Source organism: Serratia sp. NCCP-200, from assembly GCF_059697885.1.
In genome coordinates, this window is record NZ_BAAKUJ010000008.1 from 1 (window position 1) to 57671 (window position 57671).

The window sequence follows — 57671 nt, forward strand, 5'->3', positions numbered from 1 at the left end:
CACCTGACCCCATGCCGAACTCAGAAGTGAAACGCCGTAGCGCCGATGGTAGTGTGGGGTCTCCCCATGCGAGAGTAGGACACTGCCAGGCATCAATTAAACGTTATCAGTATGAAATCTGATAATGCGCGAAATCACCCAGGTGGTTTTGCCAGCATCGAAAGATGCGACGTAAAAGAATCGGTGGAGCGGTAGTTCAGTTGGTTAGAATACCTGCCTGTCACGCAGGGGGTCGCGGGTTCGAGCCCCGTCCGTTCCGCCACTTAATTGATAAGCCCTGAGTCTCTGACTCAGGGCTTTTTCATTTGCTTAAATTGAGCACCCCAATGGTTTATTCCTGCCTCAATTAGCGTCAATTTCTGATTATTGTTGCCAATTAATCAAAAGTCTTATGCACAATAGGGCGTTTTTGATCAACAAAACTGCTGCCATAATCCTCTCAAGCTGTTTTGATAAACAAACCGAGAGAACATAATTATGAGCATCCCTGCATTCGGCTTAGGTACCTTCCGTCTACAAGATCAAGTGGTGATCGATTCCGTGAGCACCGCTCTGGAACTGGGCTACCGTGCCATCGACACCGCACAAATCTATGAGAACGAAGCGGCCGTTGGCCAAGCTATCGTAGCCAGCGGCGTGAAACGTGAAGAGCTATTTATCACCACCAAAATCTGGATCGCCAACCTGGGCAAAGACCAACTGATCCCAAGTCTGCAAGAAAGCCTGAAAAAGCTGCAAACCTCCTATGTGGATCTGACTCTGATCCATTGGCCGTCACCGAACGATGAAATCTCGGTTGCCGAGTCGATGGCGGAGTTGGTGAAGGCTAAGGAACTCGGACTGACGCGCCAGATTGGTATTTCCAACTTCACCGTTGAACTGATGCAGCGTGCTATTGATGCGGTGGGTGCTGATGCGATCGCCACCAATCAAATCGAACTCTCGCCGTATCTGCAAAACCGTCAGGTGGTTGAATTTGCACAACAGCATGGCATTGCCATCACCTCCTATATGACGTTGGCTTATGGCAAGGCGTTGCAGGATGAAGTCATCAACAATATCGCCAAGCGTCGTGATGTGACCGCGGCTCAGGTGATCCTGGCTTGGGCTATGCAACTGGGTTATGCGGTGATCCCGTCCTCGACCAAGCGTGAAAACCTGGCGAGCAATCTGTTGGCCCAGCAACTGACGCTGTCTGATGATGAAATGGCTGAGATTGCTGCATTAGAATGCAATGGCCGTCTGGTTAGCCCGGAAGGCCTGGCACCAAACTGGGATTGATAGGTTGGCCGTCTGTGGCTTTGAGGCCACAAACGGCTTAGCTTGTTTTAACGAGCGATCTTTTGGTGTAGGGCGATAATCTCACGGCCCATTTCCATCAGCATAATCGCGTTCATCAGATGGTCCTGTGCATGGACCATCACCAGATGAACCGGGATTTTACCGCTGCCTTCGTCCATTTCGATCAGTTTGGTCTGCACGTGATGAGCGCCAGAGAGTGCCTCCTGCGCTTGTTGCATATACTGATCGGCCTGCACGAAGTCTTCTTCTTCGCGCGCACAGCGCATGGCTTGAAACACCAGACTGCGGGCGTAACCCGCATTGGCAATCAGCTCCATCACTTCGTTTTCCAAATCCATTTCAGGCTTCCTCAATCAGTGCCAGAGCTTGATCCAATACCTTGTCACCCTTCATGGTGCCGTAGGCCATCATATCGATGCAGGCGACTTTTTTATGGTGCTCGTGGGCTATCTTCTCGCATTCTGTCAGCTTATAGCGGATCTGCGGCCCCAGCAGCGCGACGTCAAATTCGGTTACCGCCGTTTTGTATTCACGGATCGACTTGGCACAGATCTCGGCGTCAATACCGCGAGCAATGGCTGCTTCCTGCATCTTTTTCACCAGCAGACTGGTGGACATACCCAAGTCACACACTAACAGGATCTTTTTCATGTTCTTTCTCCAGGCGTTCCAGCAGGTGCTGGATTAAAAGTGGGATCGGTCGGCCAGAGGCCACGCTACGGCCATTTTCGCGCCACAGCGCGGTGCCGCTGATATCAAGGTGTGCCCAGGGAATATCCTCCCGGCTGAAGCGACTTAGGAAGTAGGCGGCAGAGGTACTGATCGCCGCATTGTTGGTCGGCGTGTTGCACAGATCGGCAATATGGCTCTCGACCTGTTTGCTGAAGCGCTCATCCAACGGCAACGACCACAGAGGATCTCCACTACGCAAGCCTGCCTGAGTGAGATCGTGACGCAGTTTCTCATCCTCGGTCATCAGGCCGCTAAGATCGTAACCCAAGGCTTTGACCACCGCGCCGGTGAGCGTAGCCAGATCGATCACGTATTCAGGCGGCTGCTGATTATTGGTCAACCTGCTAGCGTAGGCGATGCCATCGGCCAGCACCAGTCGCCCCTCGGCATCGGTGTTATTGATTTCCACGGTTAAGCCGCTGTAGCTGGTTGCGACATCGCCTGGGCGCATCGCTGCCGGGCCAATCATATTTTCGGCCAGCGCCAGTACGCCTACCAGACGGACCGGCAGCTTGAGTTCTGCCACGGCCAGCATCAGGCCAAAGACGTTAGCTGCGCCACACATGTCATATTTCATGGTGTACATGCCATCGCCACCTTTTAGCCACAGGCCGCCGGTATCGAAGGTAATACCTTTGCCCACGTAGGCGCTGAAGGGGCCAGTGTCGCTCCCTTGGTAACGTATCACCACCAGACGCGGAGGATTATCGGCACCTTTACCTACCGCCTCTAGCAAGCCAAGACCCTGTTCAGCGATCTGCTGTTCATCCAACACTTCGCAGCTCAGGCTGGGATAGGGTGCAATCTGGCGGGCGATCTCGCTGGCGAAAAATGCCGGGGTGCAACGATCGCTTGGCATGTCGGCAATGCGTCGTGCTGCCTTCATCCCCATGGCGGTGGCAGCCGCTTGAGACAGCCGCTGCTCGAGAGTGGCTCGTTGCTCCGGCTGGCAATAGAACACCAACTCCTGGATACGCGGTGTGGGTGACGCGTCTGCCTTTTTCAGACCGAGATCGCTCAGTTGGTAATCCAGGTTGAACAGGAAGTGCAGCAGAGGGTTCAGTGCCGGCAGGCTGCGGCGATCAAACGCCGTGCAGTCGACGATCAACTGCGTACTAGTACCGCTGCGTAGTAGAGGACGCAGTGCGGCGACCAGCTTGCTGGTTTGCCCATCGAGCCAGAACGTTTTTGGCAACAGCGTGACGCGGCCTGCCGGAGCACAGCCATAGGCGCAGTCGGCGGTTTGCTGCTGGGCGGTGGCCTGCAGTTCCTGTAACAGGGCAGCATTGCAGGGTAATTGCAGTGAGCTGCCGGGATAGCTAATCACATGGCTGTTAACTTCCCACGCGGGGATTTCACTCAGCAATCGATAATTAATCAAAATGGATCTCCTCAATCGGCGCGCGAATGCGCTCGGCATAGTCGGTTAGCCATTGCTCGCTGGCTGGAGTGTAGTGGGTATGCTCAGCCCGGCGTTCTGCCAGGTACACCGTCGGTGGCTGGATGGCGCTGGCGACCACAAACGAGAAGGTTTTGATATTGGTTGAGATGCCGAACTCCCCCTGCCGATTCATGCAGACTACGGAGAGATCGCCCACCCGGCCAAAGCGGGCTATCAGTCTGTCTTCCAGCTCGAAGACGACCGAATCGGCCGCCTGTTGTGGCGTCATACCTTGCTGCATACGGCGTACGATCTCATAGCTGGTGCAGCCTTTCATCAGGTCTTCACCCACGCCTGTGGCGGTTGCGGCACCGATCTGGCTGTCACAGTAGAAACCGGAGCCAATCACCGGTGAATCACCCAGGCGGCCACGGCGTTTCATAAACAAGCCGCTGGTAGACGTGGCCACGCTCATTGAGCCATGCAGATCGAGGCCGATAATGCCGACGGTATCGTGGCCATCGTAGGGGCTAAGACCTTTATCGATGGTTTCGCGGCAACGTTTACGATAGTGCTGGGTTGCTCGCTCAGTGAGCATGGTCTTGTCGGCAAAACCCTGGCTAAGGGCCCACTCACGTGCGCCAGCCCCCACCAGGACGCTGTTGAAGCGTTCGCGGCTCAGCGCCTGGGCAACCTTCACCGGGTTGGCGATATCCACCAGGTTACCAACGGCACCAAAGGCCAGCGTATCGCCATCCATAAAGGCCGCATCCAGTTCTACCTCACCATTTTCGGTCGGCAGGCCGCCGAAACCGACAGATTTATAAAACGGAAAGTCCTCCACTTCCGCCACCGCGCTAACCACGCTTTGTGCGGCGCTTGCTCCGGCTTTCAGTGTTTCACTGGCCTGGGTGACGCCTTCCAGTGCCATACGCCAGGTTGCAATCATTCCCCACATATCAAACTCCTGATGTTTCGGCTGCGCGATATTGTTTGTCCAAAATGCGCAGGAAAGGCAGATAAAGCATGGCGCCGATCAGCAGGTTAACGATCTGCATCAGGCTGCCACTCAAATGGCCGGTCACGATAAAGCCACTGATCACCGGCGGCAGCGTCCAGGGGATAAATACCCCGGTGGTGACGGCGACGGCCCCCACCTTCATCGCCACGTATTGCACGGTAACCAACACCACCGGGACCAGGTTGAAGGGGATCAGCATGATAGGGTTCATGATCACCGGCAGGCCAAACAGGATCGGTTCATTAATGTTGAAGATTGAAGCCGCAGCCCCCATGCGACCTACTTCGCGGATGCTGTTGCTACGGGCAAAGAACAGAATGGCGATCACCAGCGACAGGGTGGCACCAGCGCCGCCCATCCAGATCATATCGAAGAACTGTTCGGTAACGATGTGCGGTGGCGTGACCCCGGCCTGGATAGCGGCGATGTTGTCGGTCTGGTTTTCCATCCACAGCGGGCGGATGATACCGTTGACCATCGAACCGGAGTTGATCCCCACCGACCAGAGGATGGTGATACTCAATACCGTCAGCAGCGCACCGATATAGGAAGTGCCAAAGTGACGTACCGGCGTGGCGACCACGTTATAAATAAACTGATGAATGGTTTGGTAGCTGGTGTGTTCGAACAGAATACGGATCGCCAGCACCAGGATAATCACGAACAGCGCAGGCAGCAGAGCGGCGAAGGATTCCTGTACCGCCGGTGGCACGCCTTCGGGCATTTTGATAATCAGCTTGCGGCGCTTGAGGTAGCAGAACAGTTCGGTCCACAGCAGTGAGCCGATCATCGCCACAAACAGCCCCTTGCTGCCGATCCACTCGGTTGGGATCACATTGATATTGCCCAAGGCTTCTACCTTGATAAACGGCGTGAGGATCAGGAAGCACACCAGCGACAGAATACCGCTGGAGACGCGATCCTCGTCATAATGTTCCGCCAGGCGGTAAGCGGTAAGGAAACTGACAAACAGCGACATGGTGGAGAACACCGCGTTGAACGGGATCTCGATGATATTGCTCCAGCTGGCGCCAAACAGGCCTGCCATAAACTGCTGGTAACCCTGATTGGGGAATGACGAGATCACCAGCAGGATCGAGCCGACGATAATGAACGGCATAAAGGAAACATAGGCACCGCGGATGGCACACAAATGCCGCTGCTGTGCGGCCTTGGCCGCCAGAGGCATCAGCTTGGCTTCAAGAAATCCCAGAGCGTTGTTCATGGTAAACCCCGTAGGTATGCTTATTGGAGAAAACAGGTAAGGGTGGCGACTTATTAGCTGGGATTATCAGGGAATGGATTTTAAAGAAAGGTGAATCAGTTCACAGTGTGAGGTGAATTTATAAAATATCTCACAAGATTGGTTATGATAGAGCATCTATTCTAGTGTGGAGTCCACGATGGAAATCAAGCTGCATGCGAATGCGACCACCACCCCACGAGTGCGGCGTTATATCCAGCAATCGGATAAAAGTGACCGCGTATTGGCGCAGGAGCTGGGCATTTCCGTGGCGACGGTACGCCGTTGGCGGCAGCGCCAGGATGTCGCCGATCGCCATACGGTGCCCAAGACCCTTCGCAAGGCGCTGACGGATGAGCAAAGTTTGCTTATCAACTGGCTGAGACAAAAATTACAGCTGCCGCTGGATGAGCTGCTGGTGGTGGTGGTTCAGGGCATGCAACAGCCGATCTCCCGTGCAGGATTGGATCGCTATCTGCGCGGTGTGGGCCAACGTGGTGAGGCAGAAAATAGGGCGCTACGAGGTAAAAAGGCGGTGAAGGCTGGTGAACGGCCGGGGAATCTCGCTCTTTTTTATCAACGAATTAGCCTATCGGCCGAAGATGGCGGCGAGCAGCACCTCTTGTGGGCCGAAGAGAAGGTCAGCGGCTGGCTGAGTGCACGAGCCTTTGCGGGAGCCTCGCCGATGCTGGTGGTCAACTGGCTGAAGGAACTGTTACCGCACTGCCCAGGTGATATACAATCTCTTGAGACTGAAAATAAAAAGCTGTTCGGCAATAGCGAGTCTCAAACCCATCCCTTACAGCTATGGTGCCGGGAGCAGGGGATAACGTTGCAACAACCCGCGTTACCGCAAATGGAGATTGTGCTGCGGCTCGAAAGCCAACTGGCGCAGTTGCTACCGGCGGCGGAGAGCTCATCGCTGGATAACGTGTTGCAGGCGCTCTGTGCCAGCTATAATCAGCACTGGCCGCAGAAGAAGCTGGGTGGCCTGACGCCCACCGCATTCTGGTTGCAGCATCGGCCAGGTTAGTGGGGTGTCAGGCTTTCGCTAAGAAAGTCAATAAAGCTGCGCAGGCGGTTGCTTACGGCGCTGTCGCTGTAATAAACCGCGTTCACAGGTATGGCAACCGGCAGCGTCTCCTCGACCAGGATCTGCACTAAGTCTCCACGCTGAATATCCTCATCGATCATAAAGTTCGACAGGCAGGCGATGCCGTTGCCATGCAGGCAAAGGTGGCGCTGTGTTTCTCCGCTGTTGGTTGTCAGCCCCGGTGTAATCTCCAACTGCCGGCCATCGGCGCAGGCTAATGGCCAGCGGTTCAGGTTGGGCAGATCGTTGAAGCCGATGCAGCAATGTTGCGCCAGCTCCTCTACGCTTTGCGGGGTACCGAACTGCTGCAGATAGGCCGGTGACGTCACAATTTTTCGATAGCTGGTCATCAGTTTACGCGCCTTCAAACTTGAGTCTGTCAGTTCCCCCACGCGGATGGCAATGTCGACCTTGCGCTCAATCAGGTTGATAAAGGTTTCTGAAGAAACCAGCGAGAGGGACATTTCCGGGTAGCGGGCACGAAACTCGCCAACCAACGGGGTCAGCACGTGCAACACGACCGGCGTTGCGGCATCCACGCGCAACAGGCCCTGGGGCCGCTGGCGGCTCTCCATCAGCGCATTTTCCGCCGCTGCCATATCGCTCAGGACTTTCTGCACCTGGCGGAAATAGTTTTCTCCCTCCTGAGTCAGGCTTATCTGGCGGGTGGTGCGATTGAGCAGCGTGACCCCTAGCTTACTCTCCAGCTTTTTAACCGTACGGCTGACCACCGAGTTTGCCTGTTCCAAGTGCTCCGCCGCTCGGCTGAAGCTACCGCATTCCACCACGGTGACAAAGGTGATCAGTTCATCCGAATTTGCCTTCATTGTTGCCCCATCAGCAAAATTTATTTGAAATTTTGAGCATTTTTATCATTTAAGCACAGGCAGATAATCACCGCTATCAACCCGAACGCTATTTTGGAGTTAGCAATGCCTCTCGCTTTACTTGCCTTGACCATCAGTGCCTATGCCATCGGCACCACGGAGTTTGTGATTGTCGGCTTGATCCCGACCATCGCCGAGCAGTTGAATGTCACTGTGCCCTCCGCAGGGCTGCTGGTGACCCTGTATGCCATTGGGGTGGCGATCGGTGCGCCGGTACTGACCGCTTTAACCGGCCGCGTGCCGCGCAAGATGCTGTTGGTGGGCCTGATGGTGCTGTTCACCCTTGGCAACCTGCTGGCCTGGCAGTCACCGAGCTATGAGTCACTGGTAGTTGCTCGTTTACTGACTGGCCTGGCGCACGGGGTGTTTTTCTCGGTGGGTTCGACGATTGCCACTAGCCTGGTAGCCAAAGAGAAGGCGGCAATGGCGATCGCCATCATGTTTGGTGGCTTGACCGTTGCGCTGGTGACAGGCGTGCCGTTAGGCACCTTTATCGGCCAGCACTTCGGCTGGCGTGAGACCTTCCTGGCGGTGTCGTTGATTGGCATGGTGGCGATTATTGCCAGCCTGATCCTGATCCCGAACAACATCAAGAACCAGGCCAGTGCCAGCATCCGCGATCAGCTGCAAGTGCTGACACACCCGCGCCTGCTGCTGATTTACGCCGTTACCGCGCTGGGCTACGGCGGGGTGTTCACGACCTTCACCTTCCTGGCACCGATGATGCAGGAGCTGGCTGGCTTTTCGGCTCCGGCCGTCAGTTGGATTTTGCTGGCCTATGGCATAGCGGTAGCCATCGGTAACATTTGGGGCGGCAAGCTGGCCGACCGTCATGGCGCGGTGCGGGCACTGAGCTTTATCTTTGCCGCGTTAGCCGCTTTGCTGTTGGTGTTTCAATTTACCGCCAGCCACAGCACCGCCGCGCTGCTGACTGTAGTGGTGATGGGGGTATTTGCCTTTGGCAATGTCCCAGGCTTGCAGGTTTATGTGGTGCAGAAGGCCGAGCAGTACACGCCGAACGCGGTGGACGTTGCTTCAGGCCTGAATATCGCGGCTTTTAACGTGGGGATAGCATTGGGCTCCGTGATTGGCGGGCAGACCGTGGCTTCGCTAGGGTTGGCACAAACGCCTTGGATCGGTGCGCTGATTGTCGTGGGGGCGTTTTTACTGATTGGCCTCAGTGGCCGCTTGGATAAACAACACCCACGGCAGTTCGCCTGATCCCATCTTGTACCTTTCTTCTTGGCCCGCATTGGCGGGTCTTTGCGCATTCAGCGCGAACCTTTACAGACACATACACGGCATTGATTGAAATCGGCCCGCCTTGCCCCTATAACTGGATCTCTAAAAGCCATGTTGGCAGAGCCGCTCAGGCGTATACTGAATTGAGTCTTGGTAGCCAGGTTGCTATCAACGTGATTTTCATCCGAACGGGAAATAGGCGAATAACGTGCCGAAACGAACTTATGCAATGAGGTATGTTGCGGGCCAGCCAGTTGAACGGATTTTCCCTGGTGCCATCAATCAGCCGCTACCGCCCGGGGCCGCGTTGCCTACGTCTGGTGCGCTGCGGGTGATGGTATGGAATATTTTCAAACAGCAGCGTGCCGATTGGCTTTCGGTATTGAAAGACTTCGGTAAAGATGCGCAGCTGGTGCTATTGCAGGAGGCGCAGACCACGCCGGAATTGGTCAGCTTTGCCACCTCTAACTATCTGGCGGCCGATCAGGTGCCCGCCTTTGTGTTGCCGCAACACCCTTCCGGCGTGATGACGCTGGCGGCTGCACATCCGGTGTATTGCTGCCCGCTACGCGAACGGGAGCCGCTGCTGCGTTTGGCCAAGTCGGCGTTGATCACCGTCTACCCTTTATTAGATGGTCAGCTGTTGATGGTCGTGAATATCCACGCGGTGAACTTTAGCCTGGGAGTGGACGTTTACAGCAAGCAGCTTGGCCCGATTGGTGAGCAGATCGCCCTTCATCGGGGGCCGGTGATTATGGCGGGAGATTTTAACGCCTGGAGCCGCAAGCGCATCAACGCGCTGTATCAATTTGCCAGCGATATGGCGTTGCACGAGGTCAACTTCGCCGACGATCACCGCCGCAAAGCCTTTGGCCGCCCGTTGGATTTTATCTTTTACCGCAACCTGGGCGTTACAGAGGCCTCGGTGCTGGTGACTCAGGCCTCAGACCACAATCCGCTGCTGGTGGAGTTCCATTCGCAAACCGATCAACCGGTCTGGTAGCGAAATTTGACCAATAAAAAAGCATCCCGAGGGATGCTTTTTTTGTAGCGAAAACTTAGGTTTCTGGCGACGATTTGTTGCTGACAAACAGCGTCAGCTTCACACCAGGTTGCAAACTGCTGGCTTTGCCGAGCGTTGAGTTCCAACGCATCACGTCGTTAATTTCGACGCCGTGACGACGTGCAATGCTGGATAGCGAATCACCTTTACGCACTTGGTAGGTGATGCTGCTGTTATCTCTGGCATTGCTGGCCACTTGCAGGGTTTGCCCAACTTTCAGTGTGCTCTTGCCACGCAAATTGTTCCAACTCTGCAAATCGCTGGTCTTAACGTTCAACCGTTTGGCGATGGTGGATAACGTATCGCCGGAGCGAACCTTATACGCACTTCCGCCTGACAGGCCGCTGTTCTTTGCCAACTGGGTGGTTGGTAATGTTGCAGCTATCTGTCCGTCGGCCAACGAGTCTTTCAACTGTGCGGCATTCTTTTTGGGAACCATGATGTAATGGGGCCCATTAGGTGCCGTAACGCCTTTCTTGTAGCCAGGGTTATAAGCCTTCATCTTGGTGAGAGAAAGCCCAGACATCTCTGCCGCCTGAGTCAGCTGGATCTGCTGCCCGACATCAATACGCGCCAGTGCACGGGTTTCGTCAGTTTTTGGCAACTTGACGCCGTACTTTTTGCTGTGCTTGATGATATCGCTCAGTGCCAGCATTTTCGGGACATAGATTGACGTTTCACGCGGAAGCGACAATGCCCAGAACTCAGTGGACTTACCCTGACGTTTATTCGCCTTAACCGCTTGCATGACTCGGCCTTCACCACTGTTATAGGCGGCGATGGTCAATAACCAGTCACCGTCAAACATGCGGTTCAAACGCTCCATCATGTTAAGCGCAGCGGTCGTCGAGGCCACAACATCACGGCGCCCGTCATACCACTGATTGTTTTTCAAACCATAATTGCGACCCGTTTGCGGCACGATCTGCCATAGCCCTGCGGCATTGGCACTTGACGTGGCGTGGGGGTCAAAAGCGCTCTCCACTATGGGTAGCAGTACCAGTTCCATCGGCATATTGCGTTTCTTAATCTGCCCGACTATCCAGTACATGTACGGCTCTGCCCGTAGTGTTACATCGTGGAGATAGCTCTTACTTTTTAAATATTTTCTTTTTTGTTCACGGATCCGGTCGTTTTCCGGAACCTCCATCTTCAGCTCGTCGCTAATGAAGTTCCACAGGTTCTGCTGAGCGGCGCTACTGTTACTGTCTAGCCACCGTGCCGAACTCGCTGTGTACTCTCCTGCTTCACTTTCTTGACCTGCCGAAGACAGACTCTGTGCATGCTGCTTTGGGGCTGGTGCATCCTTCCAGGATGACTGGCAACCTACCAGCAAGACCGAGGCGAGAAGTATCGCTTTAGCCTTCATGTGTGTGTCAATATAGTTGCTTAAAAGACGAGCAAGGATACTTTGCTTCGCCAAAAAACACAACTAAAAGCTTAGAAGGCATCCTTGAGCAGGCGTAATTCGGAAAAAACCCAATGAAGCTGGCTAGGTGGTGAGTTAAAGCCTATTTCCTTTTGTAAATCAGTGTTATGGCAGCGTAAAAATAGATTAATTTTACGCTCTAATTGCAACGTTGTGGGCAGGCTGGGTACTCCTTTTGCCCTTGATTGCTCAATTTGTTGCTGATATGTTTCAATTTGGCGGTCTTGCGGCAAAATTGACCTGGCAAACTTAAGGTTTGAGAGCGTGTACTCGTGTGCGCAACAAATTAGGGTTTCGTCGGGAAGTTGCGCGAGCCGTTGAAATGAGTGGTACATTTGCTCTGCAGTCCCTTCAAAAAGCCGTCCGCAGCCCGCAGAAAAAAGCGTATCCCCACAGAAAAGATAAGGTGCACTGTAGAATGCCACGTGACCTAGGGTATGCCCGGGAACCGCGATAGTGGCGTAGCGACGCCCGCCAATGTCCAGGATATCGCCATCCTGAACCAACCGATTTGCTCCCTTATTAGCGGTTTCCTGGGGGCCATACACCGGCAGATCCGGATATTGCGCAACGATTTCCGCTACGCCGCCGACATGGTCGTGGTGGTGGTGGGTTAATAATATGGCCTCGGGGGTTAGTTGCCGTTGGGACAACGCCGCCAATACCGGGCCAGCTTCGCCGGGATCGACGATCACGCAGCGCCCTTGCTGGTTAGCCAATAGCCAAATGTAATTGTCCTGAAAAGCGGGAATGCTGATAAGATTCATGGAACACCTCTCGTTGGCAATGGCTTGAAAGAGATACTAAACCATGAAACCAGCCCAGACTCTAGAAAAGCTCACTAGCCCCTACTCCTGGGCCGGGTTGCCGTGGGGGGAATACTATCGTGAGGCGTTAGAGAAGCAGTTGCAGCCCTGGTGGCCCAAGATGTTTGGTTTCCATCTGTTGAAGATCGGCAATCTCAGCGCCGAGTTGGATAGCGAAAAGTGCGCCATCTCGCATCAGGTTAACGTGGGATTGGCCGGGGATAACCTGCATGTGCAGGCCGATCCTTATCAGTTGCCCTTTGCGGCCAAGTCCGTCGATGCCTGCCTATTGGCCCATACGCTCTCTTATGCCGATGACCCACACCGTATGTTGCGTGAGGTCGATCGCGTCATGATCGACGATGGCTGGCTGGTGATCAGCAGTTTCAACCCTTTTAGCCTGCTAGGCCTGGGGAAGATGATCCCCCGGTTGCGCAAACGCCAGCCTTACGTCAGCCGGATGTTTACCCAGATGCGCCTGTTGGACTGGCTCAGCCTACTCAATTATGAGGTGTTGGATCAGACGCGCTTCCACGTGTTGCCTTGGCAACGTAAAGGAGGGACTTTCTTGAGTACGCATTTACCGGCACTTGGCTGTATGAGCGTGATTGTAGCCCGCAAGCGAACCTTGCCGCTGACGCCAACGCCGATGAAAGTGGGGGCAAGAAAACACTCTCTCAGCCGCGCAGTGGGCGCGACCAAGAGTTATCGCAAACTGCCTTAAGCTTCGGGTTTGTAGCCAACGTCGTCCTGCGTCGGGCTGCCAGCTGCATCGCGTGCCAGCACGTCGCAACGTTCGTTTTCCGGGTGCCCTGCATGGCCTTTGACCCATTCCCAACGGATGGTGTGGCGGGCAATTGCCAGATCCAGGCGCTGCCAGAGATCGACGTTCTTCACCGGTTTTTTGTCGGCGGTTTTCCAGCCGCGCTTTTTCCAGTTGTGGATCCAACTGGTGATCCCCTGACGTACGTATTGGCTATCGGTGCTCAACACTACTTCGCAGGGGGTGGTCAAGGCTTCGAGCGCCACAATGGCGGCCATCAGCTCCATGCGGTTATTGGTCGTCAGGTAATAACCCGCGCTGAACAGTTTCTCGTGCTGTTTATAACGCAAAATTGCGCCGTAACCGCCGGGGCCTGGATTACCAAGGCAAGAGCCGTCGGTGAAAATTTCTACCTGTTTAAGCATCTCTGGTAGACTCTTCCTATCAGTTTTATAAAAACCAAGTCTGACATAAACCAGCGCCATGAGCACAGCATTATGATCTCTACACCAACCAGACAGATCGTTCTCGATACCGAAACCACCGGTATGAACAAGCTAGGGGTTCACTACGAAGGTCACCGTATCATTGAGATCGGGGCCGTTGAGGTGATCAACCGCCGCCTGACCGGGCGCCACTTCCACGTTTACGTCAAGCCGGATCGGCTGGTGGATCCGGAAGCCTACGGCGTACACGGTATCAGCGATGAGTTCCTGGCGGATAAGCCTACTTTCGATCAGATCGCCGCTGAATTTATCGACTTTATCCGTGGTGGCGAATTAGTTATTCATAACGCAGCGTTTGATATCGGCTTTATGGATCACGAGTTCCGCATGTTGCAGCGAGATATTCCTAAGACGGATACCTTCTGCACCATCACCGACAGCCTGTTGATGGCGCGCCGCCTGTTCCCAGGCAAGCGTAACAACCTCGATGCGCTGTGCAACCGCTATGAGATAGACAACACCAAGCGAACGCTGCATGGCGCTTTGCTCGATGCCGAGATCCTGGCGGAAGTCTATCTGGCGATGACCGGTGGCCAGACCTCGATGGCTTTCCAGATGGAAGGGGACACCCAGCAGACGGATTCTGCCCAGGATATCCAGCGCATCCAACGCCCGGCAACGGCGATGAAAGTGATCTATGCCAGTGACGCAGAATTGCAGGCTCACGAATCACGTCTGGATCTGGTGCAAAAAAAGGGCGGTAGCTGTTTGTGGCGTGGTGGCGCAGCAGCCGAATAACGGCTTCGCAGGATAGAAATGACGCTTAAGCGGCATAATCATCGTGTGTTCGTTGAAAAACTGTGCAAACGACTCTTTTTATAAGAAAAGACGTTGACGGAATGGCGAGGCAACCGTAATATTCGGCTCGTTCCCCCGCAAGAGGGAACGTTGCGGAGCGGTAGTTCAGTTGGTTAGAATACCTGCCTGTCACGCAGGGGGTCGCGGGTTCGAGCCCCGTCCGTTCCGCCAACATTCAGAAGCCCTGAGTTAGCAATAACTCAGGGCTTCGTCTTTTCTATTGTGCCATCTTCAATCCTTCCTCCCCTCGTTGGCTTTTGCTGAAAATACAGCAAAGATATTTCATTTTTTATTGATAATGATTACTATTTCCATTAATGGATGGGCTACTCATCCTGTCAGATCGAGCAAATTCTTCTTTTTATTTTCAGTGCTGAGCATGTCGTGAGCCACACATTGTTCTCTGGGATGAAGCAGGGCGTTCACCGGGTGGTGAATACAACGTCGCTGTTTCACAACACTGAAAAACTGAAAAGGGATGGAACATGTTGGAAACCGTTCAGTCAGTCCGTTGGTTGCCGCTGACACCGGCACAGTTTGATTTTTGGGAGGAGTTTAGCTTTCATCCGCATCAGCCCGTCTCTACCGTCGCCCACCGCATCACGCTACGCGGCGAGCTTGATGAACCTGCGTTGTTGGCGGCGTTGGAGCAGGCCGTTGCTGAAACCGATGTTTTTACCATCCAGTTTCAACTGCCTGACAATGACGATCTACCGTTGCAGCGCTGCAATCCCCAACGGCGTCCTCGGGTACGTCTGATTGAGTTACAACAGACCGACGTTGCCGAATCGATGATGCAGGCCGACATCGAGCGCCAGCTCAATTTACTGAGCCAGCCTTTGGCGGTCGTCTGGTTGATCCGCTTTTCACCTTCGCATTACACCGTTTATATTCGGGCGCATCACATCATTATTGATGGTTTCGGTATGGCGCTGATCGAACATCGTCTCGCTGAGCTTTATCGCGCCCGCCTGCAAAAAACCACCGCTAGCCAACCTTTCCACGCATTTTATGATTTTCTGGCTGAAGAGCAGCACTACGCCAGTAGCGAAAAATCGCGGCAGGATGCCGAGTATTGGCGCCGGTATGTTAGCGATGGGCCTTCGCTCCCGGTTCTGCAAAAGGGAGGGGAGGACTACGGTGCGGAGTGTCTGCACAGCGAAGCGGTACTACCTGAACATTTAAGCCAGCAGTTGAGCGCCTTTTCCGAGCGCTGCGGTACAGGTTGGCCGGATTTGCTATTGGCACTTTCCGCTGCCTGGCTGACGTTTCGGCTTTATGGGGAGAATAAGGCTGAGATACAGCCAATCTGGGTGCCCGTCATGAACCGCCGTGGCATGGTGGCCGCCAGCGTCCCGGCGTTGGCGGTGAATATTCTGCCGTTGTTTGTTCATGTCGAACCACAGGAGAAGGTTGTGGACTACGTCAAACGCACCGCGAAAACGTTGCGCGACCTGCGTGCTCACGGGCGTTATCGCATTGAGACCCTGGCCGCCGATCAAGGGTTGGGAAAAGGAACTCGTTACTTTTTCTCTCCGTTGATCAACGTACTTCCCTTCGATCCTCCGCTGTTTGCAGGCTGTGAAGCAGAGCGCGAAGTCATGGCGAGCGGCCCAGGGGATGGCTTTAACATTACCTGGCGTGGCCGAACGGATGCTAGCGAACTGCATATCGATATTGACGCCGATCCTGCGATGTATGCTTCCCTGAACGTCGAGGAGATGTTCACCCACCTGCACAGCTTCCTGAGTAGGGCTATGATGCCCGAAGCGTGGCAGCAGCCGGTTTACCCACTGCTAAACCAGTAAGATCTTCCGCCAACGGGCTGGCCCGCTGGCGGAGATTGGCTTTTTATTGCAGCAGAGAGCAAACCTCTTCGGCGTTTTTGCACTTAATCAAGGCCGCTGCTGGCAGTGAAACGCCGAGTTCCACGCTTATCCTCTCCCTCAGCGTTGGCATATGGCTGAGTTTCAGACCCATGGCAAGAAACGGGGTCTGCGGATGCCATTCAGGCCGCAGCGGCTGACCCATTACGGCGCAGTAGATTGCCAGCACCGTTTGTTGAGGTGTCACCGGGGTGGCGAGCGTTGCCGAATGAGATTGCTCCAGCTCGGTACGCAGCGCATGGCGATCGATTTTGCCATTTGCCGAGAGGGGGAAGCGGGTTTGCACTATGAAGCGGCCAGGAATGTGAGTACAGGGCAAATAGCGCTGCGCGAAGATACGCAGCTCCGACGTGCTCGGCGGGACTTGATTAGCGGACAGATAGACCGCACCCAGCGACTTTTCTGACGTATCGTCCACCGCGTAGTCGAGCACCACAATATCCTCGATGGCTGGATGCTGGCGCAACGCCTCCTCGATTTCCGGCAGTGAAACCCGTACGCCGCGAATTTTAACGTAGCCATTAATGCGGTTGGCAAACATGATGACGCCGTCAGGCCGGTAATAGCCAATGTCTCCGGTACGGAACGCTCGCTCGCTAATGCCATCTGGAGTCATCATGTCAACAAAGTCGTGCTGCACCAACGCCCCATGTTCCAGATAGCCACAGGCCAGATTGGCGCCGGCAGTGTGGATGCGCCCAGCAACGCCGCAAGGGCAATGTTCACCGCTGTCATGACAGATAAAATACTGAGTGCCAGCCAGCGGCTTACCATAGGGAATTTGCGCCGTGTCGCTAGCGGTGATCTCGTGCCAGATGCTCCAGATAGTCGTTTCCGTCGGGCCGCCGAGTGATATCAACCGCAACTGAGGATGCCTTGAACGCAACAACCTGATGGTGGCGGGCTTAATGTAATCGCCGCCCTGGGCCACTAGCCGCAGGGAGGAGAGCTGCTCTGGCGTTGCGCAGTCCAGCAGCATTTCCAGGATCGCTGGCACAGAGCACCACAGCGTGATCCGGTGTTGTGCCACCAGGCGGCCCCAACTGATGGCGTCTTTTTCCTCATGCCTGGCTGGCAGCACCAGCGTTGCGCCCACGCTGAGTGAGGCAAACACGTCAAACACCGACATATCGTGGTGCAGCGGCGTCACCGAGATAAAGACATCTTGTTCGGTGATCTGCCAGTGGGCGAGGGTTTGCCCAAGCACGTTGGCCGTTGCCCGGTTATTCAGCACGACGCATTTCGGTTTGCCCGTGGTGCCGGAAGTATATAGGTAATAGGCGGGGTGGGTGCTGTCGCTTCGAGCGTCAAACCGAGGTGGGCTGACGTTGATGGATTTGAGCGCGTCAGGCGTGACCGAGCCTGGGATTACGGCGTCTTCATCGCATATCACCAGCTTGGGTTGGCAATTTTCCAGTAAATACGCCGTCCGTGCCGTGGGAGAATTAATATCTATCGGCACCCGGATAATCCCTAACAGGGAGCAGGCAAGTGAGATCGCGATATGCTCCATGCCGCGTGGAAGATAAATGGCCACCACGCTCCCCGGCTCCAACTGGCGCTCGAGCAGTCCGTTGGCCATGCTGGCGACGAGCTCACCCAGCGCCTGCCAGCGCAATTGTTGTTCGCCGCAGATAACGGCCACCCCATCACGAGAGCCGGAAAACAGATTTTTTGCGATGTGGCCTAGAAAATCGTTGCTCACGGCGTCGCTGGCGGGAGTGTTTGCCCGGTAATGCGGGTAATTCATCGTTTCGCGGACGGGGATATCCAGCGACCCCTGAGAGACTATATGCAGCATGCGCTGGTGGATTGCGTTCAATATAGCGCTGACCTGTTCGGGCGCGAGAGCCTGCTCAACATAGTCGGCAATCATCAGTAAATTGCGCTGCTCATCGTACATTAGGCGAATATCCAACGCGACCTGCGGCGTTTGGGTCAGACCGCTTTCGGCACGGATTGGCGTGTTGGCCGGTAGCGTTTCCCAGCCCAGGCAGTTGGTCAGGATCACCGGCAGCGCAGGGGCACGCACGGTTCGCGGTGACAGCTGGCGAGCCAGATCCACACCTGACCAGGCAAGGTTTTGCAATCCGCCAAGAATGTCTTCCTGCAGACATTTGGCGCTGTTGACTAACGGCTGATGATGACGGACGTACTGGATGGCAATAAACGTCGAACGATTGGTGGGTTGCCCTTCTTTGGCCGGGAAGGCAACGGGGATGCCTACCGTGAGTGCTTCATCTTCCGACCAGAGCGCCAACGTGTCGAGCACGATAGCCGACAGAGTAGTGTTGGCAAACAGTCCCCGAGATGTGCCAAGGCGGGTGAGTTGCTTCAAGTGGCTGGCATCCAGAATTTGTTGTTCACGCCGCCAGCGGGGATGCACGATCTCGCCCAAAGGTTGCTGCCAGGGAAGCCGGGAAGGGGTAACGACCTGCGCCAGCTTGCCTTGCCACCAGGCTTTTGCCCGTTCCCGTTCTTTTTCATCTGCTTCGTTCGGTGTTGCGTCATGTTCATGTGCGGCAAGCGGCTGTTCATCAAACAGCCGGGCGATGATATGCGAGATCCCTTGGCCGTCGAGGATCAGCGCATCAAAGCTGGTGAAAATCTGGTACTCGGTTGTGCCAGGCAAGGTAATCAGAATGATCCTCCAAGGAGGTGACGACGGATCGTGGCGGATCTGTTGGTAATGCTGTCGCAGCTGTTGCACTTTTTTAGCCGCGTCTGCTTCACTGGCATCGCGCAGGTCGATCTCTTCCAGGTGAGGTTCCAGCTCAGGCAGAATGTGCTGCTGCTGTGTTTCCTCGTCGATCCAGGTGCGTAACGCGGCGAAGTGATTAACCAACTCTGCCAGCCGACGGCGGAAGTGCGCAGGATCGATGACCCCCCTAAAGGTCCTGAAATCGTGCATGGCAACGCCACCGAGCGGCCATTGCTCGCTGCTTCCCAGCAGATAAGCCTGCTGGAGCGACGTTAATGGTTTCCCCATTCGTTTCTCCTTTTGCCGTACTGCTGCTGGCGGTGCCAACCAGCCGGAAACGCTGTCATCAATGTGTTGCGGTGCCGCAGCCAGGCGTTCGGCGAGCGTGTGAAAACGCGTAAAGAGCTGATGCAGTTGGCCGGGGGGAAACGCATCTTCACGCATATCCCAGTTGATCAGAATTCCATCGCCAATCCAGGCTACCTGCGCGTCCAACGCGACCTGCGGCCCCTGAGAGATGACCCACGCCAGTTCACCCAATTGCGCGCCGACCCGCTCAGAGAACAGCACGCCACCGGAGATACCGAACCCGGCGGTAAAGACGATGGGGGAGTATTGCAGCTGGCCACGCAGGCGCGAAAGATCGCGCATCACGCTCACCCCGGAATAGCCGCCGTGGCCAAGGATTTCGTGCAACTGCGTCATGGTGCGTTGGCAATAATGCAGCAGCGTTTCATCGGGGCGCAGCTCGGCGCTAAACAACAGCAGATCGGAAAAATCACCGACGATGTCGTCACCGCCCGCAATCTTGGGAGCGCGGAAAAAGGTCGGTACGTTGATGCGCAACGCGTGCTGCCTGAAACCTTCCATCATCGTCAGGCTGAACAAAGCAAGGAAAAGCGAGCTTAACGTCAGATGGTGGTGACGTGCGCAGCGCTGCAAGGCATGGCTGATTTGGGGATTAAGCTGGATTGCCATTCTGCGGGTTTGACACTGCCTGTCCGTATAGGGAATGGCGGGAGCAGGGGGGATGTCCGGTAAACGTTGCCGCCACCAGGCGCGATCTTGCTCTCTGGCGCTAAGCAGCAGCGGATCGTGGGTACGCTGTGCCAGATAGCGAAACCAGGCGACCTCCATCACTGGGGCGCTCTGTGGCGGTGGTTGTTGGTAGAAGCGGGCGAGATCTTCCACCACGATACGAAAGGAGAGGGCATCCGCGGCGATCATATCCAGATCGATATGCAACCGGCTGGCCTGCCCTGGCAATATCGTCAGGCTGATTTCGCACGGGTAGCCTTGATCGCGCAGCAACTGCTGGTTTTCCATGCGCCGCCGCTTGTCAGCCAACAATCGTGCTACTTCGGCTGGTGGGGAATGACAAAAATCATCGATACCCAGAGGTGGGTGACTGGCAGCCACATGCTGTAGCCCCTCTGCGGTAACGTGAAGACGCAGCATTGGGTGCGCGCGATATAGCGCGTCTACAGCGTGCCGAAAGCGGGGGATATCGGTGATGGTGCCATCGAATTCTGCGTACAAATGCGCGGCAACGCCGCCTAATGCCTGCGCAGAGTGCCTGCCTACCCATGAAGCTGCCTGCATTGGAGTCAATGATTTCATCGCATATCGTTCCTGATTGGCCAACGGAAGCCGCCTAACTATATAACAGAGCTTAATGCGAATGAAAATTATTCTTTTTTATGTTGTTGGCGATACATTGAGCAGGGTAAGGTTATGCGAGGCACATAAGTTCACTCCGTGGCCACTGAGATGGCACCTCGGGGTTATGCATAGGGAGTAAGCAGAAGATGAGGTTGTTACCGGGTAAACGTCGTCATTCCGTGTTGGGGTTTTTATTATTACTTGCCTTGCTGATGGGCAGCGGCCATGGTTTGGCCCAAGGTTGGCCCAGGGCGTTTCACAACGCGGATGGCTCCGTCACTCAGATCCCGGCCCCTCCTGGCCGTATTCTCTCTACCTCCGTCAGCGTCACCGGAACGCTACTGGCGATCGATGCTCCGGTTGTCGCCAGCGCGACGGCGGTGAACGGCCAGTTCTTTGGGCAATGGGACAAGGTGGCCGAGCAGCGCCACATCGCTAAAGTCTGGCCCGCGGGCAGTATCGATCTTGAACTGGCCTATGCCATGGCCCCCGATTTGATCGTCGTCTCAATCAATGGCGCAGACTCATCGCGCGCCTATTTGGCTGAGCTACGGGCCATTGCGCCGGTCATTATCGTGAATTATGGCAATCAGACCTGGCAAGCTCTTGCCCGTGAGCTGGGAGCCGCACTGGGGCTTGAGGCTCAGGTTGAACAGCGGATCGGCGGTTTTGACGCGCTGCTGACCAACGCCCGTCAGCAAATCCACCTGCCTGACGGACAAGCCAATATTATCAATTTTAACGGCCCGGGAACGGTCAATCCCGTGGCGACACCGGCCAGCGTGCATGCCCGTTTACTCGAGTCATTAGGGTTTTCTATCGAAGCGCCAAACCCGGCCTGGCAAAGCAATCTCACCCGCTCCGGCGATTTTATCTGGGCTGAATATGAGAATCTGACGCAGTTAACGGCGGGCACTACGTTTCTGTTGAGCGCAGGCGACGTCAGGATTAACGAGTTTCTGCATGACCCGCTGCTTCAGCGCTTGCCTTCGGTACAACAACACCGGGTTTACAGCCTTGGCGCGCATGCGTTCCGGGTGGATTACTACAGTGCCAGTGAGATGGTGGCAGACATTGTCCGCCATTTTGCCGGTAGCCCAACGCAGGAGCGGTGAAATGCGTGTCTGGCGACTGGCTGGCCTGATCCCTGGCCTGTTTTTACTGCTGGCTCTCGGTGGCTTCAGCCTTTATTTCGGCGCTCGCCCCATTCCTCCTGCAGTGATTTGGCAGGCGCTCACGCAGTTTGATCCGCACAATAGCGAGCATTTACTGGTCTGTTATCTACGGCTGCCGCGCACCTTATTGGCCGTGGTGGTTGGAGCGGCTCTTGGCGCGGCTGGCGTCATCATGCAGACGCTCACCCGTAATCCTCTGGCGGATCCCGGTCTGCTCGGTGTGAATGCCGGTGCCACGTTGGCGATCGTCCTGTCGATCGCGGTGTTTAATGTGGCGGATGTCTTTAGCACTATGTGGTTTGGCGTGGCCGGTGCGGTGATAGTCAGCGTTGCGGTGTTGCTGGTTGGCGGCATTGATGGCAATAACCCGGTAAGGATTGTGCTGGCCGGGGCTGCGTTGACCATTGTGCTGCTCAGCCTGACTCAACTCGTCATCATCAACAGTGAACCAGAGGCGTTCGATCGCTTCCGGCACTGGGTGATTGGATCGCTACAGGGAAGAGGGTTCGACGTACTGCTCCCGGTTGCCATGTTGGTGGGCGTGGGGCTGTTGCTGGCGCTGGCCAGCAGCAAAATGCTGGATATTGCGGCACTCGGCTCGGATGCTGGCCTGGCGCTCGGCGTTAATCCGCGCTGGCTGGTGGTGATGTCCGCTCTGATTATCGTGATACTGGCCGGTGCAGCCACGGCGGCGGCTGGGCCAATCGTTTTTGTTGGCCTGACCGCACCGCATTTTGCCCGTGCCGTTGCCGGATTGCAGCATCGCGCGCTATTGCCCTGGGCCATGCTGTTTTCCGCCATGCTGGTGTTGTTGGCCGATATTCTGGGGCGCATCGTTGGCTATCCCGGTGAAGTCAGCGTTGGCGTCATGGTGGCGCTGATCGGTGGCCCCTGTTTTGTGTTGCTGGTGAAACGTTGGCAGGGGGGGCGGGTATGAGCGTTAACAGGACGGTGCTGGTATGCCTGGTTTTGGGCTCTTTGCTGCTGGTTGCTGCCGCTTTCGCTCTGACGGTGGGGCGTTTTACGTTGCCGGTATCGAGCGTGCTGCAAGCCATCGCGGGGGAAGGTAATCCCATGGCGCAGCAAATTGTCAGGGCGATCCGCCTGCCGCGCGTGTTGACGGCGGTTTTAGTCGGGGGCGCCTTGGGTATCTCCGGGGCGATTTTTCAGTCCGTATCGCGCAATGCGCTTGGATCGCCAGACGTCATTGGCTTCACCACCGGTGCGGCAACCGGTGCGATTGTGCAGATTGTCCTGCTCAGCGGTAACACCGTAGCGATCGTGATTTCGGCCATGGCCGGGGGGCTGGCGACGTCGCTGCTGGTCTATTGGTTGGCCCATCATCACGGCGTGGTGAAGGGATACCGCCTGATATTGATGGGCATTGGTGTCGGTGCGGTACTCAGTGCCCTCAATGGTTTGCTGCTGGTTAAAGGTGATATTGATAACGCCGTGATGGCCACTTTATGGCTGGCGGGAACCACACAGGGGCGAAACTGGCTGCATGTTATCCCAGTGGCCGTCAGCATCGCGTTGTTATTGCCGGTGGTGCTGATGTGCGCCAGGGAGCAGAACATCATGACAATGGGGGATGAGGTAGCCCAGCAACTGGGTGTCCGTGTCGAACTCACCCGCAAGATTATGACGTTCTGCGGCGTGATTTTGGCTGCGGTGGCAACCAGCGCGGCGGGGCCGATTGCCTTTATCGCGCTTATGGCACCACAGTTGGCAATACGCCTGACACGCAGTCCAAACCTGCCGGTGGTCAGTGCGGGTCTGGTGGGCGGCTGCCTGTTGTTAGGGGCCGATATTGTCGCCCAGATACAGCCATCAGGGCTGATGATGCCGGTAGGATTAATGACAGGAGTGATAGGTGGCGGGTACTTGCTGGCTCTGTTACTGCGTGGCGGCTGTCGCTAAGGCTAAGGGATGGCTGTCGCAAATGTGATCAAATTGATTTGCATTCAACATTGTAAATGATTATCGTTTGTGGCTTTTGGCTTGCTTGCTGTAATGACTCCCCTATTTCAAGCTTTGGGAGTCGCGGTATTAAACGCAGTTATTAAGTGGAAAACTAATAATAAGGTCGTAAAGACCAGTTATTAAGCAGTGTGTTCTTTGTCGCTCAGTTGAAAAAAACTAAAAATTCAGTGCGCATTTGGCAAAGGAGATATCAATGAGCGAACTAAAGGGTGATAAAAAATGCCCGATTTCATTACGTAATGGGCCCCAACGTCTTTCTGAAAAATATCATATGCCCTCCGTTATTCTGGGGTTATGTGTTTTCGCCGCAGCGGATGCTATTGCTGCCGATGATGCCCCAATACGCAATGAGAATAATGAGCCTGAAACCATTATTGTTACCGGGGAAAAGGTAAGACGCACTATTTACGATACCGGATCCAGTATTGAGGTGTTTGACGATGCACGGATCGATTCACTGCCCGGTGCAACGCAGGTATCCGATTTACTAAAAATGACGGCCAACGTCCTGGATACGGGCATTGGTAACGATATTCCCACCATTCGCGGTATTGATGGTTCAGGGCCAGCCAATGGCGCCAATGCCTTCCTTAGCGGTACACGGCCACGCATGAACCTCTCGCTCGATGGGCGTTCCTTAACCTATAACGAACTGGCCGTCGGGCCGCAATCCCTGTGGGATATGCAACGGGTCGAAGTATACCGGGGGCCGCAAAACTACATTCAGGGGCGTAATGCGATTGCCGGTGCGGTGGTGATGAGCAGCAAGGATCCGACGTTTGACTGGACTTCGGCGGTCAGGGCCGGGGGCGGAAATCAGGATTCTACCCAGGCCTCTGCCATGTTATCGGGGCCGATTGTTGAGGACCAATTGGCGTTTCGCCTGAGTGCCGATCGCCAGCGGCGGGAGAGTTTTGTCGATCTGATTTCCTACGAGCCGGTGGGTAACCCGCGCGAAATCGAAGTGACCAACATCCGTGGGAAGCTGTTGTTTAACCCTGCCGGGCTACGCGATCTCACCACTAAACTGTCGATAAATCACTATGAAAGTCAGGCTCCGCAAAATGAAGCGCTAAGCCCGGCCAACCACGCCAGTTCCCGTTTTGACCGGCGTCGCCCAGTCGTTGAGACCCAATCCACCAGTGGCATTTGGGATATTGCCTGGGAGCCGTCGGAGCAGTTAAGCGTCCAGAACAAGTTTATTTATACCGATTTCAGTAACCATCGCCGTACCGCAGAAGCGCTGCCGTGGGCCGACATTGAAGGTAAAGAGTTCCAAATGGAGCCGCTGGTGCTTTTCGGCACACCAAACGATCGTTGGCGTGGCCTGGTTGGTGCGCGTTACTTTCATGCGACGCAGGATGAGTTTGTGAATCTTTTCCCTGGCGGTAGCCCGTTCAAGGATAAAACGGATACCTACGCCGCCTTTGGCGAAGTGACCTGGGCCGTGTTGCCACATATCGATATTACCGCTGCCAGTCGGGTGGAAAGAGAGCACCGTCAACGTAAGGGGGGCAAGGCGCGTAAGGTCGATTTTGATGAAACCTGGGATGTGTTCCTGCCCAAGCTGGATGTTGCGTGGAAGCCTTCATCGCGGCAAACCTTTGGTGCCAAGGTGGCTCGCGGCTATAACGGCGGTGGCGCTGGGATGACGTTTTCCGCCCCCTTGATCAACTATACCTACGATCCTGAATATGTCTGGAACTATGAGCTGTATAGCCGCCATGGCATTGAAGATCTTAATCTCGAGGTGATCACCAACCTGTTTTATAACGACTATAAAGACATGCAGCTGCCGTATTATCTGGATTCCACTATGAACTCAATGATGATCCGCAATGCAGATAAGGTCGAAACCTATGGCGCTGAACTTGGGGCTATCTGGAAACCGACGGGGAATTTTGAGCTGAATAGCTCAGTAGGGTTATTAAAAACCAAAATCAAGAAATTCTCCGACAGCAGAATCGATGGTCATGAATTACCGCGTGCTCCGGCAGTCACCGCCAATTTGGGGGCGAAATATAATCTTATGCCGGGGTTGGAGTTAAGCGGTAATGTGACGCTTTCCGATACCTATTATTCCCAGTACGACAACGATCCACGCGGGAAAATCCCTTCCAGAGTGATTGCCAATATGCAGTTGGCTTACACCTTCAAGCAGGGGCGCGTCAGCGTGTTTGCACAAAACCTGTTTGATTCTGATAAACGCGTCATGGTGATGAATAACGACGTTTCTACCGCGGTTATTCAGCGGCCACGCCTGGTTGGCGCCGTCGTCCAACTGGATTTCTAAGGCCATCTATCGCCAATCAAAGGTGCAGCAGTTTTTTGTCTGGGAGGAAAATGTGAACACTAGTTTTAGCGAGTTCAGCGCTGAAGAAGAAGCCGCCAGCGAGTTTGAGCAGCAGGCCTGGTTCGAACACCAGCAACAGCTACATGGGGAAGGCCAACAGGTGTGGGCTTGGCAGTTAACCGGTGCCGTGGATTATGGCCGCTTGGTCAACGCACTGGAACAAGCCCAGCAGCAGTTGCCAGGTATCAACGTCCGTTACGTTTATGGTGAGAACGGGCTGATGCGCAGCAACAATCCATGTTCACCGCAAGCGGTGACCATCCAGACGATCCGCCATCCCCAGGAAGCTATTGACGCCCTGTTAAGCGCCAAAGCGATACCTTTTGACCTGGAGCAGGCTCCGCCGCTGCGCTTTATGCTGTTTTCCGGCGACAGGGGCGGCATGCTGGGGATGGTGGTGCATCACATTCTGTCAGCATCACTGGATTGGCAGGATATAGCACAAAAGGTCAGTGCACTGTATCAGCAACAGGTTCCCCCGCACTCCTCTGAGCCATTCATTATGGAGCTCTTGCCGCTGCCAGATTGTTCCGCTCGGCAGACCTCGGTGGAGGTCTTGGCGGGGAAAGTGGATTCCCCTGTCACGCCGGGATCTGATGCGGCAATACGGCAACATATCCTGCAAGCCTTCCGCGAGGCGCTCGCCGTGCCCACGATGGGGGAACATGATGATTTCTTCGATTTCGGCGGGCACTCGCTGATTGCCACGCGAATTATTGGCCGCTTGAAGAGCCAGCAGCATCTTGAGATCAATATCAACGATCTCTTCAGCTATCCCAGCGCGGCTCAACTGGCGCGCTATGCCTACATCGCTAATAACGTGTCCGCTCCGCCGGGTAAGCAAGCGGAGAATTTGGCATCGCTAAGCCCACAGGCTCCTTTATCGCTGGCGCAACGGTCATTATGGAAAATCTATCAGGCACTAGGCTGCGGCGAGGCTTTCAATATTCCCTTTGCGCTACGCTTTCTCGACCCGATTGATGAAGGGCTTTTCTTCCAGGCCTTCCAGGATATTTTGCTGCGTCATCCGGCTCTGCGCACCCTGTTTGTCGACATTTCCGGCGAGGTTTATCAGCAGATCGTTCCGCCGGAGATGCTGTCTCAGTACGAATGGTTCTGGCATTCGCAGCCTCAGGATGTGCCGCTGGATCAGGCGCTACAGCGCGCAGCCAGCCACCACTTTGAGCTCGACGATGAGTTACCGGTACGCATCACCTTCCTACGGGATGAGGAAAATGGTCAGCAGGTGGTTTCGCTCTTGTTCCACCATATTGTGTTGGACGAGTGGTCGGTGAATATCCTGATGGATGAATTGGCTCTGGCGATGGCAAGCCGTTCCGCTGGATCGGCACCGGAGTGGCCGCAGACACCCGCGCCGTTCCACGCGTTCGCAATCCAACAGCAACAGGCCGGGGTCAACGATCGACATCTGCAGTTCTGGCTGGAACGTTTGCACCATGCGCCGTCTGGGGCGTCGATTTTCGCCAGCGAAGTGCAACAGGCCGATGCGGCTTCTCACTCCGGCAACTGGGTTGAGTTCAAGCTGGAACACGCTATCTCCATCGGGCTTTACCGCCTGGCGAAACAGCAGGGCGCTTCACTATTTAACGTGGTATACAGCGGAATTGCTGCGGCGCTCCATCTGCTGGGTGGTGCGAAAGATCTGGTCATTGGCACCTCGGCCTCTGGGCGTAACGACGCGCAATTTTTCGATACCATCGGTTACTTCACCACCGTCGTCGCCCATCGGATCGGTTTTGCCGACGGCATCACGCTGAACGCACTGATCGATGACGTGAAGCGGCAGATAAATGATTCACTGCCTTTCAGCGACATCCCGATCGATCTGGTCGAAGAAGGGCTGTTTGGCGATCGGGCGCCGCACGGCAGCCATATGTTTGAGGTCTTCATCCAGCTTCATGCCAAAAATAAGCTTAACGGAGCGTTTAGCTTGGCCGCGGGCCAGCAGATCCGCTTTCGCCAGATCGATCCTGAGAAATCAGAATCGGTGCTGGGGTTGCAGTTTGAGGTGATGGAAGAGCAAATCGACGGCGAGCCTTCGGTGCGCGTAATGCTGAGCTATCGCACCGATCGCTATTCATGCGAGCAGGTACAGCAGATCGTCCAAACAACACGTCAGGTGTTTGCCGCTATGGCCGATTCCGTCGGTCAACCGGCGCTACGGCTTGATGCGCTACGCCATAACAGGGGGGGATTATGAAGCAGGAACCGTTGGACGATATTCAGCGCATCTATCCGGCCAAAACCCTGGTAGAGCTGGTTTATAGCGCCTCACAGCAGGCTTTGTTTGTCAGCTCTCCCGATTGGGAGGATGAGCGGCAATCCCGTGTACTGCGGATAAATCCGCAAACCCTGGCCGTTGAGAAGGAGATCCCGTTACAGGTCAAAGGGTTTGGCGTGGCGCTGGACGATCGCCGCGGGCATCTTTACCTCTCACAGGGGTTTAACGGCACCGTCGCCGTAGTGGATATTGCCACCAATCGGTCGATCGCCACCATTGCGTTGATGCAGGAGATTGCTTTCCATCAGCTGTATCAACGGGAGGGGATTGTCGGCGAGCGTCAGGCTTTTTTATTACGGGAATTGGAGCGCTTTGGCGTGAGTGAAGGCTTTCCATGGAAGCTGCGGGAGCTGGTTTTCGATCCATGTAGTGAGCGCTTGTTCCTGCCAGGGCTGGGGCTGGGTATCGATAGCGTGCTGTTTGTGGTGGATACCCGCAAGGGTCAACTGGAGAAGATTATTCACGGTTTCGGCTATAACGTGGTGGGCATCACGCTGGATGAAACGGGGCGGCGCGTCTTCGTTTCTAACATGCAAGGTCAGCTGTTTGTGGTGGATCCAGACAGCTTGGCGGTTGTTTCCCAATGGGAGATCGAAGTCGATCAGCTGCTTAATATGGTCTATGACCCACAGCAAAACCGGATCTTCGGTGTCGATCAGGGCATTGACCGCAGTGATTGGCGTAACAATCATCTGGAGCGTGAATATGTTGCCCGTAGCGCGGGTCATCAGGTCTTCGCTCTGAACGCCGACAATGGCGACGTTATCGCACGTATGGCAACGGATGAAGTACCGATCGGCCTGGCATGGGATGGCGAGCGGCAAAGGCTGTACGTCGCCAATCGCAAAGGAATTCGCGTGGATATTGGCGAAGGCACGCTAACGGTATTTGATACAGCCCGCTATTGCCTGCTGCAGACCATACCTATGGCTCCGCATCCCAACAGCCTGGCGTTTGGTGAGGATAAGCAGTGCCTGTTTATCACCGTCAAAAATGATGAAACCATGATTAAGGCCGGGCTGCCGGAATGTGTTGCCCGTATGCAATTGCGGTAGTGGCCGCAGGTGAAGGGATAAGGGAGGTGAAGTCAATTGCCAAGGCTCAAGCTGCATGGATTCAATAATCTGACCAAGAGTCTGAGTTTTTGTATCTACGATATTTGTTACGCCGAGACGGTAGCCGAGCGCGACGGCTATATCGCCTATATAGACGAGCAATATAATGCCAGCCGTCTGACCGAGATCCTGGTGGAAACCTGTTCGCTGATTGGGGCCAACGTGCTGAGCGTTGCCCGCCAGGACTATGAGCCGCAAGGTGCCAGCGTGACTATTCTCGCCAGTGAGGAGCCGGTCAAGCCAAATGGCGTCAAGCCTCCCCAGCCAGAGTCCGTCGTGGCGCATTTGGACAAAAGCCATATCTGTGTTCATACCTACCCGGAAAGTCACCCTGGGTGTGGGGTTTGCACCTTTCGTGCCGATATCGACGTCTCGACCTGTGGGGTGATTTCGCCGCTGAAAGCCCTCAACTACCTGATCCAGCAGTTGGAGTCAGATATTGTGACGATCGATTACCGGGTCAGAGGTTTTACCCGCGATGTATATGGGGTGAAGCATTACATCGATCATGAGATCACTTCGATCCAAAACTTCATTGCGCCAGAGATAAAGTCGCTATATCAGCTGGTGGATGTGAACGTTTATCAGGAAAATATCTTCCATACCAAGATGTTGCTAAAAGCGTTCGATTTGCATGATTACCTGTTCAGTACCAGGTTGCACACCCTCAGCGAGGCCCGACAACTGGAGATCAGCAAGCTGTTGTGTAAAGAGATGCAGGAGATTTACTCTGGACGAAATACGCCGTAGACGGGGGGATGCCTGCTAACGGACAAGCGCAGGCATCAATTTGCTTGGTGCACTGAAGAAATCAGTCATAGCTGATATTAAACAGTACCGCACTCTTCACTTTTCCGGGGGTTGCGCGCCCGGTTGCATAATACTCGTAGCCGATATCACATTGGCTGCGGTTATCGGTAATAACGGCACAGCCAACGCGTGGGGCAGTGCGTAAATCCAGCGGCTTGTCATTCATCAGCAGCCTGATTTCGACGTTTTCGGCCTCGCCGTTCAGCGTATTGACCAGATTGCCGGTATCCGAACTGACCGTCGGCCCATTTCCCAGCGTAATATAGGGCGTGTAGCCATTGGTACAATGTACCCCGCCGATATGGATACTGCCTAGCGAACGGCCATGAGTCATACCTGCTGCGCGTAGGTTCCCCACAGAGACCTGCGGCATCATCCAGTCGTAGTCCTTGTGTTCTTGCCCCTCGACGCTGTCAAAATAACAGGTCGCGAGCTTGATGGAGCCAGTAACGTTCAGTATGCCAGTAGAGGCGGCTTCAACGCTGTTGCCGCAGCAAATCAGCACCAGCAGAGACAGTATTCTCTGCGTATTCGTTATCTTCATTCTCCACTCCCGGTTATTGGTAAGTGATCATAAACTCTATTTGGGCATCAGCCCTGCCCGCCCGGATGGGGGTTGAGGTTTGAACATAAGTCGCCTTGACGCCCAGGCTGTAATCGCTGCCGCGGTCCTCAAGGAAGGTAATGTAATTTGCCAGATTGATGCTCTGGTTGAATTTGGCCCATTGGTAGTTGCCATTTTCCTGCCTCAAGCTCAGTTGGACACCTACCCCTGAGGCTGCGTCACCGGCGGTGGTGTTCAGTTTCGAGATCCCGCGTTCGGCATCAATAAATCCGTTGCGCGGCGTCAGCTTGAGGCTGATAACATTGGGCTTGAACACGCCGTAAGAGGTTGAACCATAGAAAGCGGGGCAACCCGATAGCACAATCTGAGTCTCGGCGCTGCCTGCCGTGCTGCCGATACCGTTGAACTCATCAGGATAGTGCTCCCCGAGCGGCAGGTAATAATTGTTGCCAACGTTGCAGGTTGCCGGGATCGCGGTCAGGTTGCCCACAATCCTCGCTTGTTGATAGACAAAGCTCTCACCATTGCCGTCGAATGAGGTTTTGAACCTGGGGAGATCGCTACTGCTAATAGTCCCGCTGCCGATGTTGGCGGCGATTTTAATCATTGCAATATTAAAACTGACTGCGGCATCGTCCTGACCGGTAAAGTTGAAAACGCTGTCGCTGCTGGGTGAAAAGAAGGCAGAAAGCCTTCCAGGGAGCTGGAGATGGGAGCCGCCGTTACCATCGGGGGTACCTTGCCACAGGGCTACCCCGATGCCAGAAATATTGGTATTGAACACGGTGGGAAACGTCGCGTCACGGTAACTGGATTGGCCATGGGGGGCACTGATGACTGTGTTAACCAGGTCATAAACCCCCGCGCGGCACAGCAGACTGGCACCGCTGCCATTGGTCTGGATACGTTGGGAATAGATGACACTGCCGATGGGAAGATCCTCCCCCACGGTAACATAGCCACCGATGGTCAATCGGGTATCAAGCGGAGCTTTGATAGCGGAGGAACTATCCCAATCACAACCCGCACTTGCTGCGAGCGCATTCTGCGCATACAGGCCGCCGCAGAGCATCAGTGATATCGCTATTGCTGAGGCGAATATTCTTTTCATGTTGTTTCTCAATTCGTGTGGGCCGTTTGTCATTGGCAGACTCCTTGGATCAACTGTCTGCTGTCTTCAGCGGTGCTTGGCTGCAGCGAATAGTGGATGCTGCAATGCTCTGCCTGACTATCCCCCCATCTCACTTGCAACACGCCTTTCAGGTCGAGATCGCGAGCCACCACCAGGCTGGCCTGGCCGACAACCCCCACGGCGTTGTTCTGCGCATCATAGACGTTGGCAGCGAAGGGCAGTGGGCTACCGTCCGGTCGCTTGGCTCTGATGTAGGTCACCTTGCCGCGTTTGGTTTCATAATCAAGCAGGACCAATGCACCAGCGCGGGGGGCCGTGGTATTGCGGGTAGACAGCAACTCTACGTCCTGTGAACTGCCCTTGGGATCGATATCGACCTGATTGAGATAGTAGGGGCGAAGGTAAGGGACGATGGCATAGCCAAAACGGTCGATCTGAACGCCGGGAGCGCTGGTAACGAGAGCGCCTTCAGCACCGGGGGCCCGTACCAGACCGCCTGTTTCGCCAAGTGATTGCCCTAAAGTGATACCGCCACGGTGGGCCACCAGGGCACCATCCATGCTTGCTGAAACCTGCCGGTTTCCCTGCCCATAGCTATAGTTTGCGCCCATATGGGCAAGGGATGAGCGGTAGCCAATGCTACCGTTGAAAAAGTTGCTATTGCCTTCGGTATTACGGCTGGTGCTGACGACATAGTTAAACTGATTCTGTTCACCCATATTGCCCGACAGGCCAATCAGGCCAGTGCTCCCCTTATCGTCGGTAGTGCCGGTAGCATTGAGCGTTGGCGCATGGAGGTTCGAGCCTAGCGGTAACGAGAGCGTCAACGCGTATTGGGTTTCCCGCCGATCCGGCGTTCTCTCTTCTGTATTTCCTGTGAGTTGTCCGCTTAGCGTTCGGTTGACCGAGAGGGTATAGCTGAGATTGTGCCAGAAGTTGCTATAACCTAGCTGCAGGCTCTGTTGCGAACGGCTCTGGTTCCAGTAAGAGGTATGATTGCCGGTGGCATATAGGCTTCCCCAGCCTTCTCCCAGTTGCTGGTTGACCGAAAGCGTAAACAGGCTGCGTTGACGGCCATAGGCATCGATATTTCCATTACGCAGGGCCAGATCGCGCAGCTGCACAGCGTCATTCAAGCTCAGGAAACCGTCGGTTGAGTAACGATAAGCGGCCACTGAGAAGCTGGTTTGCGTTTCTGGATACATCTGGCTGAAGCCGATACGATAGCTTTGCCCTGAACGCGGGGGCTGGCCAGGCAACCGGGTTTTCGCTTGGGTGATATCCAAGGAGAGTGCGCCGATAAACGTGTTCATAGCGCCACCCAATAAGGCCGAGAGGTAGCCTTTGCTGGCGGTGGCGCCGGTGTAGCCGGTAATGAAATTACTTAGACCCAACTGATAGGTCAGGCTGCCAAATTCAGGCTTGTTTGCCAACCCATCACTATTCACTTTACCCACTGCCACTTCGTAGCGGCTTATCCCTGGGCGCAACATTTGAGTCACTGAAGCATAGGGAACCGTGAAGGATCGGACTTGGCCATTGGCTTCTTCTACTTGTACGGTCAATTCCCCTCCATAGCTGGTGGGGTAGAGATCGTCGATCTCGAAAGGCCCAGGAGATACCGTAGTGGTATAGAGCGTGTAACCATTCTGAGTAATGATCACTCTGGCGTTGGTATTGGCTATGCCACGTACTACGGGGGCGTAGCCACGTAGAGCGTCAGGTAGCATGCGGTCATCAGAATAAAGCCTGGCCCCTCGGAAACGTACACCGTCAAACAGTTCGCCACTGGTAAAGGCGTCACCCAGGATCAATTGAGATTGCAGCGCGGTAACATCGCGGCTGATATAGGAAGATGTGCTTTTGTAATCTCCGCCACTCTCTCCCGAGGACCAATTGATGCTGCCGTTATTTCGTACGCGCCAAGGGCCGAAGTTCAGACCGTTACGCAGCCCGAGATAGCCGTAGGTGTTGCTGTTTTCCCGCTGTCTTGACTGATAAACGTTGGCGTTGTAGTTCACTATCAAGGCGGTTAAGCCATCCTCCCATAGCTCGGGATTCACATAGCCACGCGGTGTCCTGTTGAGTAGTAATTGCGGTATCGTCAGCGTCAGCTTTTGCTCGCCGATATCAAAGCTGACGGTGGCCCCGGGCAGGAGTTCACTGAGTGAACCGCAATAGCCCTCTTGCACTAATGGCGCTAATTGTACGGCAGGGATCTGGGCCAACAGTTTCTCTGTGCTCAAATTGAGCAACGAAAAGAAACTGCCCGGATAGCAGGGAAGGGTTTGCAGGTTATTGCCCGGCAGGGCCTTAAACTGGATTTTTTCATTGCCGATCCGCTGGCCGTTAAGCTCGATCGCCACGGTGTAGATACCAGGAACAACGACGTTACTGCGGCTGAATTGGGCCGGATCGAATGTTCCGACCTTACCGCCAGGGAAAAAACTGGGGTCGAATGTCACTTCTTCCGGCGTGTCTGCCGCATAGCTGGAAGTGGCCGAAACCATGGCGCATGAAAGAAACCACTTCAGCGTGGTCTTTATTGTCGGTTTACACCTAGTCATAGCATCCTTGATGACTCAGATAAGCCAATACTCTGAAAAAGGGTTATGTCAGTGGCCTAACGGGTATGTTTTTTCAATAAAAGCCCCGTAGTCATTAATCGCCTTGGTGATTACGCTATTTGGCGGCACCGCAATGACCTTGTTATCGCGTTTTAGTTGAAAGGTTTGCTCTGAGAAGGGGGCGATCATACCGCCATCAGTGCCGGCTACCGAGGCGATGCCATAGCCAGATAACTGCACGGAGGCATAGCTGATATGGTATGGCGTGGGGTTTTTAGCGAGCAGTTTTTCCCCTTGCCGTTGCCAACTCACCTTATCCAGGGTTTCCAATGACAGCCCTGGCAACGTTGAGGGGCGGTAAAATACCTTCAGGCGGTTGCGATAGGCGATGGAGAGGTAATTCTGATCCCCTTTCGACTGGGGAGGGACTTCAAGCACGTTGATCCAATATAGCGTCTCGCGGTCGGTGGCGTGGCTTACCAGCTGCGTAGAGGTAATACGTAATGTTTGTGTCTTGGTGGGTTCAACTCGTGAAACCGGAGGCATGATCATAAAGGGGACATCACTGTTCTCAGGGGCTGAATTCGCATCGCCTGCATCTATCCAGGATTGAACCAATAGCGGAAAACGGCTTTTATTTTCCAGCTTCAGCGTGACTTCTTTGGCATCACTTGGGTAGATCACGCGCGTACCAGATATGACAATACCGGCATACAAAGAGGAGGAAAAAAATCCGCTTAACAGCAGCGATAGCAGTAGCCAATATTTTTTAATCAAGCGCATAACAATCTCGTCAGTATAGACGTGGCAAATATGGCCCTGTGGTAACAGGGCCATAACCTATTCAGTCAGGTTTTATTGATAAACGATGCTGTATTTAACCGTAGAGGCAACTTGGCCTGGGCCTGCCGCGCCACCCACAGCAACATACTGGCCAAAGTAGGTATATTCGGCAGTTTGATTGACGATAGTTTTCGGCGCATAGTTGTTATTGCCGGATACCAGGTTGATCGGGCTGTTGGTTTCGCCGTTCAGAATTTGTACCTGAACATTGGCCGCAGGATCGGTTGCTGAAGTATTTTTCAACCAACCAGTCGCGTTATCGATAGCTGGGCTGGTTGGCTCAAAATACACTGAAGCAATCTTGCCGTCGGTGCAGTTTAAATCAGAAGGGCCACCCAGTCTGATGGTAAACGGCGCAGGCTTGGCTGTGGCACCAGCAAAGCTTAATTCACTGGCACTGACCGTTTCCAAAGGCACGTTCAGATCGACAGCACCATTTGGCGTCTGGTCGTTGATCAGGCAGGTTGCGTCAGTGACTTCGCCGGTGAAATTGATATTACCACCCGCTACGGTGATGGCGGCAGAAGCCGGAACTGCGGCAAAGCCGCCGATAGCCAGTGAGAGAGCCATTACTAATGTGGTTTTTTTCATTGCATATGATCCTTGTTAATTATCCTTAAAATACTCTGAACGTTACATGGAGTAACATCAGAGCCGTCATTTCACTATGGCAGTGAAAATACTGTTCCCTTTTTTGACGGTGATAAACAATCAAATCATATTTTTTTTATATATAGCGGAGTTACAGAGGCTCCTCGTAAGGTATATCCTTTTCCTCGCGAGCTTTTAATAAAGTCATCGGCGATACCAATTTTACTTAACCTCGCTTTAAGCTCGGAAATAACTTGGGTCAATCTGGTGGTTGAGGAGGAGAGGTTATGATTCTCCCAAACCTGTACCAGTAACTCCTGGTTGGAAACATAGCCACAGCTGGCGTGTGCCAATAGATATGTCAGCAAGCGCAGCATTGTTTCACGCAGTTTTAGATAGTTGGTAAATCGGTCGTCACCATGCTGGTGGTACTCTATCGTATTATAGAGTTTGATTACTGAACCCGATTTGATATCTACCTGATACTCATCATTGATAATGTAGCCAAAAAGCAATAACCCACTCTCACTCGTCTTGGTGATAGGGGGTGCTACATATTTAATTTGAATCGTATCATCCATTATCAACTCCGCCGCATCCGCTGCTAAAACTGTCTGGCTCTGACTTCATCAATTGGAACTGTCATTCCCACACATTGGCTTTATATATTATTGCCTGAAGGGTTAATGTCAATTCATAAAATTAAAAAAATAACCAAAATAAAAAGATTTTAATTCTTATGATTGGCTGTTTTTTGATATTTTTGTTTGTTTTTGTAGGTTTTTTGGCTGGATTTTGATATTTAATGTCATTGCTGTAGAGGATTTAATGCATAAGCATAATATGCTGTTTTGGAGGAGGTGTTGTCTTTGGTTTTTGTTTTTTTTAAAAGCTGCGTGAGTGAAGATAAGGTTGAAATAGTCTGCAATCTGACATTTTTTGTATTCGGAGGAATCCTAATGACTTTTTATCTTATATTTTATTTTTGTTGTTCGCAAGTAGGATAAATCGCAATAATACCAGGTGTGTATAGATATTAAACATATCTTTGCTTTTTTTATTTATGATTTTAGTCTTGGTGGGCACACATACCTTGTGTGGATGATAAGCAGGCCGAATAGAGGAATTCGGCCTGGTGATATCGGAGAGGTCTTAGAACAGCACTGAGTAGTTCAAACCAAAGGTACGGCCACGGCCTTTATAGCTGTACAACTCCGGCGCGCCGTAGGTTGGGCTATACAGGATTGGCGCACGTTGGCCCCACACGGTGGTGTAGTCTTTGTCCAACAGGTTCTCTACGCTGAAGCTGACCTTGCCCACAGGCAGGGCATAGCTGCTGAGGACGTCAATGGTATTATAGCCGTCGAGCTTGCGGCCCTGGCTGTCGGAAACGTCGAAGGTCTGCTGCGACTGCACGCGCACCGTCCAGTCACCCGGTGCCCAGTTGACGTAGGCGGTGGCTTTCGACGGGCTGGCGGTGTCGACGGTTAACTTCTCCCATTTGCCATCGGTCTTGGTTTCCGACTTGATCAGGTTGAAGGTGGCACCGGTGCTCCATTCGCTGTCGTCGAAGAAGTAGTCCACCGCGCCTTCCATGCCATAAATCCGACGTTTGTCAGCGTTCATGTTGATGGTCATGTCGGTTTTGTTGATGGTGATGGTCTTGTCTGACAGGGAATAGTAGGCCGCAACCTGGGTACGCAGATTGTCGCCATTGTAGCGCCAGCCCAGCTCGTAGGAGTCAACCTTGATGCCGTCCAGCTTGGAGTCATTGACGTTGACACTTTTTTGCAGCTGATAGTGGCCATTCACCAGCTTATAGGTGCCGGAGCCGTAATACTTGGCTAGATCCGGGATCTCAAACCCTTGTGAGAAGTTGAACCAGGTCTGCTGGCGTTCTGTTAGATGGGCCAGCAAACCGGCGTTGAACAGCGCGTTATTGTAGTCGGTTTTACCGCCCGGCACGGCATCGGCAGAGGTCGCCAGGCCGTTGGCGATCCCTTGTTGCTGTGCGTAGCCAACAAAATCATCCACCTTGTTTTCGGTGTACTGGTAGCGCACGCCGCCGCTCAGGGTAAACATCGGATCGATGTCGTAGCTGGCCTGCATGAACGGTGCCAGATTGGTAGTGGTATAGCTCGGGTAGCGGCCGACGTTGTAGGCATTTTGCAGCGTCATACCGCCAGACTGCTGGGCCAGCGCCAGATTGAAGAACTGCTGGTTGGCATTGAAGCTTTCATGGTCGGCATCAAAGCCGTAGGTCAGCGTCAGACTATCGATCGGTTTGCTGTTCAGGGTCAGCTTGCCGCCGTAGAAATCGGTTTTCTGTTGCGAAGCGCCGATGCTGGTTACCTTGCCGCCGCTCAGGGTCGGGAACGGATAGAAGGTCAGCGATTCATCACGATAATACACCTGCGCCACCAGATCCTGGCCCCAGAAATCGGTGTTGGAGTATTGCAGGTTGATCAGATGGCGCTCGGTGCCTGGAATGCGATCCGAATCCAGATTGCCGCTGTTGTAGGCTTGCCCCTTGCCGGTCACCGCCGAGAAGTTTTGCCCCAGATACAGGCCGTGCTTACCGTCTGACTCACTGTTGAAATATTGCGTGGTCAGCTGTAACTGCTGGTGATCGTCGATGTTGATGGTGCCAGTGCCCATCAGGTCGATACGATCGGAATATTGCAGGCCGGTTTGGGTGTTGTCGATCAGCACCTCGTCGCCTTTGCCGTCATACCAGCCGCCGTAACGCTGATAGGAAACCGACAGGCGACCGAAAGCCTTATCGGTGCCGCCGCTGACCGCAGCAGCCACGTTTTCATCGTGATCGCTGCTGCTGTTAAAGCCGGTTTTACCGCCAAGCTGCAGCTCAACCTGTTTTTCTTCCTGGCCCTTCTTGGTCACAATGTTGACCAGGCCACCGGTGCTGCCGCCGCCGTACAGCGAGGTAGCCCCGGAAATCACCTCAATATGGGCGATGTTGAACGGATCGATCGAATCGAGCTGGCGGCTGTCGCTGCGCGATGAGTTCAGGCGCACGCCGTCGATCATCACCATCATCGAGCGGCCACGCAGGTTCATGCCGTAGTTGGTACGGCCCTGGCTGCTGACGTCCATGCCCGGGATCAGCTGCGACAGCACATCCTTGATCTCTTTACCGCCCTGCACCTGCTGCTCAATTTCCTGGCCTTCGATCACCCAGGTGGTCTGGGCCATTTCCGCTACGCTGCGGTGAGAGCGGCTGGCGGAAACCACCAGTTGGTCATCATTTTTTTGTTCTTCTGCCCAGGCCGTTGGAGCGAGCATTGCCAACAGGCAAGGGTTTAGTACCCAGAGGTGTCTGCGTTTCATTGTTGTTCAAACGTTTCCATGGTTAGTTAAAGTTAAAGATGGCGTCGTGTGCAGCTTGGGCGGTGACCGCTGCCTGCTGGCTACGCCATTGGATCACAGCCGGGGTGGACGTTAAGTCGAACTGGTCGCGTCCTAATGCCCGGTTGAGAATACGGGCCGAACGCCAGGCCATCAGGCTGAGCTGGGGTTCGGCAATGCCATGACTGTGCATGCCGGCGTTGACGGCAAACAGACAGTTTTCGCTCGGACCCTGCCATTCCAGGGTGAAATCCGGCGTGATGCGATACTCATCGTTCGCCGTGGTCAACAGGCGATTGGCTAGCGGTGCGAGAAACGCCGGGCGGTCTTGCTGATAACCGGTGGCGAAGATCACCACGTCGCAGTCGAAGGTTTCCTTGCCCTGATCGAGATGGTGATGGGTGACCAGCTGATAGCCATTGCCGGATGCGTGCATCGCGGCCAATGAACGGCTAGGCAGCAGGTGGGCCCAAGGCTTTTCACGTAATACCTCAAAGCGGTGATACATCGCCCGGTAAATCGCCAGCAGCGATCCGCTGGTGATGCCGTCCGACGTCATTTTCTGTTCGGTCAGCATGCGCTGTTTGGCGCTGTCGCTCAGGGTGTAGAAGCTTTCTACATATTCTGGCGTGAAGTATTCATTGGCGAAGGCGGCTTCATCCAGCGCGTTGTAATTGTTGCGGCGTGAGATCCAGTTCAACTGCTTGGGCTGGCCCCACTCGGCGCGGAAAATATTCAAAAACAGATCGGCACCGCTTTGGCCGCCGCCGATCACGGTAACGCGTTTGCCGGTAAGATCCGGGTTACGCAGGCTCATTTCACTGGCATGGAAGCAGCGGTCGTTCTGTTCGCTGACGCAGTCCGGCAGCTTGGGGCGTTTGCCTATCCCCAAGCAGATATGGCGAGCACGGTAGACATCGCGCTGGGTGGTGACAACAAATTGGCGTTGCTGGTCGTCAAAATCCACGCTGCGGATGTCTTGGCTGAACTCAAGCGTCTCCAGCCCGTTAGCCGCCCAATCGAGATAGTCGGCGAACTCTTCGCGGGAGACGGTGCGCTGCTCGGTGGTCAGGAAGCGATAAAACTTCTTCCTTTTCACCAGGTAGTTGAGAAAGCTGTATGGGTTGGTCGGCGAAACCGCGCTGACCAGATCCTTGAGGAAACTGGTTTGCATATGGCAGTCCGGCACCATCATGCCGGGGTGCCAGGAGAAGTGCGGTTTACGTTCGAAGAACTTGCTGTTAAAGCCGGTAACCTCACTGCCGAGTGCGGCAATGCTCAGATTGAATGGGCCGACGCCGATGCCGATGAAATCCAGAGGCTGATTCATTGGGCAAACTCCTTGGAGACCAAATAAAGAGGGTTATCCAGATCTTGCAGATAGTTCGGCAACATGCGGCTGCCGCCATCCTGCTCTGAATAGGTGAGTTTCACCGGGTTGAGTACCACGCGAATAATCTGTGGTTTGAAAAGGTCGAACAGGGCAAAGCGGTCGGCCAGCTGCGGATGCTGCGCCATATAGCGCTCCAGCACCTGTGCCAGCACTTGATAGAAACGCGGTTCGCTTATGCCGCAGCCGCTCATCAGCGGCGAAATGAAGCGCAGCACGGTGACGAAATGCCCGGTTTGCAGGTCATGGATCAGATAGTCGGCAGGCAGGCGCACCGTGACGTCTTTTACCACCTGCGGCAGTGAAGAGGCCTGTGGGAAGTCCTGATCTACCAGGCGCATATCGCCTTGGAAATCTTTTAGCAGCACCCGTTGCGGCACATGGTCTTTCATCACTAATGTGATGTTCTGGCCATGGGCGATCAGCGCCACCCCGTAGCAGCACATCAGGTGGTACATCGGCAGTACCACCGCCTGGAACATCTGCGCCAGCCACGCCTCTGCGTTTAGGCCGGAACGGGCGATGTAGGCAGCGATCAGCGGCTCCCCCTGATTGTCGGTTTCCATCAGCGTTGCCATCAGGATCGCCTGCTCGCCCGGTTGCAGATAACAGGACGGGTTTTCACGCCAGATCACCCCGAGCATTTCCTGATAACGGTACGGGGCCTTGGGCAGTGCTCCGTAGGTTGGGTGGGCCAGATAGCCCGCCGCCGGTTCACCCAGGATCTGGGCGCCGCTGGCCTGCAAGGTGCTGTCACTGGCGAAAATCTGCTGTAACCAGCGTGAAGCCGCAGGCCCGGCGCTGATGTACTTGCCCGGAATGCCGCGATAGCAGGAGGTGTTGTAAATGGTCAGCGGCAGCTTGATATCGAAGGGTACCCGGCGGCTGGTATTGGTCAAGGTGCGCAGGGACTGCTGAGCCAGATAGCGATCGCCAAACTCGCCCAGCTCGACCAGTTCACCGCTGGCCAGTTGAGGTAGGAAATGTAGCGCTATTTTTTGCTGCCATTGCCATGGATGCAGCGGCACCGGCAGCCAGTCGTTGTTCAACTTCAGGTCGTGCCAACGGCGGTCAAAGCGCTGGCGTTCCCCGCTGTCCATCGCGCTGTTGAGCAAGTTTTCTAGCGGGAAGTCCTCGTCAATGCACCAGACAAAGCTGCTGCGTTTGGCGGCCACCCAGTGCAGCTGGAACTGGCCCTGATATTCTGGCGCATACTGTTGCAGCGCCGTCAGCCCCCAGCCACGCCGCCCTTTATTGAAGACGAACTTCGGGTGACCCGCCAACAGGCATTGCAGCGCGTCGGCATCCAGTGCAATCAGATCGTTGGCGCTCATCCCGTGGCGAGCGGTGAGTAACTGCATGTCACCGCGTAGCGTGGCATACAGATCTTCCAAATGTTCGGCGATCTGCGCGTCGTCCATCTTCAGCACCTGCGCCAGTTGCCGTAGCGTTTGATCGGCGGCCAGCGGCAGGCGATCGCAGCTCAGGCTGTTGGCGTCGATGTGCAACCAACCCCAGATCCCGCGTTTGGCGCTGAAGCGGTAGGTTGCATCACCTAGTGCAATCTGCCATTGCCCGTCGTGCTCCTTGGCTTGCAAAGTGCGCTCATACTCCAGTTCCGCCAGGATCTTGGCGATCATCTGCAGGTTAACGCGTTGCCAGTCGGCGTAATCGTGGCGGCTCATACCTGTCCCTCGCGGAAGAAGTCATCACGCTGGTTCACGATCAGCCGTGAACGCTTATGGGGAAAATCAAACTCTTTCAGCGTGCGGTAGCCAGCGGTAGGCAGATGGCGGAACAACCGCTGATTGTCTGCGCGTGGCTCGGCCACGACACGAGTAGTGCGGGGTTCATCCAGGTATAAATAGTGGGTCAGGCCACGTAGCCAGCTGCGGATGTACTGCGCGCCACGCCAATCTTCTTCACCGACCAGCATGTGCAGGCCGCGATCGAACGGCTGCCAGCGATAGTGGCGGCCAATGCGATCTTCGGGTGCCCAATAAACTTCGAAATAGCCAAACGGCTGGTCGTCAAAGCAGCCCAGAAGTGGGTAGCAATAGCTGGAATCTAGCTGGCGCTGTAAATAGGCGGCCTGAACCTCGAGCGGCCCGCTCATTTCCCAGAAGGCGTCAACGCGGGGGGAATTCATCCAACGGGTAAACTGCTGGGCGTCACGCTCCACTTCAGGCAAACGGAAACTCAAGCTGCGTTTGATTTGTGGATCGTAGCGGCGATACACCTCACCGCTGGGCCTGGCAGGGCGCTGCGGGAACCACAGCTCGCGCTCGGCGTCGTATTGCATCTGGCCGTCAGCGGTATGGCGTTCGGCGATCAGCCACAGCGGCAGTTGGTAGAAGGTTTCACGGGCCAGGTAATCACCGCAGACCTGGGCGAACAGTGCCAGAGCCTGTGGCTCTTCACGCCATTCGGCATAGGGCAGGGCAATGCCGCTCAGCTGTGGAGCCGCGATCAGCAACTGATCCAATGCCTGGATCAACCAGCCTGCTGGCAGTGAGCCTGGATAATGTAACGCAGCGCTGCCGTCCAATCCCAGGCTAAGGGACAGGTTTTTCCCCAGCAACTCGCAGCGGAATCCGTTGGTGGCGTGAACAATCTTGGCAACGGGCATCATTGAGCGGCCTCCACGCGCAGCGGATTGGTGAAATCAAAGTAGATCACCGCCGGATCGACAATGGTGTTCTCATTGTGATCGTGCAGATAGCAGAAGAAGTTGCCCTTGCAGTTCCAATGTAGGCTGTCGAGCACATAATCCAGGCAGCGGGTATTCTTCGCCGTGTTACGCAGCGTGGTTAACGCGTCCCGAACTCGTCTCATCAGGCTCTCTTCACTGTCGAACCCTGCTGCCGCCATGGCGGCGGTCACGGCCAACGTAGAATTCACCAGCAGGTAGTAAGGGAAGTAGCGCAACAGCTGCTGCTCGCTAAAGCGGTTCTCCGCTTCGGCTTCGCCGATTTCATCTAACCAAGGCGTCGCATCGCGGGTAAAGCCGCTGCCCTGACAATCGCGGTACAGCATGCCCACCGGCAAGTCTTGCTGCATTTCCACCAGAATGTTTTGCTGATGGGCCAGCAGCACCAGGCCGTAGTCGGCTTCGGCGCTGAACAGTGGTAACAGCACCTGCTGACAGTAAGCGTCCAGCCAGCAATGGGCGGCCTGCTGCAACGGCAAGTTCAGGCGGGTAGCCAGGCGGCGCACTGCCGCGGCTAACAGGCTATCACCACCGTCTGGTGCTGCCTGTGTCAGGGTAACCAACACGTTGGTTTGGTTTTGCGCCTGGCCGAACAGCAGGTTATCGCGCAGCGCCATCAGGCTCTCTTCCTGGATCGTACCGTCTGCGGAGCGTAACCCGGCCCAGCCATCTTCCTGCATCACGCGCATCGTTGGATAACGAGCTTGCAACTCCTGCCAGCGGGAGGTCTGTGCCAGGCGTGCCAGACGCATGCCACGCTTCACTTCTTTGACCGACAGGGTACGCACCGAGTTGGTTAGCCGTACGCTAAGGGAAAACTTGATCATGTCGCGGCTGCCCGCGTGATACAGCGAACGTGAAGAGCTGGTTGGCAGCCAACGCTCACCGGCCTCACCCAGATCGCTCAGCTTGTGCTGTTCGACCAATTCGCGGCACCAGCTTTGTGCCAGCAGATAATCGGCTTGCCACGGATGCATCGGCAGCAGCCAGACGTCATCGGTAAAATGGCCTAACAACTGCGGCGCGCTTTCTGCGACAAAGCGCTGCAGGCGCTGCTGTAACGTTAGATCCAGGCTGTCACCACACAGGTGGTGTTTATCTACCCCAAACCAGCGTAGGGGGAAGCTGCCTGCGAAATCTGGCAGATAGCGCTGTGCCTGCTGTTGATCGAAGGGCTCATGGGATTTCGGAGCCGGGTGGAAGGCATGGCCAGCTAATAACCCCTGTTCTGCCTGGGCAAAATTCAGCGGCTGGTCACGTAGCTTTGGCCAGTCCAGCCGGATGGCGATCGCCTGTTGGGTATTGTCATGACTTTCCAGCACTCGCTGGCGAAAGCGTGCCAAAACCTCCTCACCCAGATGGCCTTTTATCGCCGGTTTGGCCAGCAACAACGTAACCAACCGCTCAAAACTCAGCGCTTCACCGTTGCCATTCAGGCTGGCGGGGAACTGATATTGATGATGTTGGGTTGGCGAGATATGCCGTAATGGAATGCGAATGAACTGGCTATCCGAAAGTGGGAGATGTAGCTGAGGTTGTTGGCTATCGGTTGCCGGAACGATGTGCCAGTCCCGGGTTTCACGCATTAGTGCGTTGAGGAAACATTGCGCTGCCACATCGGTTGCTGCGCTTGCTAACTGGATGGTCATGACCCTTGTCACTCTGGAGCGATTGAGAATGATTCTTATATCAATAGTTCTTATTATTATCAATCACTGCATGATACAATTTTTTGATTAATTACACACAAAAACACCATTTTCTTAACGGTTATTTTACTTAATGCGCTTATTTTCGGGTTCAAAAATCGTTGCAATTGGTAATGATTCTCCTTCAAACTGGCCGCTGGCGTTTTGTGCCGGGCTATTGGGCATTGGGCAAAATGGCTTGCTGGTCGCATTGCCCGTGTTGGTCAGCCTGACCCAGCTCTCGCTGTCGGTATGGGCTGGCTTGCTAACGCTGGGATCGATGTTGTTTCTGGTCGGCTCTCCCTGGTGGGGGCGACAGGCAGAAATTCGCGGCTGTAAATACGTGGTGCTTATGGCCCTGGCGGGTTACCTGCTCAGCTTTGTGTTATTGGCCTTGGCCGTGTGGGGGCTGGCTGCTGGCTGGCTGCCTGAAATGGCGGGGTTGGGTGGCTTGATCATGGCGCGCATTATCTACGGCTTGACAGTATCGGGCATGGTGCCCGCCAGCCAGACTTGGGCGCTGCAACGCGCTGGGTATGAACAACGTATGGCGGCGTTGGCCACTATCAGTTCCGGCCTGAGCTGTGGCCGGTTGCTTGGCCCGCTGTGTGCGGCCCTGGCGCTGTCTTTGCACCCGATGGCTCCGCTGTGGTTGATGGCGATTGCGCCGCTGATCGCGCTGTTGGTTATCTGTCGCCAGCATAACGACCCGCCACTGCCTGCGGTGGCGCATCAGCAAAACCGCCTGCGGCTGACGATGATGCCCTATTTATTATGTGCGTTACTGCTGGCGGGCTGTGTCAGCCTGATGCAGTTGGGCTTGGCTCCGCATTTGCAGCAGTTGTTCAGCCATTCGGCGACGACCGTCAGCCACCATGTGGCGGTATTGCTCAGCGTAGCGGCGGGTTGCACGCTGTTGGCACAGTTTATGGTGGTGCGGCCGCAGCGTCTTACTGCGCCGCAGCTACTGATGGTTGCCGCTTGGTTGATGATCGCTGGCTTGGGGCTGATGTGTACCGCTCCGCTGGCGCTGTTTTATCTTGGCTGTGCGCTGGCTTCGTTTGGGGCCGCGATGGCGACGCCGGGCTATCAACTGATGCTGAACGATAAGTTATCTACCGGCAAAGGGGCGGGAGCGATCGCCACCAGCCATACGCTGGGCTATGGCGCGAGCGCGCTGATGGTGCCGGTGGTGAGTAAATTTTACGGTGAGTCGCAGTTGGTTGCGGCGGCACTGGTAGCCGCCGTCCTGTTGGGCGGCATTAGCAGCTGGCTATGGTGCCAGCATCGAATGGCAGACATTGCACGGGAGAGTGAGTGATATGTCCGCAAGCTATCGCATCTTTGATCTTACCTTGAAGCACAAGGAAAACGTTTCCCCCTCGCTGCTGCGCTGCGTGTTTACCGGCCCAGAGGTCCAGCGCATGAAGTTGGAAGCCCCGGATCAACGGATCAAACTGTTGTTCCCGGTAGCGGAAGGGCAGATCCAGCCGTTGGCGAATAGCGACGATTGGTACCGTAATTACATGGCGATACCGAAGGAGCAACGGCCCGTGATGCGCACCTACACATTGCGGGCATTGCGTGCTGCTGAGAATGAAATGGACGTGGAGTTCGTGCTCCATGGCATTAATGGCCCGGCCTCTGCCTGGGCAACGCATGCCGTTGCGGGAGATAAACTGCAGGCTGTAGCGCCGAATGCCGATTTTGCAGAGGACAGCGGCGGCTATGAGTGGGCCCCTCCGGCGCAAACCCGGCAGGCGCTGCTGATCGCCGATGAAACGGCACTGCCAGCGGCGATGGGTATCCTCGAGCAGTTGGCGCAGCAGGTAAACCCGCCGCATGTGCAGGCTTTCTTCGAAGTGCCGGTAGCGGGGGACTGCCTCGATATGGCGCACTTCCCGTTTGCCGAGGTTTACTGGCTGCCACGGGACGTTGGGCATCAGCAACTGCATGGCACGCTGCTGGTGGAGGCGGTGCGTCAGCGAGTTAACATCCCTGCCTCGGCACGGGCTGAAGCGCAGTCTCTGGCTGAAAACAGCCTCGGCGGGGATTTGCTGTGGGAGCGTGCCGAAGGGGCTAAGACCTTTTACGCCTGGGTGGCTGCGGAGTCTTCGGTGGTGAAAACGTTGCGCCGTTACCTGATTGGCGAACGCGATCTGGACCGTTCCACGGTGAACTTTATGGCGTACTGGTGCTAGTAACCCGCTTCAAGCTGATGGCGCACCGCCAAGAGCACGGCGACTGTGCCATCAAAGTGATACAGTACCACGTAGCCGCTGCTGCCAAATTCAATAGGCCATTCGCGGTATTGGTGAGGCATCTCCTCCACCGGACGACCTACCTGTGGTTGTAGAGCTAGAATTTTTACGCTACGGCGGATCTTGCTGATAGCGCGCTTTGCCGTGTCGTTATCCTTTTCTGCTAAAAAAAGGTATAGCCGTTGTACATCAGCTAATGCCGCTGGTGACCATTTTAGTTGTGACACTCCGGGATCTCCGTATCATCGCCTTTTTCCAGATTAGCCAGCCAGTTATCGGCTTCTTCCTGGGTTAGATGTTTACCATCAGCCTGATAGGTTTCCCATGCCCGCAATGCATCATTGCGTAGCGCTTCGCGTTTTTCTTCACGTTCGACATATTCCCGGATCGCTTCACGCATAATCCAATGAGCTGTACGCTGGCGTGCTAGGGCAATTTGTTGCACACGTAGCTTAAGCTCTTCATCGATTTTAATTGACGTTGCGGTAGCCATAAGTCGTCCTCAGTCGTGGAAGGTAATACCTTTGGCTACTATAAATTCTTTTGTACGCCGCTGTCTAGTTTTTGAGCATGTATGACTGTCCATATTTCAACGCTGGCAGCCGCTTTGGCTGCTGTGCTATGTTCCGCTGAAACAAAAGTTACAGCGGAACATGGCAATGAAACAGATTGATGAGCGCCTGCGCAGCGAATATCCGCAATTGGCCCCTCAAGAGCAGCGGGTAGCCGACTTTATCTTCGATCACTTTGACGACCTGATTAGCTATAACAGCGCCGAATTGGCGCGCCTGAGCGGGGTGTCCAAGGCCACTGTCAGCCGTTTGTTCAAACGCCTGGGCTATGCCAGCTATCGCGCAATGCGTGACGAGTTGCGCACCCTGCGCCAAAGCGGTATGCCATTGACCGAGAACCGTGATGCGGTGCATGGGAACACCTTGCTGGCCCGTCATTACCAACAGGAAATGGCCAATCTGACGTACTGGGTGCAGCAGATTGATGCGGCACAGTTTGGCGCGGTGATCGCGGCCATGGGGCAATCCCGGCGGCTGCTGCTGTTGGGGATGCGCAACAGCTATCCCGTCGCGATGCATTTGCGCCAGCAACTGATGCAGGTACGTGAGCAGGTTTTGTTAATCCCGCAGCCGGGCCAAACCTTGGCCGAAGATCTGGTGGATTTGGGGCCACAGGATATGGTGGTGGTAGTGGCATTTCGCCGCCGTCCACGTCTGGCGCGAGAGGTATTGCAACAGTTGCAGATCAAGCAGGTGCCAACGTTATTGATCTGCGAACCGCAGGCCCAGGCGCTGATCCCGTTGGCAAGCTGGCATTTGATGACGCCGCTCGATAGCGTCTCGGCGTTTGACAGCTACTCCAGCGCCATGAGCCTGGCGAGCCTGCTGAGCAATGCGTTGCTGCATGACAGGTTGTCGCAAGGGCGGCAGCGTATTCATCAGGTCGCCAATCTGTTCAGCGATCTGGAGGAGTTGGAGCTGCGCTGAAGCGTTGGTTTTCACGCGGCTAAAAGGGCGCTGCATGCTGCGCCTGTTGATTCTTTAGTTGCAAATAAATAATTTAAGAATCTTTTGTTTCATCCTTTCTCGCTTGGCGATAATCTAGCAATAACAAAAAACCGGCCGGTCGCAGACGTAGCAATCTCCAGGCTAAGTTATTAAGTTGACAAGGAATGAACATGCTAGCTATCAACCAATTCGATCAAATCAATCCACCGCACCGCCTACTGATGGGCCCAGGGCCGATCAATGCCGATCCGCGCGTGCTGCGTGCCATGTCCAGCCAGTTGATTGGCCAATACGATCCGGCCATGACCGGCTATATGAATCAGGTGATGGAGCTGTATCGCGCCCTGTTCCGCACGCAGAACCGCTGGACGATGCTGATAGACGGGACTTCGCGTGCCGGTATCGAGGCGATGCTGGTCTCTGCCATTCGGCCTGGCGATAAAGTGCTGGTGCCGGTATTTGGCCGTTTTGGCCATTTGCTGTGTGAAATCGCCCGCCGCTGCCGTGCCGAAGTACACACCATCGAAGCGCCTTGGGGTGAAGTATTCAGTGCCGATCGGATCGAGGATGCGATCAAAAAAGTACGGCCACGCCTATTGCTGACGGTGCAAGGAGATACCTCCACCACCATGCTGCAACCGCTGGCAGAATTGGGGGATATCTGCCGCCGCCACGGCGTCCTGTTCTATACCGATGCTACCGCCTCGTTCGCCGGTAACGAGTTGGAAACCGATACCTGGGGTTTGGATGCGGTGTCAGCAGGGCTGCAAAAATGCCTCGGTGGCCCTTCCGGCAGTTCTCCAATCACCCTTAGCCCGCAGTTTGAAGAGATCGTGCGCCGCCGTAAGTGCGTTGAAGAGGGGATCCGTACCGTCGATCACACAGACGGTGACGACGAGATGATCTACTCCAACTATTTCGATCTCGGCATGATCATGGATTACTGGGGGCCGGAGCGCCTGAATCACCATACGGAAGCCACCAGCATGCTGTTTGCTGCGCGTGAATGTGCTCGGGTGATCCTGGAGGAGGGGCTGGATAACGCTATTGCCCGCCATAAATTGCATGGCGCGGCGATGTTGGCCGGGATCCAGGGGATGGGTCTGGAGGTCTTTGGCGATATCGCCAACAAGATGAACAACGTGCTGGGCGTAGTGATCCCGCAGGGCATCCATGGCGAGCAGGTACGCCAGATGATGCTCAATGATTTCGCCATTGAAATCGGCACCTCGTTTGGCCCGTTGCAGGGCAAGATCTGGCGGATTGGCACCATGGGGTATAACGCGCGGAAAGACTGCGTGCTGCAAACGTTGGCCGCGCTGGAAGCGGTACTGCACCGTCTCGGTTTTGTTAGCCCGCAGGGTGAAGCTATGCAGGCAGCATGGAACATTTACCAGGCCGAGCACAACTGATGGCAATGCTGCTGACCCCTCTGGAAGCGGAACGAGCCGCGGCCAGAGTGATGGCTCGCTGCGACGAATTGGCGGCCATAAGCAGCACGCCAGGCCAACTGACGCGGGTTTATCTCTCCCCAGAACATTTACGCGCCAACCAGCTGGTAGGGAATTGGATGCGCGAGCTGGGGATGGAGGTCTGGCAAGACGGCGTGGGCAATATCTGCGGGCGTTACGAAGGGCTGCAACCGGCCGCACCGGCGTTGCTATTGGGCTCTCATCTGGATACGGTGCGCAACGCGGGGCGCTACGATGGCATGCTGGGGGTCTTGACTGCGCTCGAGGTTGTCGCTTTGTTGCATAGCCGCAATCGGCGTTTGCCGCAGGCGATCGAGGTGATCGGTTTTGCCGACGAAGAGGGCACGCGTTTTGGCATTACCTTGCTCGGCAGCAAAGGGATCACCGGGCATTGGGCAGAGGATTGGCTGGCATGTACCGATGCTGAGGGTATCAGCGTGGCCGAGGCTATGCGTGACGTGGGCCTTGATCCTGAGGCTGTGGGGTCTGCTGAGCGTGCACAAGACTCGATCTGCGCCTATCTCGAACTGCATATTGAGCAAGGGCCTTGTCTTGAGGCCGCTGGTCAGGCTCTGGGAGTGGTCACGGCGATTAACGGTGCGCGCCGCCTCAACTGTACCTTTACTGGAAACGCTGGTCATGCGGGGACCGTACCGATGGGGCAGCGCCGGGATGCGCTGGCTGCCGCCGCTGAATGGATGGTCACGATTGAGCGGCACACCATGGAATACGATCCGCATGTGGTTGCCACGGTCGGTCAGATCGAAAGCTTACCGGGGGCTGTTAATGTGATCCCTGGGCAGGTCAGGTTATCCCTCGACGTTCGTGGCCCGCAGGATGAGCCGCTAGACGCGTTATTGGCCGAATTACTGGCACAGGCGCAGAGCATTGGCGCGCGTCGCGGAGTCGGCTTCGACAGCGAGGAGTTCTACCGCATACCGGCTACCGCTTGTGACCCTCAGTTGCAGCAGCGTTGGTATGACGCGGTAGTGCAGGTACAAGGGAGCAGCCCGATGTTGCCTAGCGGTGCGGGGCATGATGCCATTACTGTCGCCGCCCGTTGGCCGGTGGGGATGCTGTTTGTCCGTTGTGCTGGGGGGATCAGCCATCATCCTGATGAGGCTGTAACCCCATGCGACGTAGCGCAGGCAGTTCAGGCTTATTGCCAAATCGTGGCGAATTGGCCCGCGGTATCCCCTACTCAGTCATGCAGCTGGAAGCCATCCGCATCACGCCAGGCCGGGAACGCGTTGCGGTAGGTTTGTAGCGTTTCCAGCGAAAGCTCGGCATCCAGCCTCGCTGCCTGGCCCGCTTCTGCGCTGGCCAGCCGTTCCCCCTGCGGGCTGATAATCAGGCTGTCACCGCTGTAATTCAGGCCGTTGCCGTCCTCGCCCACGCGGTTGCACCCCGCCACGTAAATCTGGTTTTCAATCGCCCGTGCTGCCAGCAGCGTTTGCCAGTGCATGCTACGTGCCGCCGGCCAGTTAGCCACGTACAGGGCCAGATCGTAATCCTGCTGATAGCGTGACCACACCGGGAAGCGCAGGTCATAGCAGATCTGCGGCAGGATACGCCAGCCGCGCCATTCGAAAATGGTGCGCTGTTTCCCTGCCTGATAGTGTTGGTGTTCACCAGCCATGCGGAACAGATGGCGTTTATCATAGCCATGCACCTTGCCGCCGGGCTCCACCAGCAGGAAACGGTTAATTGCCCCTTCGGCAGTTTTCAACGCTACGCTGCCCCCCACCAAGGCGTTGGTTTTCACCGCCCAGGTATGTAACCAGTCAATCACCTGTTGTTCAGGCAATGCGCTTTCCCCGGCATCCATAGCAAAGCCGGTAGTAAACATTTCCGGCAGTACAATCAGATCGCGGCCGGTAATTGAGGGCAACAAGGCATCGAACTGGCGCAGGTTGGCCTCACCTTGGCGCCAGACCAGCGGTTGCTGCAACAGGGTAATTTTTAGAGTCGACATAGGCGCTCCGCAGCGGTATCCAGCGTGGCATCTTGCTTCGCGAAGCACAGCCGGATCAGTTTATGAGGGAAAGGATCGGCACAGAAAACGGACAGCGGGATCGCCGCCACGCCTGCGTGCTCGGTCAGCCAATGGCAGAAGGCGACGTCATCCAGATCGGAAATGGCGCTGTAATCGGCCAGTAAGAAGTAAGTGCCTTCACAGGGCAGAATTTCCAGCCTGCTGTTAGCTAACGCCTGCACAAAACGATCGCGTTTGGCTCGGTAGAACGCGGGTAGCTGCTGCCAGTGTTCTGGCTCATTGCGCAGCATATCGGCCAAGGCTAACTGGGCAGGGGTGTTGACCGAGAACGTCAGATACTGGTGAACCTTGCGCACCTCGGCACTTAACGCTGCCGGGGCCACGCAATAACCCACTTTCCAGCCGGTCATATGGAAGGTTTTGCCAAACGAGGAAACGGCTACCGCTCGCTGACGCAGTTGCGGATGGGCTAGCACGCTGGCGTGCCCCCCTTTGGCAAAACAGATATGTTCGTAAACCTCATCGCTCAGGATATAGATTTCCCGATCGGCGATGGCGGCCCATAGCTGCTGCATATCCTCTGCCGACCAGGCCGTGGCGGAGGGGTTCTGCGGAGTGTTGAGGATCACCAGCCGCGTGCGCGGTGAAAGCTGTTCGGCAAACCGTTGCCAATCGACCTTGAAGGCTGGCGGTTGCAGGGCAATGCGTTGCAGAACGCCGCCGGAAAGCTGTACCGCCGGGGCATAGCTGTCGTAGCTTGGGTCGAAGCAAATCACTTCATCGCCGGAGCGAACCAGGGCGCTGATTGCTGCGAACAACGCTTCGGTTGCACCCGCAGTGACGGTCACTTCACTATTGGCATCGGGTTGCCAGCCGTAGAGCTGAGCGGTTTTCTCCGCAATGGCCTCACGCAGCGGCGCTGCGCCAGTCATCGGTGCGTATTGGTTTGCCCCCTGGCTGACGTGCCAGCTCAGGCGCTGTTTTAAATACTCCGGGCCATCAAAATCCGGGAAGCCCTGCGACAGGTTGATCGCCTGATGCTGCTGCGCCAGAGCGCTCATCTGGGTAAAGATGGTGGTGCCGAGGTCGGGTAACTTGCTGGCTGGGACAGGTGCGGTACTCATTCAGGCTATTTCTCCTGGCGCTTATGTTGCGAATAATATAGCACGATGTTAATGTTTAGCAATCAAGACGTTTAGACGTCCATAACCATCAGGGAACAAGACGGAATGACAGAAAACCCGCAATTATCTGCCCTATTGGCCGCCTGCCGCTGGATCGGTGAGAAAGGCTGGTGCCCGGCAACCGGCGGCAATATGTCGCTGCGCCTTGATACCCAACATTGCCTGGTAACCGAGTCCGGCAAAGACAAGGGCAGCCTGAGCGAACAGGATTTATTGCTGGTGGAAACGGCAAACAACCATGTCCCCAGCGGCCGCACGCCTTCGGCGGAAACCGGCCTACACACGTTGATCTACCGCCTTTATCCCACTGTCGGTGCCATCCTGCATACCCATTCGGTCAATGCCACCGTGCTTTCCCGCGTGGAGAAAAGTGAAGCGCTGGTGCTGCAAGGGTATGAAATGCAGAAATCCCTCAGCGGGCAGAAGAGCCATCTCGACAGCGTCAGCATCCCCATTTTTGATAACGACCAGGATATTCCGACGCTGGCTGCGCGTGTTGCCGCATTTGCCGAGGTAACGCCCTTGCAGTACGGTTTTCTGGTGCGCGGCCACGGCTTGTATTGCTGGGGCAAACAGGTGGAGGAAGCGCGCCGCCACCTTGAAGGGCTGGAATTCCTGTTCCAGTGCGAACTGCAACGCCGTTTACTGGAGGCTAAATGATCCGCGCCATCGTCACCGATATTGAAGGCACCACCAGCGATATCCGTTTTGTGCATCAGGTGCTGTTCCCCTATGCCCGTGAGCGGCTGGGGGAGTTTATCCGCAGCCATGCCAACGACGCCGAAGTTGCGGCTCCGCTGGCGGCATTGCGTGCAGAGATTGCGCAGCCGGACGCCGATAATGAGCTGCTTATTACCACTCTTTATCGCTTTATGGACGAAGATCGCAAATCGACCGCGCTGAAGGCCTTGCAGGGCATTATCTGGCGCAGCGGTTACCTGAGCGGCGATTTTCAGGGCCATCTCTACCCGGAGGTGGCCGAACAGTTGGCCGCTTGGCAGCAGCAAGGATTGAAACTGTTCGTCTATTCCTCCGGCTCGGTTGAAGCGCAAAAGCTGCTGTTTGGTTACAGCGATGCGGGCGATCTGCAACCGCTGTTCAGTGGTTACTTTGATACGCACGTGGGGGCCAAGCGTGAAAGCCAGTCGTATCAGAATATCGCTAAGGCTATTGGCCTGGAGCCAACTGAACTGTTGTTCCTGTCCGATATCCATCAGGAACTGGACGCGGCGCGGCTGGCGGGTTGGCACACTTGCCAACTGATCCGTGACGCTGCCGATCCACAAAGCCAGCACCGGCAGGTTAACCGTTTTGATCACATCGAGTTAGGGGAGTTTGTCTAATGAGTGGATTGACCATTTTTAGCGATAAAGAGCCGCAGCAGCCGTTATGGCAGAGCCAGGATGCACAGGCTATTCAGCAGCAGTTGGCGCAGATTGGCGTACGTTTTGAGCGCTGGCAGGCCGATCGTGAGTTGGGCGAGAGCCCACAGCCAGAAGCGGTGATTGCCGCCTATCAGCATGAGATCGACCGGCTGGTGGCGGAAAAGGGTTACCAGAGCTGGGATGTGATCAGCATGCGTCCAGACAACGCCCAGCGTGAAGTGCTGCGGGAAAAATTCCTGGCCGAGCATACTCATGGCGAGGATGAAGTGCGCTTCTTTGTTGAAGGGGCGGGGCTGTTTTGCCTGCATCTGGAAGGCAAAATCTTCCAAATCCTGTGCGAGAAGAACGACCTGATCTCGGTGCCGGCCAATACCCGCCACTGGTTTGATATGGGCTCGGCCCCCAACTTCACCGCCATCCGCGTATTTGATAATCCGGAAGGTTGGGTGGCCCATTTCACCGGCGACCAGATTGCCGAGGCATATCCAAAGCTAGATTGAGGGGCAAAAGGTTATGCCAATGCGCGTTGGAAAATGCCGTCGGCAACCTGCTCTGGCGTAATGACGCCGCTATCCAACACCCAGCCGCTGATTAATGCTGCTGGAGTGACATCGAATGCCGGGTTGTAGGTTGGCGCATTGAGCGGTGCCCACTGGCAGGAACCAAAGCTACCGCTGACCCCCGTCACTTCCTCTGCCGCGCGCTGTTCGATAGGAATGGCCGCGCCGTTCGGGCAATGAGGATCGTGCGTGGTGTGTGGGGCGGCCACGTAAAACGGAATACGGTGGTAATGGGCCAGCACCGCCAGGCTGTAAGTGCCGATTTTATTGGCCACGTCACCGTTGGCCGCAATGCGGTCTGCGCCTACCCAGACGGCATCGACCTGGCCCGTAGCCATCAGGCTGGCGGCCATGGAATCGCAGATCAAGCGGTAAGGAATGCCCAGCTCACCCAGTTCCCAGGCGGTAAGGCGGCCCCCTTGCAGCAACGGACGAGTTTCATCGATCCAAACCTGGGCGATCTTGCCTTGCTGATGCGCTCGCAATAGAACGCCAATCGCCGTGCCCACGCCCGCCGTCGCCAGTCCCCCGGTGTTGCAATGGGTGAGCAGGCGACTGCCCGGTTTCACCCACTCGGCCCCGTTATCGGCGATGCGATCGCACAGGGTCCGATCTTCCTCTACCAGGCGTAGCGCCTCTTTGGCCATCGCGCTCACCCAATCTGGTTGTGCCAAAGCCTGCTTCATACGATCCAGATTGTTCATCAGGTTCACCGCGGTCGGGCGTGAGGAGCGTAGCGTCTGTAATGCCTGCTCCAACTCTGCCTGCGACAGGCCACGCTCGGCCAACAGGGCGAGCAGCAGGCTGGCAGACAGCCCGATCAACGGTGCGCCACGCACCCGCAGGGCGCGGATATGCCCAACCAATTCGTCCACGCTGTCGCAGGGCAGCCAGCACGTTTCCTGCGGCAAAGCTTGCTGGTCGAGGATCTGGAGGTGGTTGTCTTGCAGGCTCAGGCTGGTGGTGTTAAGTGCTTGCATCAGTGGTTAAATCCTTGTGTGTTTCTTATTGCATCTGTGAACCCATTCTGCCAACATGACATCCGGATGTATAGACGTCCAAACGCTTTTGCGGCTAAAAATAAAAAAATCATCGCTATGGGAAAGAACAGAGGGGTTGGGGGATGTCACAATATCGTACGTTTACTGCTGCCGATGCCGTTGAATACGCGCGCCAATATGGTCAACTGGCCGATCCACAGGCGCTGGTGAGCGCCGACGAGATCGGTGATGGCAATCTGAACCTGGTGTTTAAAATCCGTGATGCTGACGGCGTCAGCCGGGTGATTGTCAAACAGGCGCTGCCGTACGTGCGTTGCGTGGGGGAATCCTGGCCGTTGACGCTGGATCGGGCGCGTATCGAAGCGGAAACGCTGCTGATCCACGGGGCGCTGTGCCCGCGCCACACGGTGCAGGTGCTGCATCATGATCCTGAGCTGGCGGTGATGGTGCAAGAAGATCTCTCTGACCATCACATCTGGCGCAGCGAACTGGTTAAGGGGCGTTACTATCCGCTGGCTGCCGGGCAACTGGCGGAATACCTGGCGCAAACGCTGTTCCACACCTCTGATTTTTACCAGACCGCACAGCTGAAAAAGGCCGAAGTCAGCCGTTTCACCAACCCGGAGCTGTGCCAGATCACCGAAGATCTGTTTTTCTGCGATCCTTACCAGGATCATGAGCGTAATCAGTTTGACGAGGCGCTGTTGCCGCAGGTGCAGGCGCTACGCAATGACGCGGCGCTGAAGTTGGCGGTGGCCGGGCTGAAACATCGTTTCCTGAGCAAGGCCGAAGCGCTGCTGCACGGTGATATTCACAGCGGTTCGATCTTTGTCGCGGAAGGCAAGCTGAAGGCGATCGACGCCGAGTTCGGCTTCTACGGGCCGATCGGCTTTGATATTGGCACTGCATTGGGCAACCTGCTGCTGAACTATTGCGGGTTACCTGGGCTGTTTGGCCCGCGTGATGCGGCGGCTGGGCGTGAGCAGCGGTTGCAGGATGTGCGTGAGCTGTGGCTGATCTTTGCCGATCGCTTTCTGGCGCTGTGTCACCAACATAGTCGTGATGCAACGCTGGCGCTGCCGGGCTATGCCGAGCAGTTCCTGCAACAGGTATGGACGGATGCGGTGGGCTACTGCGGTACGGAGCTGATACGCCGCACTATCGGGCTGGCGCACGTGGCCGATCTG

48 protein-coding genes, 2 tRNA genes, 1 rRNA gene and 1 pseudogene (1 of these 52 running past the window's edge) are annotated in these 57671 nt (G+C 55.4%); 26 read left to right on the forward strand and 26 right to left on the reverse strand.

Going from position 1 to position 57671, the window contains the following annotated elements; all coding sequences use genetic code 11:
- The 3 genes from rrf to dkgB form a co-directional block, all read left to right on the forward strand.
- Positions 1–91 (forward strand): 5S ribosomal RNA (gene rrf, locus AC6HVW_RS21430); the annotation flags it as partial.
- A gap of 94 nt (positions 92–185) precedes the next feature.
- Positions 186–262: transfer RNA gene (locus tag AC6HVW_RS21435), tRNA-Asp, on the forward strand.
- Positions 263–477: 215 nt separating this feature from the next.
- Positions 478–1281 carry a 2,5-didehydrogluconate reductase DkgB gene (dkgB, locus tag AC6HVW_RS21440; protein ID WP_179251004.1) on the forward strand — a complete coding sequence of 268 codons (804 nt, stop codon included), beginning with the start codon at positions 478–480 and terminating at the stop codon, positions 1279–1281.
- A gap of 47 nt (positions 1282–1328) precedes the next feature.
- On the opposite strand, the gene AC6HVW_RS21445 is transcribed toward dkgB, so the two are convergent.
- From AC6HVW_RS21445 to AC6HVW_RS21465, 5 genes are read right to left on the reverse strand one after another with little or no spacing between them, the layout of a single operon-like run.
- Complete coding sequence (locus tag AC6HVW_RS21445; protein ID WP_071682822.1) at positions 1329–1640, reverse strand: PTS lactose/cellobiose transporter subunit IIA; 312 nt, start codon at positions 1638–1640, stop codon at positions 1329–1331.
- A gap of 1 nt (position 1641) precedes the next feature.
- A complete protein-coding gene (locus AC6HVW_RS21450; RefSeq protein ID WP_071682823.1) occupies positions 1642–1953 on the reverse strand; it encodes a PTS sugar transporter subunit IIB in 312 nt (103 codons plus the stop codon).
- Positions 1928–3415, reverse strand: a complete 1488-nt coding sequence (locus AC6HVW_RS21455; RefSeq protein WP_071682824.1) for a leucyl aminopeptidase family protein — start codon at positions 3413–3415, stop codon at positions 1928–1930. The genes AC6HVW_RS21450 and AC6HVW_RS21455 overlap by 26 nt, the downstream gene beginning before the upstream one ends.
- Complete coding sequence (locus tag AC6HVW_RS21460) at positions 3408–4373, reverse strand: glycosylasparaginase (protein ID WP_071682825.1); 966 nt, start codon at positions 4371–4373, stop codon at positions 3408–3410. The genes AC6HVW_RS21455 and AC6HVW_RS21460 overlap by 8 nt, the downstream gene beginning before the upstream one ends.
- A 1-nt stretch (position 4374) precedes the next feature.
- Entirely contained in the window at positions 4375–5661 is a 1287-nt protein-coding gene (locus AC6HVW_RS21465) for a PTS sugar transporter subunit IIC (protein WP_021805643.1), read from the reverse strand.
- Between the two features lie 178 nt (positions 5662–5839).
- Between AC6HVW_RS21465 and AC6HVW_RS21470 the strand changes: the two genes are divergently transcribed.
- Positions 5840–6712, forward strand: coding sequence for a hypothetical protein (locus AC6HVW_RS21470; protein WP_021805642.1), 873 nt, complete (start codon positions 5840–5842; stop codon positions 6710–6712).
- On the opposite strand, the gene yafC is transcribed toward AC6HVW_RS21470, so the two are convergent.
- On the reverse strand, positions 6709–7599 hold the full coding sequence (yafC, locus tag AC6HVW_RS21475; RefSeq protein ID WP_186486886.1) for a DNA-binding transcriptional regulator YafC: 891 nt from the start codon (positions 7597–7599) through the stop codon (positions 6709–6711). The genes AC6HVW_RS21470 and yafC overlap by 4 nt on opposite strands.
- 105 nt (positions 7600–7704) lie before the next feature.
- Between yafC and AC6HVW_RS21480 the strand changes: the two genes are divergently transcribed.
- Both AC6HVW_RS21480 and AC6HVW_RS21485 read left to right on the forward strand, forming a co-directional pair.
- Complete coding sequence (locus tag AC6HVW_RS21480; protein WP_179249142.1) at positions 7705–8880, forward strand: MFS transporter; 1176 nt, start codon at positions 7705–7707, stop codon at positions 8878–8880.
- A gap of 229 nt (positions 8881–9109) precedes the next feature.
- Positions 9110–9904 carry an endonuclease/exonuclease/phosphatase family protein gene (locus tag AC6HVW_RS21485; RefSeq protein ID WP_071682829.1) on the forward strand — a complete coding sequence of 265 codons (795 nt, stop codon included), beginning with the start codon at positions 9110–9112 and terminating at the stop codon, positions 9902–9904.
- Between the two features lie 55 nt (positions 9905–9959).
- Here the strand turns inward: AC6HVW_RS21485 and mltD are convergent, their stop codons facing one another.
- Both mltD and gloB read right to left on the reverse strand, forming a co-directional pair.
- The gene (gene mltD / locus AC6HVW_RS21490; RefSeq protein ID WP_115158538.1) at positions 9960–11333 is read right to left on the reverse strand and encodes a murein transglycosylase D; all 1374 of its coding nucleotides are present in this window, start codon (positions 11331–11333) and stop codon (positions 9960–9962) included.
- A gap of 71 nt (positions 11334–11404) precedes the next feature.
- Entirely contained in the window at positions 11405–12160 is a 756-nt protein-coding gene (gloB, locus tag AC6HVW_RS21495; protein ID WP_497569660.1) for a hydroxyacylglutathione hydrolase, read from the reverse strand.
- Positions 12161–12203: 43 nt separating this feature from the next.
- Between gloB and AC6HVW_RS21500 the strand changes: the two genes are divergently transcribed.
- Positions 12204–12923: a class I SAM-dependent methyltransferase gene (locus AC6HVW_RS21500; RefSeq protein ID WP_186486883.1), complete on the forward strand. Its 720-nt coding sequence runs from the start codon at positions 12204–12206 to the stop codon at positions 12921–12923.
- Here AC6HVW_RS21500 and rnhA read toward each other — a convergent pair.
- Positions 12920–13506 (reverse strand): annotated as a pseudogene (gene rnhA, locus AC6HVW_RS21505) (ribonuclease HI). The gene AC6HVW_RS21500 and the pseudogene rnhA overlap by 4 nt on opposite strands.
- Between rnhA and dnaQ the strand changes: the two are divergent.
- From dnaQ to AC6HVW_RS21520, 3 genes are all read left to right on the forward strand, one after another.
- A complete protein-coding gene (gene dnaQ, locus AC6HVW_RS21510) occupies positions 13460–14206 on the forward strand; it encodes a DNA polymerase III subunit epsilon (protein WP_024483610.1) in 747 nt (248 codons plus the stop codon). The pseudogene rnhA and the gene dnaQ overlap by 47 nt on opposite strands.
- 154 nt (positions 14207–14360) lie before the next feature.
- Positions 14361–14437, forward strand: a tRNA-Asp gene (locus AC6HVW_RS21515).
- A 314-nt stretch (positions 14438–14751) separates the two neighbouring features.
- Entirely contained in the window at positions 14752–16074 is a 1323-nt protein-coding gene (locus AC6HVW_RS21520; protein ID WP_071682839.1) for a condensation domain-containing protein, read from the forward strand.
- 43 nt (positions 16075–16117) lie between these two features.
- On the opposite strand, the gene AC6HVW_RS21525 is transcribed toward AC6HVW_RS21520, so the two are convergent.
- A complete protein-coding gene (locus AC6HVW_RS21525) occupies positions 16118–20473 on the reverse strand; it encodes an amino acid adenylation domain-containing protein (protein WP_497569661.1) in 4356 nt (1451 codons plus the stop codon).
- Positions 20474–20661: 188 nt separating this feature from the next.
- Here AC6HVW_RS21525 and fepB point away from each other — a divergent pair, with 188 nt between their 5' ends.
- The 7 genes from fepB to speD all read left to right on the forward strand — a co-directional run bounded on the left by fepB (position 20662) and on the right by speD (position 30193).
- Positions 20662–21630 (forward strand): Fe2+-enterobactin ABC transporter substrate-binding protein, encoded by a 969-nt coding sequence (fepB, locus tag AC6HVW_RS21530; protein WP_071682841.1) that lies wholly within the window; start codon positions 20662–20664, stop codon positions 21628–21630.
- Position 21631: 1 nt separating this feature from the next.
- Entirely contained in the window at positions 21632–22627 is a 996-nt protein-coding gene (locus AC6HVW_RS21535; RefSeq protein ID WP_081367085.1) for a FecCD family ABC transporter permease, read from the forward strand.
- Positions 22624–23610 carry a FecCD family ABC transporter permease gene (locus AC6HVW_RS21540; protein ID WP_071682843.1) on the forward strand — a complete coding sequence of 329 codons (987 nt, stop codon included), beginning with the start codon at positions 22624–22626 and terminating at the stop codon, positions 23608–23610. The genes AC6HVW_RS21535 and AC6HVW_RS21540 overlap by 4 nt, the downstream gene beginning before the upstream one ends.
- A 334-nt stretch (positions 23611–23944) precedes the next feature.
- Complete coding sequence (locus AC6HVW_RS21545) at positions 23945–25966, forward strand: TonB-dependent receptor (protein ID WP_371822177.1); 2022 nt, start codon at positions 23945–23947, stop codon at positions 25964–25966.
- A gap of 52 nt (positions 25967–26018) precedes the next feature.
- Positions 26019–28247: a condensation domain-containing protein gene (locus AC6HVW_RS21550; protein ID WP_071682873.1), complete on the forward strand. Its 2229-nt coding sequence runs from the start codon at positions 26019–26021 to the stop codon at positions 28245–28247.
- Positions 28244–29383: a YncE family protein gene (locus AC6HVW_RS21555; protein WP_186486835.1), complete on the forward strand. Its 1140-nt coding sequence runs from the start codon at positions 28244–28246 to the stop codon at positions 29381–29383. Before AC6HVW_RS21550 ends, AC6HVW_RS21555 begins: the two co-directional genes overlap by 4 nt.
- A gap of 36 nt (positions 29384–29419) precedes the next feature.
- Entirely contained in the window at positions 29420–30193 is a 774-nt protein-coding gene (gene speD / locus AC6HVW_RS21560; RefSeq protein WP_071682846.1) for an adenosylmethionine decarboxylase, read from the forward strand.
- Between the two features lie 61 nt (positions 30194–30254).
- Here speD and AC6HVW_RS21565 read toward each other — a convergent pair whose 3' ends face one another.
- The 11 genes from AC6HVW_RS21565 to AC6HVW_RS21615 form a co-directional block, all read right to left on the reverse strand.
- A complete protein-coding gene (locus tag AC6HVW_RS21565) occupies positions 30255–30797 on the reverse strand; it encodes a fimbrial protein (protein WP_186486833.1) in 543 nt (180 codons plus the stop codon).
- A gap of 13 nt (positions 30798–30810) precedes the next feature.
- Complete coding sequence (locus AC6HVW_RS21570) at positions 30811–31929, reverse strand: fimbrial protein (RefSeq protein ID WP_175415605.1); 1119 nt, start codon at positions 31927–31929, stop codon at positions 30811–30813.
- Positions 31930–31958: 29 nt separating this feature from the next.
- On the reverse strand, positions 31959–34517 hold the full coding sequence (locus AC6HVW_RS21575) for a fimbria/pilus outer membrane usher protein (protein ID WP_497569662.1): 2559 nt from the start codon (positions 34515–34517) through the stop codon (positions 31959–31961).
- A 48-nt stretch (positions 34518–34565) separates the two neighbouring features.
- Positions 34566–35300: a fimbrial biogenesis chaperone gene (locus AC6HVW_RS21580; RefSeq protein WP_071682874.1), complete on the reverse strand. Its 735-nt coding sequence runs from the start codon at positions 35298–35300 to the stop codon at positions 34566–34568.
- Between the two features lie 72 nt (positions 35301–35372).
- On the reverse strand, positions 35373–35951 hold the full coding sequence (locus tag AC6HVW_RS21585; protein ID WP_071682850.1) for a fimbrial protein: 579 nt from the start codon (positions 35949–35951) through the stop codon (positions 35373–35375).
- Positions 35952–36076: 125 nt separating this feature from the next.
- Positions 36077–36532 carry a winged helix-turn-helix domain-containing protein gene (locus tag AC6HVW_RS21590; protein WP_071682851.1) on the reverse strand — a complete coding sequence of 152 codons (456 nt, stop codon included), beginning with the start codon at positions 36530–36532 and terminating at the stop codon, positions 36077–36079.
- A gap of 571 nt (positions 36533–37103) precedes the next feature.
- Entirely contained in the window at positions 37104–39299 is a 2196-nt protein-coding gene (locus tag AC6HVW_RS21595) for a TonB-dependent siderophore receptor (RefSeq protein WP_059199914.1), read from the reverse strand.
- 22 nt (positions 39300–39321) lie between these two features.
- Positions 39322–40647 carry a lysine N(6)-hydroxylase/L-ornithine N(5)-oxygenase family protein gene (locus tag AC6HVW_RS21600; RefSeq protein ID WP_021181950.1) on the reverse strand — a complete coding sequence of 442 codons (1326 nt, stop codon included), beginning with the start codon at positions 40645–40647 and terminating at the stop codon, positions 39322–39324.
- The gene (gene iucC / locus AC6HVW_RS21605; RefSeq protein WP_071682852.1) at positions 40644–42392 is read right to left on the reverse strand and encodes an IucA/IucC family protein; all 1749 of its coding nucleotides are present in this window, start codon (positions 42390–42392) and stop codon (positions 40644–40646) included. Before iucC ends, AC6HVW_RS21600 begins: the two co-directional genes overlap by 4 nt.
- Positions 42389–43339 carry a GNAT family N-acetyltransferase gene (locus AC6HVW_RS21610; RefSeq protein WP_186486830.1) on the reverse strand — a complete coding sequence of 317 codons (951 nt, stop codon included), beginning with the start codon at positions 43337–43339 and terminating at the stop codon, positions 42389–42391. Before AC6HVW_RS21610 ends, iucC begins: the two co-directional genes overlap by 4 nt.
- Entirely contained in the window at positions 43336–45066 is a 1731-nt protein-coding gene (locus AC6HVW_RS21615) for an IucA/IucC family protein (protein ID WP_071682854.1), read from the reverse strand. Before AC6HVW_RS21615 ends, AC6HVW_RS21610 begins: the two co-directional genes overlap by 4 nt.
- Before the next feature lie 133 nt (positions 45067–45199).
- Here AC6HVW_RS21615 and AC6HVW_RS21620 point away from each other — a divergent pair, with 133 nt between their 5' ends.
- Positions 45200–46426, forward strand: a complete 1227-nt coding sequence (locus tag AC6HVW_RS21620) for an MFS transporter (protein ID WP_071682855.1) — start codon at positions 45200–45202, stop codon at positions 46424–46426.
- Position 46427: 1 nt separating this feature from the next.
- Positions 46428–47306: a siderophore-interacting protein gene (locus AC6HVW_RS21625; RefSeq protein ID WP_071682856.1), complete on the forward strand. Its 879-nt coding sequence runs from the start codon at positions 46428–46430 to the stop codon at positions 47304–47306.
- Here the strand turns inward: AC6HVW_RS21625 and AC6HVW_RS21630 are convergent.
- Positions 47303–47593, reverse strand: a complete 291-nt coding sequence (locus AC6HVW_RS21630; RefSeq protein ID WP_071682857.1) for a type II toxin-antitoxin system RelE/ParE family toxin — start codon at positions 47591–47593, stop codon at positions 47303–47305. The two genes, AC6HVW_RS21625 and AC6HVW_RS21630, sit on opposite strands and share 4 nt — an antisense overlap.
- The gene (locus AC6HVW_RS21635; protein WP_021181943.1) at positions 47581–47859 is read right to left on the reverse strand and encodes a CopG family ribbon-helix-helix protein; all 279 of its coding nucleotides are present in this window, start codon (positions 47857–47859) and stop codon (positions 47581–47583) included. The genes AC6HVW_RS21630 and AC6HVW_RS21635 overlap by 13 nt, the downstream gene beginning before the upstream one ends.
- A gap of 166 nt (positions 47860–48025) precedes the next feature.
- Here AC6HVW_RS21635 and AC6HVW_RS21640 point away from each other — a divergent pair, with 166 nt between their 5' ends.
- The 3 genes from AC6HVW_RS21640 (at position 48026) to hpxK (ending at position 51617) form a co-directional block, all read left to right on the forward strand.
- The gene (locus AC6HVW_RS21640; protein WP_071682858.1) at positions 48026–48865 is read left to right on the forward strand and encodes a MurR/RpiR family transcriptional regulator; all 840 of its coding nucleotides are present in this window, start codon (positions 48026–48028) and stop codon (positions 48863–48865) included.
- Between the two features lie 191 nt (positions 48866–49056).
- The gene (locus AC6HVW_RS21645) at positions 49057–50298 is read left to right on the forward strand and encodes a pyridoxal-phosphate-dependent aminotransferase family protein (RefSeq protein WP_071682859.1); all 1242 of its coding nucleotides are present in this window, start codon (positions 49057–49059) and stop codon (positions 50296–50298) included.
- Complete coding sequence (gene hpxK / locus AC6HVW_RS21650; RefSeq protein ID WP_071682860.1) at positions 50298–51617, forward strand: allantoate amidohydrolase; 1320 nt, start codon at positions 50298–50300, stop codon at positions 51615–51617. Before AC6HVW_RS21645 ends, hpxK begins: the two co-directional genes overlap by 1 nt.
- Here hpxK and AC6HVW_RS21655 read toward each other — a convergent pair.
- Positions 51560–52333 carry an amidohydrolase gene (locus AC6HVW_RS21655; RefSeq protein WP_071682861.1) on the reverse strand — a complete coding sequence of 258 codons (774 nt, stop codon included), beginning with the start codon at positions 52331–52333 and terminating at the stop codon, positions 51560–51562. The two genes, hpxK and AC6HVW_RS21655, sit on opposite strands and share 58 nt — an antisense overlap.
- Complete coding sequence (locus tag AC6HVW_RS21660; protein ID WP_071682862.1) at positions 52321–53478, reverse strand: pyridoxal phosphate-dependent aminotransferase; 1158 nt, start codon at positions 53476–53478, stop codon at positions 52321–52323. Before AC6HVW_RS21660 ends, AC6HVW_RS21655 begins: the two co-directional genes overlap by 13 nt.
- Positions 53479–53583: 105 nt before the next feature.
- Here AC6HVW_RS21660 and AC6HVW_RS21665 point away from each other — a divergent pair, with 105 nt between their 5' ends.
- The 3 genes from AC6HVW_RS21665 to AC6HVW_RS21675 are packed head-to-tail and all read left to right on the forward strand — an operon-like array spanning position 53584 to position 55423.
- Positions 53584–54198: a methylthioribulose 1-phosphate dehydratase gene (locus AC6HVW_RS21665; RefSeq protein WP_071682863.1), complete on the forward strand. Its 615-nt coding sequence runs from the start codon at positions 53584–53586 to the stop codon at positions 54196–54198.
- Positions 54195–54881: an acireductone synthase gene (gene mtnC, locus AC6HVW_RS21670; RefSeq protein WP_071682864.1), complete on the forward strand. Its 687-nt coding sequence runs from the start codon at positions 54195–54197 to the stop codon at positions 54879–54881. The genes AC6HVW_RS21665 and mtnC overlap by 4 nt, the downstream gene beginning before the upstream one ends.
- Positions 54881–55423: a 1,2-dihydroxy-3-keto-5-methylthiopentene dioxygenase gene (locus AC6HVW_RS21675; RefSeq protein ID WP_021805602.1), complete on the forward strand. Its 543-nt coding sequence runs from the start codon at positions 54881–54883 to the stop codon at positions 55421–55423. The genes mtnC and AC6HVW_RS21675 overlap by 1 nt, the downstream gene beginning before the upstream one ends.
- A gap of 11 nt (positions 55424–55434) precedes the next feature.
- On the opposite strand, the gene mtnA is transcribed toward AC6HVW_RS21675, so the two are convergent.
- On the reverse strand, positions 55435–56463 hold the full coding sequence (mtnA, locus tag AC6HVW_RS21680; RefSeq protein ID WP_071682865.1) for an S-methyl-5-thioribose-1-phosphate isomerase: 1029 nt from the start codon (positions 56461–56463) through the stop codon (positions 55435–55437).
- Positions 56464–56606: 143 nt separating this feature from the next.
- On the opposite strand from mtnA, the gene mtnK reads away from it, so the two are divergent.
- Positions 56607–57671, forward strand: partial view of an S-methyl-5-thioribose kinase gene (gene mtnK, locus AC6HVW_RS21685; RefSeq protein WP_071682866.1) — the 5' portion only. Its footprint extends 135 nt past the window's final position; 1065 of the gene's 1200 nt are visible here — the first part of the coding sequence; its start codon is at positions 56607–56609; its stop codon lies beyond the right edge, outside the window.

Excerpts from the sequence above, each read along its gene's own strand:
- dkgB (WP_179251004.1), top strand. The coding sequence starts at position 478 with ATGAGCATCCCTGCATTCGGCTTAGGTACCTTCCGTCTACAAGATCAA.
- AC6HVW_RS21445 (WP_071682822.1), bottom strand. The coding sequence starts at position 1,640 with ATGGATTTGGAAAACGAAGTGATGGAGCTGATTGCCAATGCGGGTTAC.
- AC6HVW_RS21450 (WP_071682823.1), bottom strand. The coding sequence starts at position 1,953 with ATGAAAAAGATCCTGTTAGTGTGTGACTTGGGTATGTCCACCAGTCTG.
- AC6HVW_RS21460 (WP_071682825.1), bottom strand. The coding sequence starts at position 4,373 with ATGTGGGGAATGATTGCAACCTGGCGTATGGCACTGGAAGGCGTCACC.
- AC6HVW_RS21465 (WP_021805643.1), bottom strand. The coding sequence starts at position 5,661 with ATGAACAACGCTCTGGGATTTCTTGAAGCCAAGCTGATGCCTCTGGCG.
- AC6HVW_RS21470 (WP_021805642.1), top strand. The coding sequence starts at position 5,840 with ATGGAAATCAAGCTGCATGCGAATGCGACCACCACCCCACGAGTGCGG.
- yafC (WP_186486886.1), bottom strand. The coding sequence starts at position 7,599 with ATGAAGGCAAATTCGGATGAACTGATCACCTTTGTCACCGTGGTGGAA.
- AC6HVW_RS21480 (WP_179249142.1), top strand. The coding sequence starts at position 7,705 with ATGCCTCTCGCTTTACTTGCCTTGACCATCAGTGCCTATGCCATCGGC.
- mltD (WP_115158538.1), bottom strand. The coding sequence starts at position 11,333 with ATGAAGGCTAAAGCGATACTTCTCGCCTCGGTCTTGCTGGTAGGTTGC.
- gloB (WP_497569660.1), bottom strand. The coding sequence starts at position 12,160 with ATGAATCTTATCAGCATTCCCGCTTTTCAGGACAATTACATTTGGCTA.
- AC6HVW_RS21500 (WP_186486883.1), top strand. The coding sequence starts at position 12,204 with ATGAAACCAGCCCAGACTCTAGAAAAGCTCACTAGCCCCTACTCCTGG.
- dnaQ (WP_024483610.1), top strand. The coding sequence starts at position 13,460 with ATGATCTCTACACCAACCAGACAGATCGTTCTCGATACCGAAACCACC.
- AC6HVW_RS21520 (WP_071682839.1), top strand. The coding sequence starts at position 14,752 with ATGTTGGAAACCGTTCAGTCAGTCCGTTGGTTGCCGCTGACACCGGCA.
- AC6HVW_RS21525 (WP_497569661.1), bottom strand. The coding sequence starts at position 20,473 with ATGAAATCATTGACTCCAATGCAGGCAGCTTCATGGGTAGGCAGGCAC.
- fepB (WP_071682841.1), top strand. The coding sequence starts at position 20,662 with ATGAGGTTGTTACCGGGTAAACGTCGTCATTCCGTGTTGGGGTTTTTA.
- AC6HVW_RS21535 (WP_081367085.1), top strand. The coding sequence starts at position 21,632 with ATGCGTGTCTGGCGACTGGCTGGCCTGATCCCTGGCCTGTTTTTACTG.
- AC6HVW_RS21540 (WP_071682843.1), top strand. The coding sequence starts at position 22,624 with ATGAGCGTTAACAGGACGGTGCTGGTATGCCTGGTTTTGGGCTCTTTG.
- AC6HVW_RS21545 (WP_371822177.1), top strand. The coding sequence starts at position 23,945 with ATGCCCTCCGTTATTCTGGGGTTATGTGTTTTCGCCGCAGCGGATGCT.
- AC6HVW_RS21555 (WP_186486835.1), top strand. The coding sequence starts at position 28,244 with ATGAAGCAGGAACCGTTGGACGATATTCAGCGCATCTATCCGGCCAAA.
- AC6HVW_RS21565 (WP_186486833.1), bottom strand. The coding sequence starts at position 30,797 with ATGAAGATAACGAATACGCAGAGAATACTGTCTCTGCTGGTGCTGATT.
- AC6HVW_RS21570 (WP_175415605.1), bottom strand. The coding sequence starts at position 31,929 with ATGAAAAGAATATTCGCCTCAGCAATAGCGATATCACTGATGCTCTGC.
- AC6HVW_RS21575 (WP_497569662.1), bottom strand. The coding sequence starts at position 34,517 with ATGACTAGGTGTAAACCGACAATAAAGACCACGCTGAAGTGGTTTCTT.
- AC6HVW_RS21580 (WP_071682874.1), bottom strand. The coding sequence starts at position 35,300 with ATGCGCTTGATTAAAAAATATTGGCTACTGCTATCGCTGCTGTTAAGC.
- AC6HVW_RS21585 (WP_071682850.1), bottom strand. The coding sequence starts at position 35,951 with ATGAAAAAAACCACATTAGTAATGGCTCTCTCACTGGCTATCGGCGGC.
- AC6HVW_RS21590 (WP_071682851.1), bottom strand. The coding sequence starts at position 36,532 with ATGGATGATACGATTCAAATTAAATATGTAGCACCCCCTATCACCAAG.
- AC6HVW_RS21595 (WP_059199914.1), bottom strand. The coding sequence starts at position 39,299 with ATGAAACGCAGACACCTCTGGGTACTAAACCCTTGCCTGTTGGCAATG.
- AC6HVW_RS21600 (WP_021181950.1), bottom strand. The coding sequence starts at position 40,647 with ATGAATCAGCCTCTGGATTTCATCGGCATCGGCGTCGGCCCATTCAAT.
- iucC (WP_071682852.1), bottom strand. The coding sequence starts at position 42,392 with ATGAGCCGCCACGATTACGCCGACTGGCAACGCGTTAACCTGCAGATG.
- AC6HVW_RS21610 (WP_186486830.1), bottom strand. The coding sequence starts at position 43,339 with ATGATGCCCGTTGCCAAGATTGTTCACGCCACCAACGGATTCCGCTGC.
- AC6HVW_RS21615 (WP_071682854.1), bottom strand. The coding sequence starts at position 45,066 with ATGACCATCCAGTTAGCAAGCGCAGCAACCGATGTGGCAGCGCAATGT.
- AC6HVW_RS21620 (WP_071682855.1), top strand. The coding sequence starts at position 45,200 with ATGCGCTTATTTTCGGGTTCAAAAATCGTTGCAATTGGTAATGATTCT.
- AC6HVW_RS21625 (WP_071682856.1), top strand. The coding sequence starts at position 46,428 with ATGTCCGCAAGCTATCGCATCTTTGATCTTACCTTGAAGCACAAGGAA.
- AC6HVW_RS21635 (WP_021181943.1), bottom strand. The coding sequence starts at position 47,859 with ATGGCTACCGCAACGTCAATTAAAATCGATGAAGAGCTTAAGCTACGT.
- AC6HVW_RS21640 (WP_071682858.1), top strand. The coding sequence starts at position 48,026 with ATGAAACAGATTGATGAGCGCCTGCGCAGCGAATATCCGCAATTGGCC.
- AC6HVW_RS21645 (WP_071682859.1), top strand. The coding sequence starts at position 49,057 with ATGCTAGCTATCAACCAATTCGATCAAATCAATCCACCGCACCGCCTA.
- hpxK (WP_071682860.1), top strand. The coding sequence starts at position 50,298 with ATGGCAATGCTGCTGACCCCTCTGGAAGCGGAACGAGCCGCGGCCAGA.
- AC6HVW_RS21655 (WP_071682861.1), bottom strand. The coding sequence starts at position 52,333 with ATGTCGACTCTAAAAATTACCCTGTTGCAGCAACCGCTGGTCTGGCGC.
- AC6HVW_RS21660 (WP_071682862.1), bottom strand. The coding sequence starts at position 53,478 with ATGAGTACCGCACCTGTCCCAGCCAGCAAGTTACCCGACCTCGGCACC.
- AC6HVW_RS21665 (WP_071682863.1), top strand. The coding sequence starts at position 53,584 with ATGACAGAAAACCCGCAATTATCTGCCCTATTGGCCGCCTGCCGCTGG.
- mtnC (WP_071682864.1), top strand. The coding sequence starts at position 54,195 with ATGATCCGCGCCATCGTCACCGATATTGAAGGCACCACCAGCGATATC.
- AC6HVW_RS21675 (WP_021805602.1), top strand. The coding sequence starts at position 54,881 with ATGAGTGGATTGACCATTTTTAGCGATAAAGAGCCGCAGCAGCCGTTA.
- mtnA (WP_071682865.1), bottom strand. The coding sequence starts at position 56,463 with ATGCAAGCACTTAACACCACCAGCCTGAGCCTGCAAGACAACCACCTC.